49 protein-coding genes and 1 pseudogene (2 of these 50 running past the window's edge) are annotated in these 57671 nt (G+C 70.3%); 11 read left to right on the top strand and 39 right to left on the bottom strand.

Going from position 1 to position 57671, the window contains the following annotated elements; all coding sequences use genetic code 11:
- Both AN215_RS16905 and proB read right to left on the bottom strand, forming a co-directional pair.
- Positions 1 to 377, bottom strand: partial view of a DUF8830 family protein gene (locus tag AN215_RS16905; protein WP_245694583.1) — the 5' portion only. It extends 31 nt beyond the left edge of the window; only the first 377 of its 408 coding nucleotides appear in the window; it begins with the start codon at positions 375 to 377; the stop codon falls past the left edge of the window.
- 337 nt (positions 378 to 714) lie between these two features.
- Positions 715 to 1851, bottom strand: coding sequence for a glutamate 5-kinase (gene proB / locus AN215_RS16900; protein ID WP_070031212.1), 1137 nt, complete (start codon positions 1849 to 1851; stop codon positions 715 to 717).
- A 442-nt stretch (positions 1852 to 2293) separates the two neighbouring features.
- Here proB and AN215_RS16895 point away from each other — a divergent pair, with 442 nt between their 5' ends.
- A complete protein-coding gene (locus AN215_RS16895; protein WP_070013800.1) occupies positions 2294 to 4402 on the top strand; it encodes a hypothetical protein in 2109 nt (702 codons plus the stop codon).
- Between the two features lie 108 nt (positions 4403 to 4510).
- Here the strand turns inward: AN215_RS16895 and AN215_RS16890 are convergent, their stop codons facing one another.
- On the bottom strand, positions 4511 to 5419 hold the full coding sequence (locus AN215_RS16890) for a LysR family transcriptional regulator (protein WP_070013799.1): 909 nt from the start codon (positions 5417 to 5419) through the stop codon (positions 4511 to 4513).
- Between the two features lie 235 nt (positions 5420 to 5654).
- Here AN215_RS16890 and AN215_RS16885 point away from each other — a divergent pair, with 235 nt between their 5' ends.
- The 3 genes from AN215_RS16885 to AN215_RS16875 all read left to right on the top strand — a co-directional run bounded on the left by AN215_RS16885 (position 5655) and on the right by AN215_RS16875 (position 8946).
- On the top strand, positions 5655 to 6389 hold the full coding sequence (locus AN215_RS16885; RefSeq protein WP_070013798.1) for a type 1 glutamine amidotransferase domain-containing protein: 735 nt from the start codon (positions 5655 to 5657) through the stop codon (positions 6387 to 6389).
- A gap of 300 nt (positions 6390 to 6689) precedes the next feature.
- Entirely contained in the window at positions 6690 to 8156 is a 1467-nt protein-coding gene (locus tag AN215_RS16880; protein WP_079123244.1) for a S41 family peptidase, read from the top strand.
- Between the two features lie 160 nt (positions 8157 to 8316).
- Positions 8317 to 8946: a dihydrofolate reductase family protein gene (locus AN215_RS16875; protein ID WP_079123125.1), complete on the top strand. Its 630-nt coding sequence runs from the start codon at positions 8317 to 8319 to the stop codon at positions 8944 to 8946.
- On the opposite strand, the gene AN215_RS16870 is transcribed toward AN215_RS16875, so the two are convergent.
- The 3 genes from AN215_RS16870 to AN215_RS16865 form a co-directional block, all read right to left on the bottom strand.
- Positions 8943 to 9800 carry a DUF1206 domain-containing protein gene (locus tag AN215_RS16870; protein WP_070013797.1) on the bottom strand — a complete coding sequence of 286 codons (858 nt, stop codon included), beginning with the start codon at positions 9798 to 9800 and terminating at the stop codon, positions 8943 to 8945. The two genes, AN215_RS16875 and AN215_RS16870, sit on opposite strands and share 4 nt — an antisense overlap.
- Positions 9801 to 9872: 72 nt before the next feature.
- Positions 9873 to 10082 (bottom strand): DUF397 domain-containing protein, encoded by a 210-nt coding sequence (locus AN215_RS28720; RefSeq protein WP_079123124.1) that lies wholly within the window; start codon positions 10080 to 10082, stop codon positions 9873 to 9875.
- Positions 10042 to 10893: a helix-turn-helix domain-containing protein gene (locus AN215_RS16865; RefSeq protein ID WP_070014006.1), complete on the bottom strand. Its 852-nt coding sequence runs from the start codon at positions 10891 to 10893 to the stop codon at positions 10042 to 10044. Before AN215_RS16865 ends, AN215_RS28720 begins: the two co-directional genes overlap by 41 nt.
- Before the next feature lie 86 nt (positions 10894 to 10979).
- On the opposite strand from AN215_RS16865, the gene AN215_RS16860 reads away from it, so the two are divergent.
- A complete protein-coding gene (locus AN215_RS16860; RefSeq protein WP_070013796.1) occupies positions 10980 to 11387 on the top strand; it encodes an ATP-binding protein in 408 nt (135 codons plus the stop codon).
- 37 nt (positions 11388 to 11424) lie between these two features.
- On the opposite strand, the gene AN215_RS16855 is transcribed toward AN215_RS16860, so the two are convergent.
- Positions 11425 to 12735, bottom strand: coding sequence for an erythromycin esterase family protein (locus tag AN215_RS16855; protein WP_070013795.1), 1311 nt, complete (start codon positions 12733 to 12735; stop codon positions 11425 to 11427).
- A 381-nt stretch (positions 12736 to 13116) separates the two neighbouring features.
- Between AN215_RS16855 and AN215_RS16850 the strand changes: the two genes are divergently transcribed.
- Positions 13117 to 13497 (top strand): hypothetical protein, encoded by a 381-nt coding sequence (locus AN215_RS16850; protein ID WP_245694531.1) that lies wholly within the window; start codon positions 13117 to 13119, stop codon positions 13495 to 13497.
- A 53-nt stretch (positions 13498 to 13550) separates the two neighbouring features.
- On the opposite strand, the gene AN215_RS16845 is transcribed toward AN215_RS16850, so the two are convergent.
- The 4 genes from AN215_RS16845 to AN215_RS16830 form a co-directional block, all read right to left on the bottom strand.
- Positions 13551 to 14216: a LutC/YkgG family protein gene (locus AN215_RS16845; protein WP_070013793.1), complete on the bottom strand. Its 666-nt coding sequence runs from the start codon at positions 14214 to 14216 to the stop codon at positions 13551 to 13553.
- 11 nt (positions 14217 to 14227) lie between these two features.
- Positions 14228 to 15739 (bottom strand): lactate utilization protein B, encoded by a 1512-nt coding sequence (locus AN215_RS16840; protein WP_070031195.1) that lies wholly within the window; start codon positions 15737 to 15739, stop codon positions 14228 to 14230.
- Positions 15736 to 16512, bottom strand: a complete 777-nt coding sequence (locus tag AN215_RS16835; RefSeq protein WP_070013791.1) for a (Fe-S)-binding protein — start codon at positions 16510 to 16512, stop codon at positions 15736 to 15738. Before AN215_RS16835 ends, AN215_RS16840 begins: the two co-directional genes overlap by 4 nt.
- A gap of 124 nt (positions 16513 to 16636) precedes the next feature.
- Complete coding sequence (locus AN215_RS16830; protein WP_070013790.1) at positions 16637 to 18421, bottom strand: L-lactate permease; 1785 nt, start codon at positions 18419 to 18421, stop codon at positions 16637 to 16639.
- A gap of 231 nt (positions 18422 to 18652) precedes the next feature.
- Between AN215_RS16830 and AN215_RS16825 the strand changes: the two genes are divergently transcribed.
- On the top strand, positions 18653 to 19486 hold the full coding sequence (locus AN215_RS16825; RefSeq protein ID WP_079123122.1) for a FadR/GntR family transcriptional regulator: 834 nt from the start codon (positions 18653 to 18655) through the stop codon (positions 19484 to 19486).
- Positions 19487 to 19777: 291 nt separating this feature from the next.
- On the opposite strand, the gene AN215_RS16820 is transcribed toward AN215_RS16825, so the two are convergent.
- The 8 genes from AN215_RS16820 to AN215_RS16785 form a co-directional block, all read right to left on the bottom strand.
- On the bottom strand, positions 19778 to 20068 hold the full coding sequence (locus tag AN215_RS16820; RefSeq protein WP_420856230.1) for a ferredoxin: 291 nt from the start codon (positions 20066 to 20068) through the stop codon (positions 19778 to 19780).
- On the bottom strand, positions 20065 to 21360 hold the full coding sequence (locus tag AN215_RS16815; RefSeq protein ID WP_079123121.1) for a cytochrome P450: 1296 nt from the start codon (positions 21358 to 21360) through the stop codon (positions 20065 to 20067). Before AN215_RS16815 ends, AN215_RS16820 begins: the two co-directional genes overlap by 4 nt.
- Positions 21361 to 21436: 76 nt before the next feature.
- Entirely contained in the window at positions 21437 to 22228 is a 792-nt protein-coding gene (locus AN215_RS16810) for an ABC transporter permease (protein WP_070013789.1), read from the bottom strand.
- Complete coding sequence (locus AN215_RS16805; protein ID WP_070013788.1) at positions 22228 to 23250, bottom strand: ATP-binding cassette domain-containing protein; 1023 nt, start codon at positions 23248 to 23250, stop codon at positions 22228 to 22230. Before AN215_RS16805 ends, AN215_RS16810 begins: the two co-directional genes overlap by 1 nt.
- Positions 23251 to 23293: 43 nt before the next feature.
- Positions 23294 to 24184: a DUF4097 family beta strand repeat-containing protein gene (locus AN215_RS16800; protein WP_070013787.1), complete on the bottom strand. Its 891-nt coding sequence runs from the start codon at positions 24182 to 24184 to the stop codon at positions 23294 to 23296.
- A gap of 115 nt (positions 24185 to 24299) precedes the next feature.
- Positions 24300 to 24827, bottom strand: a complete 528-nt coding sequence (locus AN215_RS16795) for a hypothetical protein (protein ID WP_070013786.1) — start codon at positions 24825 to 24827, stop codon at positions 24300 to 24302.
- Positions 24828 to 25038: 211 nt separating this feature from the next.
- Positions 25039 to 25407 (bottom strand): nucleotidyltransferase domain-containing protein, encoded by a 369-nt coding sequence (locus tag AN215_RS16790; RefSeq protein WP_070013785.1) that lies wholly within the window; start codon positions 25405 to 25407, stop codon positions 25039 to 25041.
- A gap of 24 nt (positions 25408 to 25431) precedes the next feature.
- Positions 25432 to 25944: a DinB family protein gene (locus AN215_RS16785; protein WP_070013784.1), complete on the bottom strand. Its 513-nt coding sequence runs from the start codon at positions 25942 to 25944 to the stop codon at positions 25432 to 25434.
- Between the two features lie 121 nt (positions 25945 to 26065).
- Between AN215_RS16785 and AN215_RS28715 the strand changes: the two are divergent.
- Together AN215_RS28715 and AN215_RS16780 are read left to right on the top strand one after the other, a co-directional pair.
- A pseudogene (locus AN215_RS28715) lies at positions 26066 to 26429 on the top strand (IS5 family transposase); the annotation flags it as partial.
- Between the two features lie 22 nt (positions 26430 to 26451).
- On the top strand, positions 26452 to 26964 hold the full coding sequence (locus AN215_RS16780) for a GNAT family N-acetyltransferase (RefSeq protein WP_070013783.1): 513 nt from the start codon (positions 26452 to 26454) through the stop codon (positions 26962 to 26964).
- A 213-nt stretch (positions 26965 to 27177) separates the two neighbouring features.
- Here the strand turns inward: AN215_RS16780 and obgE are convergent, their stop codons facing one another.
- The 16 genes from obgE to AN215_RS16700 form a co-directional block, all read right to left on the bottom strand.
- Positions 27178 to 28620: a GTPase ObgE gene (obgE, locus tag AN215_RS16775; protein WP_070013782.1), complete on the bottom strand. Its 1443-nt coding sequence runs from the start codon at positions 28618 to 28620 to the stop codon at positions 27178 to 27180.
- A gap of 220 nt (positions 28621 to 28840) precedes the next feature.
- Positions 28841 to 29098, bottom strand: a complete 258-nt coding sequence (gene rpmA / locus AN215_RS16770) for a 50S ribosomal protein L27 (protein ID WP_055484987.1) — start codon at positions 29096 to 29098, stop codon at positions 28841 to 28843.
- A gap of 13 nt (positions 29099 to 29111) precedes the next feature.
- Entirely contained in the window at positions 29112 to 29441 is a 330-nt protein-coding gene (gene rplU / locus AN215_RS16765; RefSeq protein ID WP_070013781.1) for a 50S ribosomal protein L21, read from the bottom strand.
- A gap of 454 nt (positions 29442 to 29895) precedes the next feature.
- Positions 29896 to 34620 carry a ribonuclease E/G gene (locus tag AN215_RS16760; RefSeq protein WP_079123243.1) on the bottom strand — a complete coding sequence of 1575 codons (4725 nt, stop codon included), beginning with the start codon at positions 34618 to 34620 and terminating at the stop codon, positions 29896 to 29898.
- Between the two features lie 269 nt (positions 34621 to 34889).
- The gene (locus tag AN215_RS16755; RefSeq protein WP_171904239.1) at positions 34890 to 35705 is read right to left on the bottom strand and encodes a TIGR03936 family radical SAM-associated protein; all 816 of its coding nucleotides are present in this window, start codon (positions 35703 to 35705) and stop codon (positions 34890 to 34892) included.
- 169 nt (positions 35706 to 35874) lie between these two features.
- Positions 35875 to 37254, bottom strand: coding sequence for a hypothetical protein (locus AN215_RS16750; RefSeq protein ID WP_216093872.1), 1380 nt, complete (start codon positions 37252 to 37254; stop codon positions 35875 to 35877).
- Between the two features lie 76 nt (positions 37255 to 37330).
- Positions 37331 to 39256 (bottom strand): TIGR03960 family B12-binding radical SAM protein, encoded by a 1926-nt coding sequence (locus AN215_RS16745; RefSeq protein WP_070013779.1) that lies wholly within the window; start codon positions 39254 to 39256, stop codon positions 37331 to 37333.
- A 125-nt stretch (positions 39257 to 39381) separates the two neighbouring features.
- Entirely contained in the window at positions 39382 to 40581 is a 1200-nt protein-coding gene (gene rodA, locus AN215_RS16740; RefSeq protein WP_070013778.1) for a rod shape-determining protein RodA, read from the bottom strand.
- A complete protein-coding gene (gene mrdA / locus AN215_RS16735) occupies positions 40578 to 42740 on the bottom strand; it encodes a penicillin-binding protein 2 (RefSeq protein WP_070013777.1) in 2163 nt (720 codons plus the stop codon). Before mrdA ends, rodA begins: the two co-directional genes overlap by 4 nt.
- Positions 42737 to 43489, bottom strand: coding sequence for a rod shape-determining protein MreD (gene mreD / locus AN215_RS16730; protein ID WP_070013776.1), 753 nt, complete (start codon positions 43487 to 43489; stop codon positions 42737 to 42739). Before mreD ends, mrdA begins: the two co-directional genes overlap by 4 nt.
- 3 nt (positions 43490 to 43492) lie before the next feature.
- Entirely contained in the window at positions 43493 to 44431 is a 939-nt protein-coding gene (gene mreC / locus AN215_RS16725) for a rod shape-determining protein MreC (RefSeq protein ID WP_070013775.1), read from the bottom strand.
- Between the two features lie 145 nt (positions 44432 to 44576).
- A complete protein-coding gene (locus AN215_RS16720) occupies positions 44577 to 45596 on the bottom strand; it encodes a rod shape-determining protein (protein ID WP_028431807.1) in 1020 nt (339 codons plus the stop codon).
- Positions 45597 to 45899: 303 nt separating this feature from the next.
- A complete protein-coding gene (ndk, locus tag AN215_RS16715) occupies positions 45900 to 46313 on the bottom strand; it encodes a nucleoside-diphosphate kinase (RefSeq protein ID WP_070013774.1) in 414 nt (137 codons plus the stop codon).
- Positions 46314 to 46429: 116 nt separating this feature from the next.
- Entirely contained in the window at positions 46430 to 46780 is a 351-nt protein-coding gene (locus AN215_RS16710; RefSeq protein WP_070013773.1) for a DUF4233 domain-containing protein, read from the bottom strand.
- A complete protein-coding gene (folC, locus tag AN215_RS16705) occupies positions 46780 to 48390 on the bottom strand; it encodes a bifunctional tetrahydrofolate synthase/dihydrofolate synthase (protein WP_171904208.1) in 1611 nt (536 codons plus the stop codon). The genes AN215_RS16710 and folC overlap by 1 nt, the downstream gene beginning before the upstream one ends.
- 131 nt (positions 48391 to 48521) lie before the next feature.
- The gene (locus tag AN215_RS16700; protein ID WP_070013771.1) at positions 48522 to 51173 is read right to left on the bottom strand and encodes a valine--tRNA ligase; all 2652 of its coding nucleotides are present in this window, start codon (positions 51171 to 51173) and stop codon (positions 48522 to 48524) included.
- A 158-nt stretch (positions 51174 to 51331) separates the two neighbouring features.
- Between AN215_RS16700 and AN215_RS16695 the strand changes: the two genes are divergently transcribed.
- Together AN215_RS16695 and AN215_RS16690 are read left to right on the top strand one after the other, a co-directional pair.
- Complete coding sequence (locus tag AN215_RS16695; RefSeq protein WP_070013770.1) at positions 51332 to 52288, top strand: hypothetical protein; 957 nt, start codon at positions 51332 to 51334, stop codon at positions 52286 to 52288.
- 76 nt (positions 52289 to 52364) lie between these two features.
- Entirely contained in the window at positions 52365 to 53138 is a 774-nt protein-coding gene (locus tag AN215_RS16690) for a hypothetical protein (protein ID WP_070013769.1), read from the top strand.
- Between the two features lie 119 nt (positions 53139 to 53257).
- Here AN215_RS16690 and clpX read toward each other — a convergent pair whose 3' ends face one another.
- The 4 genes from clpX to tig all read right to left on the bottom strand — a co-directional run.
- A complete protein-coding gene (clpX, locus tag AN215_RS16685; protein WP_070014002.1) occupies positions 53258 to 54544 on the bottom strand; it encodes an ATP-dependent Clp protease ATP-binding subunit ClpX in 1287 nt (428 codons plus the stop codon).
- A gap of 151 nt (positions 54545 to 54695) precedes the next feature.
- Positions 54696 to 55403 carry an ATP-dependent Clp protease proteolytic subunit gene (locus AN215_RS16680; protein WP_070013768.1) on the bottom strand — a complete coding sequence of 236 codons (708 nt, stop codon included), beginning with the start codon at positions 55401 to 55403 and terminating at the stop codon, positions 54696 to 54698.
- A gap of 73 nt (positions 55404 to 55476) precedes the next feature.
- Complete coding sequence (locus AN215_RS16675; protein WP_107374413.1) at positions 55477 to 56079, bottom strand: ATP-dependent Clp protease proteolytic subunit; 603 nt, start codon at positions 56077 to 56079, stop codon at positions 55477 to 55479.
- A 251-nt stretch (positions 56080 to 56330) separates the two neighbouring features.
- Positions 56331 to 57671 carry the 3' portion of a trigger factor gene (gene tig / locus AN215_RS16670; RefSeq protein ID WP_070013766.1) on the bottom strand. The gene runs 99 nt beyond the window's last position, so 1341 of the gene's 1440 nt are visible here — the last part of the coding sequence; its start codon lies off the right edge, out of view; its stop codon occupies positions 56331 to 56333.

Raw genomic sequence — 57671 nt, 5'->3', positions numbered from 1 at the left:
GGCGGCGGGCCGTATCCCTCGGCCACCCGCTGGTGGTACGTCTCGCGGCCGACGACCTCGAGGCCGACGATCTCCCACGGGGGAAGCTTGGCCGAGGTCCGGTGCTCTCCCCACAGCCGCAGCGCCAGGGCGGCGGCGTCGTGCAGGTCGCGCGCCTCTTCCCAGTAGCGGATCTCGGCATGATCGTTCGCATACCGGCTGTTCAGAAGAAAGGGGTGGTCGTAGGCGAGCTTCTCCAGCGACCGGCGCACCTCTTTGAGGGGGGCCTCCTTGCCGGCGACGCTGAGAGTGATGTGCCACAGCCGGGCGTGATCCCGCCCTACCGCAACGGCGCCCGTACGTGATTCGGCCCGCTGCTCTGTGTCAACGCTGACCAGCCGTCTCACGGATGGCCTCCTCGTCCGGTGGATGCTCTCGGTCCCGGCGTCGCTTCGCTGCCGCACGACCCCTACTGAAAAGTTGACCAGCCCGGGACCGGCCGCGTGGCCGTTTTCCGGAAGGTGTCCGTGGAAAGGCTGGTCTTCTCTCCCGGCCGATGACGGTTCGGACACCTCTCCCCCGCCCTCTGCACGAACCATTCACGGAAGGGCGCGGGCGGGGGCGCACGCGAAGCTCATGCGCGGGCGAGCACGCCGCCCCGCGCGGGCCGGTGCGGCCCCGGGCTCCCGCCGGCCGCCCCGGCCACCCGGGCCGACCTGGCCACCACGGTCCCGCTCAGTCGAGCAGCACCAAGTCGTCGCGGTGCACGATCTCCCGCTCGTACGCGGGCCCCAGCTCGCGAGCAAGCTCCGGCGTCGAACGTCCCAGCAGCTGCGGGATCTCCTTCGCGTCGAAGTTGACCAGGCCGCGGGCGACGGCGACCCCGCGCTCGTCGCGCAGCTCGACCGGGTCGCCCGCCGAGAACTCGCCCTCGACCCCGGCGATGCCCGCCGCCAGCAGCGAGGTGCGCCGCTGGACGACCGCCCGTACCGCTCCGTCGTCCAGCGTGAGCGCGCCGCGCGGCGTCGACGCGTGCGCCAGCCACAGCAGCCGGCCGGCGGCGCGGCGGCCCGTCCGGTGGAAGTAAGTGCCGGTGCGGCGGCCCGCGAGCGCGTCCGCGGCGTGGGTGGCGGACGCCAGTACCACCGGCACGCCCGCGGCGGCGGCGATACGGGCTGCCTCCACCTTCGTGACCATGCCGCCGCTGCCGACGCCGGCGCTGCCCGCGCTGCCGATCTCGACGTCCGCCAGGTCCCCGGGGCCCGTGACCTCGGTGATGCGGGAAGTGCCGGGGGAAGCCGGGTCGCCGTCGTAGAGCCCGTCGACGTCCGAGAGCAGGACCAGCAGGTCGGCCCGTACGAGATGGGCGACGAGCGCAGCGAGACGGTCGTTGTCGCCGAAGCGGATCTCCTCCGTGGCGACCGTGTCGTTCTCGTTGACGACGGGCACCGCGCCCATCGCCAGCAGCTGCTCCAGCGTCCGGTAGGCGTTGCGGTAATGGGCGCGGCGGCTGGTGTCGTCGGAGGTCAGCAGCACCTGTCCGACGCGGCGCCCGTAGCGTGCGAACGACGCGGTGTAGCGGGCGACCAGCAGCCCCTGCCCCACGCTCGCCGCGGCCTGCTGCCGCGCCAGATCGCGGGGCCTCTTCGGCAGGCCCAGCGGCGCGAGACCCGCGGCGATGGCCCCGGAGGAGACGAGCACGATCTCCCGCTGCGGGGCTTGCGCGGAGCCGTCGTTCGCGCCGCCCGCGGTCGCGGCGTGCTTGGCCAGTACGTCGACGAGCGCGTCGACACGGTCGGCGTCCAGGCCGCCGGCCGCCGTCGTGAGCGAGGAGGAGCCGACCTTGACGACGATCCGCCGCGCGTGCGCCACATCGGCGCGCGGCACACCCCGCCCGTCACCGCCGGCGCCACGCGGCTCCCCGCCCGCCCCGGTGTCCGCACCCGCTGCCGTTCCGGCACCCACGTCCCGCTGCCCGTCTGTTCCTTCTGTCACGCCCGTGCGTTCCCGTTCCTGTATTCGCCCCGTACGTCACTTGTGTCACGTACGGTTCCAGCCTGTCGCCGCTGCTCCCGCTTGCCTGTCCGCTGCCCTGCCTCAGCAATCTACGGGAGGGCTGATCAGCGGCGCTCGCCCGTTCCGACCAGTGGACGGGTGGGGATAATGACCTTTGTCCGCGTATCGACTCAGGACACCCCGACGCAGATTGTCACCGGCCCGGTGCCCGGCATACGGTCAGTGGTCGACCACGGCCGCCACCCCCACCGGCCGGTTTCCATTCCGCCCCCCGACCTCCTGCCAGGAGCCCAGTCCCGTGCCCTCTGCCGGTCTCTCCACCCGACGCGCCGTCCAGCTGACGGCGCTGCTCGCGCTGACGGTCTTCTACGCCGCGCAGCTCGCGGGCGCGCTGCTGCCGAACGTGCCCGTCTTCATCGTCGCCTCAGTGGCGGGCCTCGCGCTCGACCTCTACCTCACGCACCAGCAGCCGGGCCTCCTCGCCCTGCTCGGCAAGGTCCGCTTCGACGTGACCACCCGCCAACTGCTGCGCGACATGCTCATCGTCATCGGCCTGGTCCGCATCCCCGACGTACCGCCGGACATCGAGCGCCCCCTCACGCTTCTGCTGCTCGCCGCCTATGCCACGCACTTCCTGTGCCAGGCCGTCGCCCAGTTCGTGCGCCGCAGCCGTACGCTGCCGATCCTCACGCGCAACATCGACGCCTCCGGCCTGCGCCTGACCATCGCGCCTCCGCGCCTGCTGGCGAAGCAGCCCAGCCGCCGTCTGCTGCGGTTCTCCATCCCCGGCACCGTCGGACTGATGCTGAGCGCGGCGCTCGCCACCGAGGTGTGGGGCATCGCCGGGCTCGGCCTGAGCATCGCGCTGTCGCTCGGCGGCGCCGTGTACCTGGGCACCTGGATGCTGCCGAAGAAGCGGCACGCCAACGAACAGCAGGCCCTGGACTGGCTCGGCCGCTGGCTGGCCGCGTACAAGCCGACCGTCGGCATGTACTTCTCGGGCGGCACCACCTCCGCGTACCAGGCGAACATGTGGCTCTCCACGCTCGCCGAGCTCGGTGGCAACCCGGTCATCGTGCTCCGTGAGCGGTTCATGGTGCAGAAGATCGAAGCGACCGACGTCCCGATCATCTGCATCCCGAAGGTCGCGCATCTGATGCACCTGGAGCACTCGACGCTCAAGGTGATGCTGCACCCGGCGAACTCCGGCAAGACCTCGCAGGTGCTGCGCATCCCCACCATCAAGCACGCCTTCATCAACCACGGCGAGAGCGACAAGCTCTCCTCCTGCAACCCGTACGCCAAGGCCTACGACGAGGTCTGGGTCGCCGGCCCCGCGGCCCGCGAGCGCTACCAGCTCGCCGACATCGGCGTGGACGACCGTGACGTGGTCGAGGTCGGCCGCCCGCAGCTCTCGCCGATCGAGCCGTACGCGGGCCCGCCGCAGGGTGCGTACACCACCGTTCTGTACGCCCCCACCTGGGAGGGCTGGACGAACGACCCGGGCAACACCTCGGTCATCCTGGCCGGTGAGAACATCGTGCGCGCGCTGCTGGCCGACCCGGGCGTGCGGCTGCTGTACAAGCCGCATCCGATGACCGGCTCCGTCGACCCCCGCGCCGGCGCCGCCGACGCCCGCATCCAGGAGATGATCACCGAGGCGAACGCGAAGCGCTCCGGCGAGCGTCCGGGCGCCGATGCCGCGGCCGAACTGGAGCGCCGCGCACGCGAGTTGGACGAGCTGACGACCACCGCCTTCCGCCGCGGCGCGGACGAGGTGGAGCGGATGATGCTCCAGTCCACGCCGGAGGCGGACCGGGCCGAGCGCGTCGCTGCGGCGACGACCGCCTGGGAGGCCGCCAACTGGGCCTCCTTCCCGGAGTGGGAGCACCAGATCATCACCGGCCCCCGCCCGGCGATCTACACCTGCTTCAACCAGTCCGACCTGCTCATCTCCGACGTCTCCTCCGTCGTCTCGGACTATCTGACGAGCGAGAAGCCCTACGCGGTCGCCAACACCAGCGGCCTGAGCGAGGAGGAGTTCCGGGCCGGTTTCCCGACCGTACGGGCAGCCGCGATCCTCTCCCCCGAGGCGAAGGAGATCCCGGAGCTGCTGGAGACGGTGCGCGAGCCGTCGAAGGACGGCCTGTCCAAGGCCCGCGCGGAGCTGAAGGTCCATCTCCTCGGCCCCTCGGACCCGCCGTCGATCACACGCTTCAACCAGGCCGTGGTGGACCTGTGCGAAGCCACGGTCGCCCGTAACGAGCGGGTCGCCCGCCGTACGAGCGAGATCCCCGGCCAGCGCGAGACGGAGGCCCAGGAGGCCGCGGAGGAAGCCGAGATGGAGGCCGCGGCGAACGGCGGCACGACGTCCGACCCGGAGGACGCCGACCAGGTCACGGCCTGACGGCCCGTCGCACGTCTGCTTCGTCCGAAGGTCCTGGGAGACGCCGAGACCGGCGCCTCCCAGGGCCTTCGTCATGTGCGTGCACGGCACGGAGCCGCCCTCCCCGGCTCACAGCAGCTCCCACTCCCGCGAGCGCTCGGTCAGATGGCGGTGCACCACGGCCGCGGCGGGATGGGCGAGGCCGCCGACGCGAGTCGCCAGGTACAGGGTGTTCAGGGGACGGACCTGCGGCTGGTGAAGCGTCTCCACCGAGCCGGCCGCGAGCGCAGGTTCGGCCAGGTAGCGCGGAAGTACGGACACCCCGGCGCCCGCGACGACGGCAGCCAGGACGGCGCGCAGGTCGGGAACGGTGACCGCGAGCGGATTGGGCGGGCGGCGGCCGAACTCGCTGCGCCAGTAGCGGCGGATGATCGGCAGCTCCTCCCCGTACGCCACCAGGGGCAGGTGCGCCAGCGCGTCCACCGGTTCCCCGGCCAGCCGGCCGTGGTCGACCGTGCGGGCGAGGCCGGGCGGTCCGACCAGCAGGAACTCCTCGTCGGCGAAGGGCTTGGCCACCACGTTCTTCAGCCGTGGCCGCACCGCGGACACCACCAGGTCGACGCGGGCGGCGGCGAGCGCCGCCAGCAGCTCATCCGCGAGGCCGAGGGTGACCCGCAGCCGCAGCCCGCCCGCAGTGAGCGGGGCGAGGGCGGGCACCACACGCATGGCCATCAGGTCGGACGGGCCCGCCAGGTGCACCGTGCCGCGGTGGTCCGCCTGATCGCCTTCGCCGCCGCCGAGGGCGTGATGGAGCTCGTCGAGGTGGGTGCCGATCCGCCGTGCCAGTTCGTACGCACGCTCGGTGGGGACGGCGCCACGGCGGGAGCGTACGAAGAGGGGTTCGCCGATCTGCTCCTCCAGGCGGGCCAGTTGACCGCTGACGGCGGGCTGGCTCAGCCCGCGCCGGTCGGCCGCGGCGGTGATCGACCCGCCCCGGTAGATCTCCAGGAACGTGGACAGCAGATCGAGGTCCGGCACGCAAGTCTCCAGATCGTCCAGCCATAAGAAATCTGATGGCAGAAGCCAGATTAGCGGAGGAACTCCGAGGCCTGTGAGTGTTGAAGTGGAGGACGACGGACACCGGCACGGCGACAGCCGGCGGCGCGGCGACCGCGACCGCCCGAGGGCCGGCCGACGACAGAGCTGCGGGGCTGCAGAGCTTCAGAACCGGACAGCTGCAGAGCTACAGAGAGCTAGAGAAGGAAGATCCGCCATGGCAAAGATCCTTATGGTCGTCTCCGCTGCCGACAGCCTCACGCTGGCCGACGGCACCGCCCACCCGACCGGCTACTGGGCCGAAGAGGTCGTCGTCTCGCACCAGGTGCTGACCGAGGCGGGCATCGACGTCGACATCGCGACCCCCGGTGGCGCACAGCCCACCGTCGACCCGATCAGCCTCGACGAGCGCGGCAATGTGGAGCCGGGCGACGCGAAGGAGTTCCGCGCCTATCTGGACTCCCTGGCAGGCCAGTTGGCCAAGCCGCTGGCCCTGGCCGATGTGACGGCGACCGACTACGACGCCGTCTACATCCCCGGCGGCCACGGCCCGATGGAGGACCTGGCACATGACGCGGACCTCGGCCGGCTGCTCACCGCCACCGAACGGAGCGGCAAGATCGTCGCGGCGTTGTGCCACGGCCCGGCCGGGGTGCTCAGCGCGAGCGGCGCGAGCGGGGAGAGCGGCGACACGGGCGCCGGCTTCGTCTTCTCCGGACGCAGGCTGACCGTCTTCTCCGACGAGGAGGAGCGGCAGGGCGGCCTCGGGGAAGCGGTCCCGTACTTCGTCGAGAGCAGGCTCCGCGACCTGGGGGCCGTGGTCGAGACCGGTCCGGCCTGGGCCAGCAAGGTCGTGGCCGACGGCAATCTGATCACCGGGCAGAACCCGCAGTCGAGTCACGACACCGCACGTCAGGTGGTCCAGGCTCTCAAGGAGCGCGGCTCCGCCTGACGTACAGTCGCGCTCCGGTCCGCACGGGTACCACCGTCCCGGGGAGGCGCGTGTCTCCCCGGGACGGGACGGCGGTAGTGGGCCGCTCTTGGCCAACCGGCTTATGGACGCGGCCGGTTGAGCCGGCGGACGGGCCCGCACGCCGGCCCGTGCCCGCCGCGGCCTGCTGCCGGTGCCCGCAGCTCCACCACGCCCCGGGGGATTCCCCCACTCCCGAGGCGGCGGGCAGCGGGATGTCGCAGGCGGGGCGGTCCGGCGATCGTGGGTGCGGACCAACCGGCGACCAACGGGGACGACTTGATGACGGAGACGGGAAGTTCGTTCGGAAGCGCGGCCAAGGCGGCGGCGGTCACCGCAGTCGTGCTGGCGGTCACGGGCAGCGCCGCGCTCAGCGTCGCCTCCGCCGAGGAGGCCCGGCGGTCCGCGGCAGCCGCCGCGGACCGGCACGCCAGGGGACCTGTCGCCGGGGCGTGGCGCATGGACGGCTACGGCACGGTGCTGTCCGTGACGGAGAACCGTGTGCGGGAGTATCAGACCACCGAAGTGAGCTGCCTGAAAGGCACTTCGGCCGAGCGGACGGGCGGGCAGGGCACGGCCGCCCGCTACACCACCGGCGACGGGGAGAGCTTCACGCTGCGCCGGGCGGGGAGCCGGGACCGCGCGGCGATGCGCGTGGACGGCTCGCCCGGCGACCGCCGCCTGCGCCGCGTCGACGCGCTTCCCCGCGCCTGCGGCCGCCCCGCTTCTGGCGACCCGCTGGAGAGCTTCGACGTCTTCTGGCAGACGTTCGAGGAGAACTACCCGTTCTTCGAGGCCAAGGGGGTCGACTGGCACGCCGTGCGCGACCGGTACCGGCCGCGCGTCGACGCGGGCACCGGCAAGGACGAACTCTTCGCCGTCTTCCGCGAGATGGTCACGCCGCTGTACGACGCACACGTGGCGGTGCTGGCCGGAGACACCGGCTCCTTCGGGCAGGTCCGTCCGGGCACCCGGCCGCCCACCCCCGAACTGGACGCCAGGGTGCGGGAGTTCGTCGAGAGGCGGGATCTGAAGGGCAAGGAGCTGCGGGAGTTCGCAGGAGGCCGCATCGGCTACGCGGACCTCCCCGGAGGACAGGGCGGTCTGCAGGGCTATCTGCGCGTGTCGGGCTTCGCCGGCTACACGGAGGCCGGCGGATACGCGGCCGACCGCGCCGAGTTGCGGCGTGCGCTCGACACCGTACTGACGAAGGAGCGCACCGAGCGCCTCGGGGGGCTGATCGTCGATCTGCGGATCAACGGCGGCGGATCGGACAGCCTGGGTCTGGAGTTGGCCGCCCGCCTCACCGACCGGCCCTACTTCGCTTACGCCAAGGCGGCACGGAACGACCCGTCCGACCCCGCGCGCTTCACCAGGCCGCAGCCCTTGTACGTACAGCCGGCGGCGGGACGGGCCCGCTGGAACGGACCGGTCGCGGTGCTGACGGGCGGCTCGACGGTCAGCGCGGGTGAGACCTTCACGCAAGCCCTGATGGACCGGCCCGGGCGGACGGTAAGGATCGGGCAGCCCACGCAGGGCGTCTTCTCCGACACCATGGAGCGACGCCTTCCGAACGGCTGGAGTTTCCTGCTCCCGAACGAGGAGTTCCGCACCCGCGACGGCCGCACGTTCGACGGCACGGGCATCCCGCCGCACGTCACCGAACCGGTCTTCACGGACGAGGAGTTCGCCGAGGAGCGGGACTCCGCCTTCGACCGTGCGAGGAACGAGCTGCGGGGGCGCGGCTGAGCGAGGTTGAGCGCGGTCGAGGTCCCGCCTCCGTCCCGGCTGTGCCAGAGCACGTGCGGCAACCAGCGCGCACCTGAAGGCTGTGGTTTGCTCACTCGGGACGGTCTCGCCTGGACTACCGGATCCAGGGCCGCGAGGCGTCGGCCGGCGAGGAGGAGACATGGGCAAGGTGGCTTGGGGCTTCACATGCTCGATCGACGGATTCATCGCAGGCCCGGGGCACGACATGAGCTGGATGTCCGCAGCGGAACCGCTGGCCGAGGGCACCACGGAGCGGATGGCGGGCGATGTCGCGGTGATCATCGCCGGCCGGGCCGGCTACGACGCGGCGAAGGCCCAGCAGGACGAGCGGGACGAGACGACCTCGCAGGCCTACGGCGGCGCGTGGTCGGGGACCGAGTTCATCCTGACTCACCGCCCGGAAGAGCTCGCCGCTGATCCGGCTGTCGTCCCTTTGAACTGTGGCGTAGTGGAGGCGATCCGTCGCGCTCAGGAGATCGCCGGCGACAGGGACGTGCAGATCATCAGTGCCGACATCGCCCGGCAGGCCCTCGAGCACGACCTCGTCGACGAGTTGCAGGTCTTCGTCGCCCCGGTGTTCCTCGGCGACGGTGTCCGCATCTTCGACGTTCCCGGCGGGCGCCGGATCGACTGGGAACTGGTCGGGATCTACGAGGACAGCCCGCGCAGCTTCGGACGGATCTACCGACCGAAGGGACGCCAGTGCTCAACTTCCGGCCACCCGCCCCGGACCACCGCACCGGCGAACCCTGCCCGGTCGGAGCACTAGACGCGGCGCCAGCGCGCCAGCGCGAAGGAGAACAAGCCGTAGAGCGTGACGCCCACGGCGACCGCCACGAGCAGCCACGGCCCGGCCGGAGTCTGCGCGAACGTACGCAACGCCTCGTCCATGCCCTTGACTTCACCGGCGTCGTCCGACCACGCCGCCTCCATGGCGAAGAGCCCGAGGACGACGAGGACGGCCCCGCGTGCGACACCGCCGCTCACCCCGAGCACGTCGATCCACTTGCGCTTGCGGCGCGGAATCTTCGACATCCTCAACTGGTCGTGGTACTTCCGCCGCACCGCCTGTACGGCACCCCAGGCACCCATCGCCGCGAGGGCCAGCCCGACTCCGCCCACCAGCAACTCCCCGGCCGGTGCGGACAACGCGCGGGCGGTGACGTCCTGGGACTTGGCGTCGCTGGAGCCGCTGCCCTTCTCCCCCGCCGCGTACGAGAGCACCGAGAACGCGATCACCCCGTACAGCACGAAGCGCCCTGCCGACATCAGCCGCTTGTGCGACTTGTGCCCGCCCTTCTCCGACGCCCCGAACAGCGCCTCGGACAAACGCCACAGGGCGAGTCCGGCCAGGCCGATCCCGACGCCCCATATGAGGAACCGCCCGAAGGGCTGCTCCGCCAACTGCCGCAGGGCGCCGCCCTGATCGGCCGCCTTGCCGCCCTCGCCGAAGCCGATCCGCAGAGCGAGCAGGCCGACGAGTACGTACAGCACGCCCTGCGCGACCATGCCCGCACGCGCGACTCCTTCGAGTGCTGTGCTGTCGGCCGCCTGCTTGGCGTTCCGCTTCGCGGTGCGCTTGGCGTTGCGCCGCCCGCGTCTCACCACTGCCGGTGCGTTCATGGCTCCGCCTCCCCTTGTGAAGCTCAGGTCAGCGGTTGCCCCGGCTGGTGCGCCGGAAACGCGGAATCCGGCCTATCGGTCGAGAGCGACAGTCCGGACGAGGTGCGCGAACGACGCGGCGGGGAAGGTGAGGACCGGCCCCTCGGGGGCCTTGGAGTCACGTACGGCGACGGCCCCGCGAACGGCGGGGAGTTGGGCGACTTCGACGCACTCGCCGCCGCTGTTCCCGCTGTAACTTGACTTAACCCACCGTGCGTCGACCAGGCTCGGACCGGTGCTCATGCAAGTCCTCCATAACGCGGGCCATCAGTTCCGCCGAGGCATCGAGGGACAGCGCTGCGGCCTGAAGATGATCGTAACGGAACGAACCTGCTGCGACGGCCTTGGGATCAACGCTCAGCTGATTGGACTCGTATGTCTCCGAATAGGTGACGTGCGGGGCGTCTTCAAAGGTGAGCAGCGTGAACGAGCCTGTCAGCCCGTGGTGTGCTCCGGCCGCGAACGGCAAGACCTGCACGTTGACGCTGGTAGCCTCACGGCAACTCAACAAATGAGCCAGTTGAGTTCGCATGCATTCTGGTCCACCGACGGGTCGATGCAGAACCCCTTCGTCGAGGATGATCCAGATCAGCGGCGAGCCCCCACCCGCAAGGATCCGCTGCCGGGCCATCCGGGCGGCGACTCGCTCCTCAAGCGTCTCTGCCGGGCCTGCAGAACGGAGAACTGCGCGCGCATAGTCCTCCGTCTGCAACAGCCCGTGCACGACTTGCGCTTGGAAGGTGTAAATAGTCGTGGCCTCAGCTTCAAGCCGAACGTACTCATGAACCCAAGCCGGGAGCCCGCTCCGCTTGACGAGTTCCCAGAGCCGCAACAGAGCGCCATCTGCGCCAAGAGCGACGTCAGCACGCTCCAGAAACTCCGGTCGGGGAACCTTACGTGCCGTCTCGAACTGGCTGATCAGTGACCCAGTACAGAAAACGATTCCCCCGAGGTCCTCCAACGTCAGTCCAGCCGCTTCCCTTAGCCGTCGCAGTTCGGCACCTAGGTAGTTGAGTGGAGAGGCTCCCGGATCCAACTCACGAACGTTCGCCACCCCAGCCCCCATCAACGGACTTGATTCTGCGCGGAGTTAATTTCCAGCCATAGCCGAGAGTAATCGCCGCATCACAGCCTTGTCCTGTGAACGTCATCGAGGAACCCACCGAATTCCCGCCCCGTCGCTACCGGATCGCGCTGACCGTCGGCGATCACTCGCCGCGTCACCTCCGCCGGATCGCCCGCGCGTATCTGCGGCTGTGGGAGCTGCCCCAGCTCACCGACCCCGTCGAACTCGCCCTGACCGAACTGGTGACGAACGTCCACCGCCACGTCCCTGACCGCTGGTGCGTCGTCACGCTCCTCCGTACGGACACGGGCGTACGTCTAGAAGTCCACGACCGCTCCCCCGCCGCCCCTACTCACCGCTCCGCGACCGAATGGGACGAGGGCGGACGGGGCCTCGCACTCGTCTCGCTGCTGACCGATAAGTGGGCGGTCATGCCTGAACGGACGGGCAAGACCGTGTGGTGCGAGCTGTCAGCCGGATGAACGGGCATCCGGCTGACAGCCTCGCCTCGACGGGCACTCAGAACCGCACCGTCCCGTCCCGCGTCACCGTCGGGACGGACAGCACCGCGTCGAACGCCTCGGAGACCGGCGTCGACAGGCCCGCGCTCTGCGTGCGCATCCACCGCAGCAGCGGCTCCCCCTGGGCGTCGCGTGGTGACCTGCGCAGGTCCGTGAGCGTGATCGCGTCGCCGAGCCCGGCGCCGGTGAGTGCCGCCTCGACGCTGCCGGGCTCCGGGCTTCCCAGGTGCGCGTCGGCGAGTGTGAAGCCGACCTCGGTCTCCGCGTCCATGTACATCTCCGGAACGTGGTCGTCGGTGTGGACGAGGGCGACCGAGCGGTACTCGTCGCCGAGCATCCGGCGGAGGTGCTGGCCCATTGGCAGCGACGTGAGCGCACCGTCGAACTCCACCGCGGTCTTCTGGATGTGGTTGTTGTGCGCCATGAGCACGATCCGGTCCTCGGGCCCCGCGTTCTCCAGGTGCCAGCGAACCGATTCGGCCATGTAGATCTCCCGTACGGACAGGTCCGCGGCCGAACCCCGGCCGGACATCAGGCCGTTCATGGCCCGGAACATGTGGTCCGTGTGGCACGCCGCCTCCACCCTGCGCCGGGCGATGTCGAAACGGCTCTGGCCGCCGCGTGCGACGTAGAGCGGCTCCATGGCCCGCAGCCGCAGCAGCAGTCGCGCCAACGAGGCGGTCAGCGCGTCCTGTTCGGCGGTGCCGAGGGCCGCCCACGCGGGAGCGGCGGCGGCGCCGGAGGCGGCACCGCCGAGGAATCCGTCGCTGATCTCCAGGACTCGCTCCAGCAGGGGAAGCGCCTCTGGGTCGACCTTGCGCAGACAGCCGGCCACCGGGTCCAGGGCGGGCCGAAGGGCTCCCCCGGCCGTGGGCAGGTCGATGCCGGCGAACCGCACAGGCCCGGCACTCGTACGGTTGTGGCGGCGCACCCAGTGCATGAGGTCCGCCGCGAGCCACACCGTGGACGACTTGGCTACCTCCTCCAGGTCGCCGTCGTCGCCCTCGCCCCTCAGCCACGGGTCGAGGGCGAAGGCTTCGCTGAAGCCGAACTCGAAGGCGAAGACGGTGAATCCGCAGCGCTCCGCGAGAAATCGCAGCAGCCGCCGGCGTGCGAGGGAGAACTCCTCGACGAAGTGGGCGTTCTCGCCGACGGCGAGGACGCGGGCGTCCCCGGCGATCTCCCGGAGCGCCTCCAGATCGTCGAGGGGTGCGTCCGGGTCCAGGGTGGTCAGGGTGGTGGCGTGCTCGCGGAACCAGTCGGCGAGGACCTCGCCGGCGGCGGGCTCGGAGGCAGGCTGATCGGACATGGGTGGGCTCGTTTCTCTTCTGAGGGGTTCGGGTTCGGAAGCGCTGACCGTCCGTACGAGGGACGCAGCATCGCCTCGGCACGCGAGGGCAACGCAAACTCGCGCCGGAGACCGCTCGGTTCACCGGCGTGTACGTGCCTGTCGAGGTGCCGACGGAGGAACCCGTCAGAGGAAGAGACTGCCGACTGCCATGCTCCGGAACCTAGTGCCCGACGACGGCCGGCGCATCTGAATTTCCGTCCCGAGACGGCCCTTGAGCGCCGCCGACGCCTGCCGATATCCTGAAGGGTTCTCCCACTCCCGGGGTCGGGCGGGCTTCAAGTCGCCGTCCACGCCGGGCCGTTGGGAGGTGCGCGTAGACGAAGGAAGGAGCGTGACGCCATGAGCTCGCGAATCCGAACCTGGCCGCCCGCCCCGGAGAGTCCGGGATTCCGGGCGGCGGGTTCCGGAAGGAACGAGATGTCCCGTACGGACAGGACCAAGCCGCTGTGGGTGCGCCACGCGGAGCACGGCCCCCGGCCGGTCCACGATCACCGCCACGGCGCTTGTGACCTGCCGCCGCACCCGACGCGGGAGGAGCCGGACACGCGCTGCAGGTGGGAGCACTCCGACGCGCTGCTCTTCCGCCACACCTGCTGCTCGGGATGCAGCAGACGCGGCTGCGCCCGGGAATGGCAGCAGATGGTCAAGACGAGCAACCGCAAGGAACGTTACGCGGGCCGTCGCGAGGCCCGCCGGCTTGCCGCAAGGGAAGACGGCTGACTGCACTGCGCTTCCCGCGACCGGCGGCGCAGGCCGCCGGTCGCGGGGCGCCTTCACACGATGACGATGACCTCCAGCGTGCGCGGCCCGTGCACGCCCTCCACTCGTTCGAGTTCGATGTCGCTGGTCGCGGACGGGCCGGAGACGAACGTCAGCGGCCGTGCGGGATCCAGCCTGGCCAGCGCCTCCGGTACGCCGAAGACGACCTGGCCGGCCCGTACGAGACACAGGTGGTAGTCGGGCACCAGCGTCAGTGCCCGCCGTCCCTGCCCGGGCCCGCCGTCGAGGACCAGGGTTCCGGTCTCCGCGATGGCCGTGGCGGCAGTCGTGACCGTGCCGTCCGTACGGTCGAGTTCGCTCACGGGCACCCGCGGGTCGTCGCTCAGAATCCGGACCGGCGTCCCCGTCCCCTCAGTGGTCAGCCCGGCCTGCCACTCGCGGGGGAATCCGCCGGGCACCACGACGCGGGCCGCGCCACGGGCCGCGAGTGCGTCCGCGACGGCACGGGCGACGGCGTCCTCCGGCACCAGCCGCACCGCCGCGCCGTAGTCAGCCAGCCGCTCGGCGAGCAGCTTCGCGGCCTGGGCCGGATCGGCTCCCGGTGGCGCGCTCCGGCTGTAGTCCCGGGCGACCGGCACATCCTGCGGGCGCTCGTCGTCGGGTACGTCCGCGAGCGCACGACGGATGCGGTGAAGAACCTCCGCGCGTGCCTCGCTCATCGCCGCTTCCCTCACCGCCGTGTCCTCCTCCACCAGGCCCTGAAGCTCTCCTCGGCCGGAACCGGTGCGTCACGCGCGTCGGTCCATGCCGACAGCGGCCCCGGCAGCCGGCTCGCGCCGCGCCCCCGCCGCCCGGGCAGCAGCCGCCCTGCCAGCGCTCCCGCACGCTGTGCCGCCGCCAGCCGGGACGGTTCGGCCAGCACCCAGCTCGCCGCCGCCATCGCCAGCCGCTCGGGCTTCGGGACGGGGCGGCGCCGGCCGCCGTCCACCATGCGCGCCCTGAGATGGACGAGCACGTCGGGGATGTTGATCTTTACGGGGCAGACCTCGTAACAAGCCCCGCACAGCGTCGACGCGTAGGGCAGCGAGCGGTCCGACTCCGTTGCGCCGCCCCGCAGTTGAGGGCTCAGGATGGCGCCTATCGGCCCCGGATAGACGGACCCGTAGGCGTGACCGCCGACCCGTTCGTACACAGGGCAGACGTTGAGGCAGGCCGAGCACCGGATGCAGTTGAGGGCCTGGCGGCCGACCGGGTCGGCGAGGGTGTCGCTCCGGCCGCCGTCGAGCAGCACCAGATGGAAGGCGCGCGGCCCCTCACCGCCGTCGGCCCCGGCCCCTGACCCCGTTTCCGTCCCCGTCCCCGTCCCCGTCCCCGTCCCCGTCCCCGTCCCCGTCCAGGTTGAGGTGTACGGGTTCATCCGCTCGCCCGTGGAGGAGCGGGGCAGAAGCTGCAGAAAGACCTCCAGGTCCTGCCACGTCGGCACGACCTTCTCGATGCCGGCCACGGAGATCAGGGTCTCGGGGAGCGTGAGACACATCCGTCCGTTGCCCTCGGATTCCACGACGACCGCGGTGCCGGTGTCGGCCACGAGGAAGTTCGCCCCCGACACCGCGACCTTGGCCCGCAGGAACTTCTCCCTCAGATGGCGCCGGGCCGCCTCGGCCAACTCCGCCGGAGCATCGCCCAGTCCGTCCGGTGCGGCGGCGCCGTGCTCCCCCATCGCCCGCAGGAAGATCTCCCTGATCTCCGCCCGGTTGCGGTGGATCGCCGGGACCAGCAGGTGCGACGGCAGGTCCTCGCCGAGCTGGACGATCAGTTCGGCGAGATCGGTCTCGTACGCGGCGATGCCCGCCTCGGCCAGCGCCTCGTTCAGCCCGATCTCCTGGGTGGCCATGGACTTGACCTTGACCAGCTCCCGCTCCCCGGTGCTCCGGACGAGGTCCACGACGATCCGGCTCGCCTCCTCGGCGTCGCGCGCCCAGTGCACCCGGCCGCCGGCGGCCGTCACCCGCTCCTCCAGTTGCAGGAGGTAGCGGTCCAGATGCCGCAGGGTGCGTTCCTTGATGGCGCGCCCCGCCTCGCGCAGCTCCTGCCAGTCGTCCAACTCGCCCACGGCGTCCGTCCGTTTGCCGCGGATCGTGGCTGTGGCGTGCGCGAGGTTCCTGCGCAGCTGCGTGTCCGCGAGCGCGTCCTTCGCCGCGCCGGGGAAGGACGGCATCCCGAGGAACGTCGCGCCGCTCATGGGGACTTCACCCTCTCCGCGCCGTCGTGCGTGGACGGGACGTCGTACGCCTCGGTGGAGGCGAGGATCTCCGCGAGGTGCATCGTCCGTACCCCCGCACGCAGCCGGGAGAGCATCCCGCCGATGTGGGTCAGGCAGGAGTTGTCGCCCGCGCACAGCACCTCGGCGCCGGTTCCCGTCACGTGCCGCACCTTGTCGGCGCACATCGCCACCGACGTATCCGCGTTCTTGAGCGCGAAGGTGCCGCCGAAGCCGCAGCACTGATCGGCCGCGGGCAGCTCGACCAGGTCGATGCCGCGCACGGCCCGCAGCAGGGCGGCCGGCGCGTCCCCCACCCCGAGCACGCGCAGCGAGTGGCACGTCGGGTGGTACGTGACGCGGTGCGGGAAGTAAGCCCCGACATCGGTCACTTGGAGGACGCGGACGAGGAACTCCGACAGCTCGTACACCGGTGGCGCCGCGCTCACCGCGGCGGACAGCCGCGCGTCGCCTGCCGTTCCGGCCACCTGGCCGTGGTACTCGCGCACCATTGCGGCGCACGAACCCGACGGGGTCACCACCGCGTCGTAACCGGTGAAGGCGTCGGCGAAGCGCCGCACGAGCGGTACGCACTCCCGCCGGTAGCCGGTGTTGAAGTGCATCTGGCCGCAGCAGGTCTGGGACTGCGGGAACTCCACTTCGCAGCCCAGCCGCTCCAGCAGCCGCACCACCGCACGGCCGGTGGCCGGGGCCAGGGTGTCGGCCAGACATGTGATGAACAGGGCGATCCGCATGCTCTCTCCGGTGTACGGCGGGCGCGCGGTGCGCCACCCGCCGGGCGGTCAAGGGAAGTTGTGGGGACGGGACACTGTCGGGACGGGCGCTGTGGGTACGCCGGACGAGGGGGCCCGCGGAGGCCTACGGGAGCATCCAGGCGAGAACGCCCGACTGCAGGTAGACCAGCACGCACATGCAGAGCAGAAGCAGCAGGCTCCACTTCATGGCGCCCCGGAACAGGACGGATTCGCGTCCGACGAGGCCGACGGCCGTGGCGGCGATCGTCAGATTCTGCGGGCTGATCATCTTGCCGACGACACCACCGGAGGTGTTGGCCGCGACGAGCAGCGTCGGATCCAGTCCGGCCTTGTTCCCGGCGGCCTGCTGGAGGGTCGCGAACAGGGCGTTGGCCGAGGTGTCCGAGCCGGTCACGGCGGTCCCCAGCCAGCCGAGGATCGGCGAGAGGAAGGCGAAAGCGGCGCCCGTACCGGCGATCCAGGTGCCGATGGTGATCGTCTGCCCGGAGAGGTTCATGACGTACGCGAGCGCCAGTACGGAGGCGACGGTGAGCAGGGCCCAGCGCAGCTTCACCACCGTGGAGACGAACTCACGTGCGGCATCGGCCGCGTTGACGCGGTAGACGACGGCGACCGCGAGCCCGGAGAGCAGCAGCAGCGTGCCCGGCGAGGAGAGCCACGGCAAGGTGTAGACGGTGCTGGTGGAGGGCTCGCCCGCAGCCGTGAGGACCTGCCCGTCGAGCCCGGGCCAGCCCGCCTCGACGTCACTGGAGGCGAGGAACTCCTTGGCCGGCGCCCACAGTTTGGCCACCGAGAAGACCGCGATCACGATGAGGTAGGGCAGGAACGCCATGACGGTGCGGGAGCGGCCGCCGCCCTCGCCCGTCACAGGGTCCTGCGCGGCCGGACGCGTACGGGTCGTGGTCCCGGAGCGGGTGCCGTCGCCGGTGCCGGTCCCGGAACCCGCACCGGAACCGGAACCCGTGTCCGCACCCGTGCCCCCGGCACCCGAGCCCACCTCCGAGCCCGCGCCCTCGTCCCGTACCCCGGAACCGTCGCCGCGCTCCTGCAGCCCGGCCCTCGCCTCCTCGCCGCCCTTTGGCGTCCACACGCGGAGGAAGAGCACCACTGACGCCAGCGCCACGAGCGAGGCGATGATGTCCGTCAGCTCCACCGAGACGTAGTTGGCGCTCACGAACTGCGCCAGCCCGAACACCGTCCCGCACACCGCCGCGACCGGCCAGGTCTGGCGGACACCGCGCCGGCCGTCGACGAGAGCGACGAGCAGCAGCGGCACGAAGAGAGCGATCAACGGCGTCTGACGGCCGACGTAGGCACCGATCTCGGTGTACGGGATCTTGGTGAGGCTGCCCGCGGTGATGATCGGAATCGCGATCGCTCCGAACGCGACGGGCGCCGTGTTGGCGACCAGGACGGTGATCGCGGCACGCACGGGAGCGAAGCCGAGCGCCATCAGCATGACGCCGGTGATCGCCACCGGCGCTCCGAACCCGGCGAGCGCCTCCAGCAGCCCGCCGAAGCAGAACGCGATGATCACCGCCTGGACACGCGGGTCGTCGCTGATCAGGCCGAAGGCCCGTCGCAGATCCTCGAACCGCCCGCTGACGACGGTCAGTTGGTACACCCAGATCGCGGCGACCACGATCCACATGATGGGGAACAGTCCGAAGGCCGCTCCTTCGCCCGCCGACAGCGCGACGAGGCCGGCAGGCATGCCGTAGCAGACAACGGCGACGCCTGCCGCCGCCGCGAGCGATGCGAGCCCGGCCCAGTGCGCCTTCAGCCGGAAGCCGCCGAGCAGGACGAAGAGCAGAAGGAGCGGTACGGCGGCCACGAGCGCGGACAGGGCGAGGCTGTCGGCGACCGGGGACAGATCGGGTTGGTACATGGCGATCCTCACTGGGGCACACCACCCAGCGGTAGCTGGGCGAGGACTTTGGTCAGACCATAGGTTGGTTGGCACACGCTAAGCAGCCGTGGAACCTGCCGTCCATAGCTGCGTCGAGAAAATGTCTTTGGTCTGACCAATGAATGGAGGCCTCAAGCTATGATCAGGGGTGTGGACTGACGTGGGCCGCGAGTCACGCGATGCGGCCGTCACCTGGTGAAAGGGCTCTCCATGGCTCAGACCGCGGCCTGGGAGCCGGTGCCGCGCTCTCGGACCTTCGAACTCGTACTCGGCCGGATCGAGGAGCAGATCCTCGCCGGCAACCTGCACGTGGGGGACCGCCTGCCGCCCGAGCGGGAGCTGGTCGAGCTGCTCGGCGTGAGCCGGGCCGCCGTACGGGAAGCGCTGCGCGTGCTGGAGGCGCAGGGCGTGCTGCGTTCGCGCGTGGGCACGGGGCCTGCCTCGGGAAGTGTGATCGCGGCCATGCCCAGTGAGGGCCTCAGCCGGCTTCTCCGTCTCCACATCGCGCTGGCCAACTTCCCGCACGGCGACGTCGCGGAGGCGCGCGCCACGCTGGAGCGTTCCAGTGCACGACTGGCAGCCGAACGGGCCACCGAAGCCGACCTCGCCCGCATGCGCGAGCCGCTTCTCCGCATGGACCAACAAGGCCTGGCCCCGGAGGAGTTCAACGACTTCGACACCGCCTTCCACGTCGCCGTCGCCGAGGCGGGAGGCAACCGGCTGGTGGCCGACATGACGATCGCCGTACGCAACGCCGTACGGCACACGCTGCTCAGCGCGTTCCGGAGGCTGCCGGACTGGGAGGCGGTCGCGACCCGTCTGCGAGCCGAGCACCACGGTGTGTACGACGCCATCGCGGCCGGGGACAGCGAGCGGGCCGGGGACCTCGTGGAGGCCCACATCCGCGGCTTCCACGAGGACGTCGTCCACGGAGTCCTGGATGCGCCACGGACCGCTCCGGACCCGGCAGAGCGGACCCGTCCGGCACCGGAACCGGCACCCGGGCCGGGACGGGGGCCAGGTCCGGTACCGGGGCCGGACTAGCCTCCGGTCCCCGGTCCCCTGCCGCACGCGCCGCCCCGAACCCTGTCCGTGCCGCTCAACCCGCCCCGTACGACCGCTTGTCGAATCTCCACGCGACTGCCCGCAAGGCTCTCGGGCCCTCCGCGGCGTCGGAGTCCGCGGACCGGCTGCGCGCCCACCAACCTCGCGGTGCTGCGGGCGCTTCTCAACGGCCTGAGAAATCCCCGGCGTTGAAATCCCTGACATCCCCGGCCGCGGAGCGGCGGCGTCGCCGCCGGGGGGCGGGAGGGATCCTTACGAGCCCGTGGAGTCCTACGAGCCCGGGGAGTCCGGGGAGCCCGGGGAGCCCGTGGAGTCCGGGGAGTTGAGGATGATCGCTCCGGCGGGGCAGAGGCCGGCGGCCATCCGGGCGGCGGCCCGTCGCCCGGGGCCCGGCGCGGACTGCAGGAGCACCACCAGGCCCTCCTCGTCGTCCTGGTCGAAGACCTCGGGAGCCGTCAGGGCGCACATTCCGGCTCCGGCACACCGGCCACGGTGGACGCCGATACGCAGCGGCTCCATGGGGTGGCTCATGCTCGAATAGCTCGGGGAAGGGTCGCTCATGGGGTTGCTCCTTGGTCCCAGGTGACGGGCAGGCTGATGACGCCGTAGATGTTGGAGCGGTCGCGGAGCGGCACCTCATGCGGCGGCACCGCGAGGCGCAGAGTGGGGAAGCGGGCGAAGAGCGCCGGGAACGCGACGGTCATCTCTACGCGGGCGAGCTGCTGGCCCAGGCACTGGTGGGGTCCGTGGCCGAAGGCCAGGTGCCCTGTGGCCTTGCGGTGGATGTCGAGCCGGTCGGGCTCGGGGAACTTGTGCGGGTCGCGGTTGACGGCCTGCACGGAAATGGTCACCGTCTCACCCGCTCTGATGAGCTGTCCCTCCACCTCGACGTCCTCGAGTGCCGACCGCGGCAGCGGGTCGGCCACGCTGAGGTAGCGCAGCAGCTCCTCCACGGTCTGCCCGGCGAGTGCGGGGCCGGCGCGAAGGGCGTCGAGCTGGCCGGGGTTGCTCAGCAGGGCGAAGGTGCCGAGACCGAGCATGTTCGCCGTGGTGTCGAGTCCGGCGGCGAGCAGCATCCCGCCGATTCCGGCCAGCTCCTCGTCGCCGAGGTCGGAGGTGGTCAGATCGCTGAGCAGGTCGTCGGTGGGCTCGGCCCGCTTGGCGAGGACCAGTTCGTTCAGGAACCGGAGCAGCGCCATGTGGGCCTCGCCCATCGCCTCCGGGCCCGCCGTCTGGTCGAAGAGTGTCGCCACATGGCTCTGGAAGCGCTCCCGTTCGTCGTACGGAACGCCCAGCAGCTCACAGATCATGAGTGCGGGCACGGGCTGCGCGAACGCCTCCACCAGATCGGCCGTGGGCCCGGCCGCCTCCATGGCGTCCAGGCACTCGGTGGTGAACTGCCGGACCCGCTCGGTGAGTTGACGCATGCGGCGGACGGTGAACTTGCCGGTGAGCAGGCGCCGGTAGCGGGTGTGCTCGGGTGCGTCGAGGCCGATGATGTCGCCGATGGGTGCGGGCGGCAGCTCCCCCTGTACGCCCTCCAACGGCACCGGCGTGTGCATGGGTTCGTAGCGTGAGCTGAAGCGCGGATCGGCCAGGATCGCACGGGCCGCGGCGTGTCCGGTGACCAGCCAGCCCAGGTGTCCGTCGGCGTAGCGCATGCGGCACAGAGGCTTGCCGCTCAACGCGGTGAGCCCGGCGGGCGGGTCGAACGGGCAGCCGGTGCGCCGTTCGGTGGGCAGGGCGGGCGGCTCTTCAGCGGCGGTGTCAGGGGCGGCGACGTCGGCAGCAGCGGCAGCGGTGGCTTCGGCAGCGGCAGTGGCTGTGCCGGCGGCCGTCGGATCGTAAGGCATGGTTGTCCTCCTCGTTCGCCGGACGGGGTGTGGCGGACGGTCCGAAATCGGTGAAGTGGCCTCAGGAGAGCGGCTGTTACCGCTTGGCGCCGGCCTTGAACGTGCGGCGCGCCCACACGTAGCCGACCAGGGAGAGCGCCGCGCACCAGGCGAGGCCGACGGCCGCGCTGGAGCCGATCGCGGTGCCGAGCCACAGGCCGCGCAGGGTCTCGATGACCGGGGTGAAGGGCTGGTGCTCGGCGAACCAGCGCAGGCCGGTGGGCATGGACTCGGGCGGCACGATGGCGCTGCCGAGGAACGGCATGAACGTCAGCGGCATCGGGATGTTGCTGGCGGTCTCCGGGTTCTTGGCGACCAGCCCGATACCGGCGGACAGCCAGGTCAGCGCCAGGGTGAGCAGCGCGAGCAGTCCGACGGCGGCGGCCCATTCGACGGCCGTGGCGTCGGGGCGGAAACCCACGAGGAGCGCGACGCCGATGACGAGCGTGATGCTGGTCATCGTCTGGATGACACTGCCGACGACGTGGCCGGTCAGGAACGAAGCCCGGGAGATCGGCATCGTACGGAAGCGGTCGACGATGCCTTCGGTCTTGTCGACGCACACGCTGATCGCGGTGGTCAGGGCACCGGAGGTGGCGGCCATCAGGATGATGCCGGGCGCGACGTAGTCGATGTATTCGCCGCTGCCGGCGGGCAGGCCGCCGATGCCGGCGCCCAGAGCGGTGCCGAAGACGTAGTTGAACAGCAGCAGCATCATGATCGGCATGATGACGACGGTGAGCGTCAGCGACGGGTATCGCAGGGCCTTCTTGAGGTTGCGCCGCAGCATGGTCCTGGAGTCTCTGGCGGCGTAGGACATGGTGGTCATCAGGCGTGCTCCTTGGACGATGCGGCGGTTCCGACGGCGGTGCCGACGACGGCGGTACGGGACTGACCGGTGAGGGTCAGGAAGACGTCGTCGAGGTCGGGGGTGTGCACGGTGAGCGACTCGGCTTCGACGGCGGTCGCTTCGAGGGTGTCGAGTACGGCCCGCAGGTTGGGGATGGAGCCGTCGCTCGGGATCTGCAGGGTGAGGGACTCCTCGTCGCGCGCGGCGACGCCGAAGACGTCCGCGGCGGCCTCCAGGCCCTGGGCGTCGGCGAACCGCACCCGGATGTGGCCGCCGGGGATGCGCTGCTTCAGCGCGTCGGCGGTGCCCTCTGCGATCAGCCTGCCGTGGTCCAGCACGGCGATCCTGTCGGCGAGTTGGTCGGCCTCTTCGAGGTACTGGGTGGTCAGAAAGATGGTCACCCCGTCGTCGGCGACGAGGCCGTGGATGATCTCCCACATGGTGCGCCGGCTGCGCGGGTCGAGTCCGGTGGTGGGCTCGTCGAGGAAGATGATCCGCGGATCGCCGACCAGTGTCATCGCCAGGTCCAGCTTGCGCCGCATGCCGCCGGAGAAGGTGACGGCGGTCTTGTCCGCCACCTCCAGCAGGTCGAAGCGGCGCAGCAGTTCCGCGGCCCGCCGCCTGCCTTCGCGCCGGTCGAGGTGGTGCAGGTCCGCCATGAGGAGCAGGTTCTCCTCGGCGGTCAGCAGATTGTCGACGGCTGAGAACTGGCCGGTGACGCCGATCGCGGAGCGCACCGCGCCGGAGGCCCGGGTCAGATGGCGGCCCGCGACCCAGGCCTCGCCCGCGTCGGCGTCGATGAGCGTGGAGAGGATCTCCACCGTGGTGGTCTTGCCGGCGCCGTTGGGCCCGAGCAGGGCGAAGACGGTGCCTTCGGCGATGTTCAGGTCGATGCCGTCGAGCACGAGCTTGTCGCCGTAGGACTTGCGCAGTCCGGTGGCGAGGATAGCCGGGGCCGCCGCGTTCGCGGCTCTCGGCGCTGATCTCGGGGTGGCGGTCATGGCCGCTTTCCTTTCGGGGGTGGCGAGTTGGGGATACGCGGGGTCAGGCGCGGCGGACGATGATGTCGCCGGCCCCGGTCCGGGCGTGCACCTCGACGGTCTCCTCGGAGTCCCCGGGGCCGGCGGCGGTGCCGAGCGAGTTGCGTACCGTGCCGAACCTGGGGTTCAGATCGAGCCAGGCGGCGGTGCCCTCGTGGATGCCCACTTCGAGGTCGCCGACGGAAGTACGCAGAACGATGCGGCCGCGTGTGGCGTCGCTGACGCGGATGCGGCCGTTGGAGGACACCGCGTCGACCCCGGCGTGAGCGACACCGACCTCGATCCGGCCGTTGGCGGCCTTGGCGCTGACGCTGCCGTGCGCGACGCCCACGGAGATGTCGCCGTTGGCCGCTTTGGCCTTCAGGCCGCCGGTGACCTCGCTGATCGCGGTCGTGCCGTTGCCGTTCTTGACGGTCGCCGTCCCGGCGACCGTGCCGACCTCGATCCGGCCGGAGCCGACGACTTCGGCGTCCCCGGTGGAGCGGGCCAGCCGGATGTCGCCGTGGTCGGTCCTGAGGTCGGCCCCGGCCGACTCCTCCACCTGGAGGTCGCCGAGTGAGGTCTTGAGCGTCACCTCCCCCAACGGGCCCTCGCAGAAGAAGCCGCCCAGGGCCGAGGCTCCCCGCACGTCCGATCCCGCGGGCAGTTCCACGCTCACCTCGATGGCGCCCGGCTTGCCGAACGGGGACCGCTTCTTGGGCATCCTGACCGTGAGGCGGCCGCCCGAGCAGGTGACCTGGGTCTGCTGTACGGCGCGTACGTCGTCCTCGTCCGAACCGTTGCGCGGCAGCACCTCCACAACCGTGTCGGTGCGCTTGCCGGCGGCGATGCGGGCGGTGCCGACCTCCAACTCGAAGGTGGCGGAGACCGGTTCGGGGGTGTCGAAAGCAGGCATGGCTGTCCCGTCCTCTTGGCTCGGTTGAGTGATCCCGCTGGTGAGGCGGGTGATGGGTTACGTCGGCGGGACCGGCGGTCCCGCCGGTGAAAGCGGAGTGCGGGGGCCGGAAGCCCTAACGGACCCAGCCGGTGAAGCCCCGTCCGCCCGAGTCCTTGGCGCGGCCGGGCGGGCTTGCGCGCTCCCCGCCGTCGAGAGCCGTGGACACGGCCCGTACCAGCCACGCGTTGACCGACAGGCCTTCCGCCGCCGCGACGTCCTCGGCGCGGGCCTTGAGATGGGCGGGCAGGCGGAAGTTGATCCGCGCCATGGTGCCGTCGTCGGCATCCGCGGACGGTGACGGCGCGGGCGCGGCGGGAGCCGCGACCGGTTCCCGCGCCTCCTGCAACGGCTCGGGGGCGGGCGGCGCCGTCACCACGAACTCCGGGTCCAGTCCGCGCAGTCGCACGTCGACCGAGCCCGGCGCCAGCTCCCGCGTGACCTCGCCCATGGCGGCGGACAGTGCGTTGAGGAGGGTCAGGCGGGCGGCGGAGTCCAGGGGTGCGGTGAGCCGCTCGGCCAGGGCGCGGGCTTCGTCACCGCCGGCGTCCGCCGCGACGGCGAGCTCTTGCCGGAGGTTGTCGACGTAGGGCGTGAGATCCATGACGCCATAATGGCACATCGATGGCGCCATGGCGACCCCGATTGGCACCCTTTTTACCCGCATGGCATCTGAACTGCGAGTTCACCCGCTGAACGGTTACGTCATGGCGCCGCTCCGACGGCGCCTCGACGAGCACTCGGCCCATCGTGGCACCACATTGGCGCCACACCTGGCCCCGCCCTGGCACCACCGCACCGCCGGTCCGGCGTCGTCATCGAAGGGCGCTCTTCCCGGCATCGCTCAGGACACGGCGCGCCCGCCGCCCCGCACCCTGGCCGGTGTCCTTGAGCACCCTGGCGTGTGTGAACGCGTACCGGTTCCACTCCGTGCCGGAGCCGGGCAGTGCGTGCGTACGGAACTCCGTCAGCGGCATCACGGAGACGTCGAGCCGGGCGTCCCTCCGCGACTCCGCGGCGAACCGCTCCCCCGCATCGTCGGCCACGACCAGGATCACGTCGTAGTCCGAGCGCGCGGTCGCCGTCCCCTCCCGCGCCTGCGAACCGCTCAGGACGAGCCCCAGCACCCGCGGCTCCCCTGCCAACCGCTCGCGGAGCCCGGCGAACTCCTCTTCAGGCGTCATCGGTGATCAGGCCTCCAGCCCGCGTCAGAAGTACCCCTTCCGGCCGTCGACGAGCTCCCGGATGATGTCCGCGTGCCCGGCGTGACGGGCCGTCTCCTCGATCATGTGGAGCAGAATCCAGCGCAGCGACGTCCGGTCGGCGTTGTAGCCCGGGTGCTTGCCCACGTCGTCGAGCCCGTGTGACGCGGTGATCTCGTTCGACACCTCGCACTGCCGCTCGTACTCCCCCAGGAGCTGAGCCAGCGGGACACCTTCGACCATCATGTCCGCGGCTTCCGGCCCGTCCTCGAACTGCGGCCCTACGGCGGGCCGTCCGAGCAGCAGCACCTCGAACCAGCAGTGCTCGACCCAGCGCATGTGGGAGACGACACCGGCCATCGTCATGTACGGCGATCCGGGGAGGACGGAGCAGTGGGCATCCGCCTCCGAGAGCCCTTCGCACTTCCAGCGGACGATCGCCCGCTGAAGGTCGAGATAGCCGACGAGCTGGGTCCGCTCGTCGGCGTCGAACGGTGGACGTACGCGGGAAGCTGTCATGGCCGCGCACGCTATCCCGGCCCCGCACGGCGCCGCACCGCATTTGGAAGGTGTCTTGATTGGTGATGGCTCAATGTTCCCGTCATGGGGATGGCCGAGCGTTTGGTACCTCTCTTCCGGGGTCTCGGGCGCGAACACTCACGACAGCCAGGGACTTGAACCCCTAGTGCGAGGGATACCGCCGATCCGTTCCCGCCGTGGGCCGCGTCGCCGCAGGCCGGCCAAGCTGCACGCGGACAAGGGCTACGACTATGACCACCTGCGCAGATGGCTCCGTTCCCGGAACATCACACCCCGCATCGCCCGCAAAGGCATTGAGTCATCGCAGCGGCCGGGTCGGCACCGGTGGGTGGTCGAGCGCACCGTGGCCTGGCTGAAACGGCTTCCGTCGCCTGCACCGCCGCTACGAGCATCGCGCCGACCACTTCCTCGCCTTCGTCGGCATCGCCTGCGCAATGATCGGCTATCGCACCCTGACACGATGAGCCAGATTCGAAAGGGGAGGAAATGCCAGATGTACGCCAGGCTCTCGCTTCCGACCACCGCGCGATCGTCGAGTGCGTGCAGAAGTGGTGGAGTGACTCACGCACCCCTGACCAGGCCCGCGAGTTGTCCCTGCTGCTGCCGAAGCTGTTCTTGCAGTTCTTCTCCAGCACCAGCCTGGTACTGGAGGACGACACCGGGATCACAGCGTTCCTGGTCGGCTTCCACTCCGCCGACAACGAGGATGAAGCGTACGTCCACTTCGTGGGGGTAAATCCGAAGCTACGTGGACAAGGCGTGGCCCGCAGGCTGTACACGGTGTTCCTTCAACGCGCTGCCGAGGCAGGCCGCCGGGAAGTGCGTGCGATCACCTCGCCCGCGAACACCGGGTCCATCGCGTTCCACCGGGCCATGGGCTTTGACCTCGAAGAGGGCGATCGTGAGTTCGACGGCCTGCCAGTGCACAGCGACTACGACGGCCCTGGTCAGGACCGCGTGTGCTTCTACAAGAAGATCGCATCCCGTGCGCAGACGTGACTCGAGACCTGCACCGCTGCTGACTGCAGTGACCACCACTGACCAATTGAGACGACTTCTCACGCCCGGCGGGCCAGGCTGCGCCCGGCGGCCGCCGTCGTTGTCGCGCCGCCGCAGGGCGGTCGGCAAGGCGGCCAGGCCGCGAGGCCGCAAGGCCGCTTGGGACGCCCCGAGCCGCGGTCAGCGCCCGCGGCGCCCCGCCGGCCCCTGCCCCTAGTCCTCGAACGGGTCGAAGTCCTCGTACTCCCCCAGCGCTTCGTCGCGCTCCGCCTCGCGGTCGCGGCGGCGCTGGGCGGCGGGGCGCGGGCCCTCCATGCGGTGGTCCTCGCCACGGCGGCCGAGCATCTCCGCGCCCGCCATCATCGTCGGCTCCCAGTCGAAGACGACCGCGTCGTCCTCGCCGCCGATCGCGACGCCGTCGCCCTCGCGGGCGCCCGCCTTCACCAACTCGTCCTCGACACCGAGCCTGTTGAGCCGGTCGGCGAGGTAGCCCACCGCTTCGTCGTTGTTGAAGTCCGTCTGGTGGACCCATCGTTCGGGCTTCTCACCCCGTACGCGGAAGAGCCCGTCCGCCTCCTTGGTGACCGTGAACCCCGCGTCGTCCACGGCCTTCGGGCGGATGACGACGCGCGTCGTCTCCGTCTTCGGCCTGGCGGCACGCGCCTCGTCGACCACCTTGGCGAGCGCGAACGAGAGCTCCTTCAGCCCCTGCCGGGAGACGGCGGAGACCTCGAAGACCTGGTATCCGCGGGCCTGGAGGTCGGGGCGGATGATGTCCGCGAGATCCTGGCCGTCGGGGATGTCGACCTTGTTCAGGACTACGACGCGCGGCCTGCCCTCCAGGCCGCCGTACTGGGCGAGTTCGGCCTCGATCACGTCGAGGTCGCTGGCTGGATCGCGGTCGGATTCGAGAGTCGCGCAGTCCAGTACGTGTACGAGGACTTCGCAGCGCTCGACGTGCCGCAGGAAGTCCAGGCCCAGCCCCTTGCCTTCGCTCGCTCCGGGGATCAGACCGGGGACGTCGGCGATGGTGAAGACGGACGAACCGGCCGTGACCACACCGAGGTTGGGCACGAGAGTCGTGAAGGGATAGTCGGCGATCTTCGGCTTGGCCGCCGAAAGCACCGAGATGAGCGACGACTTGCCCGCCGAGGGATAGCCGACGAGTGCCACGTCCGCGACGGTCTTCAGCTCAAGGACGATGTCTCGTGCCTCACCCGGCTCGCCGAGCAGCGCGAACCCGGGTGCCTTGCGTCGCGGCGAGGCGAGCGCCGCGTTGCCGAGGCCCCCGCGGCCGCCCTGCCCGGCGACGAAGACGGTGCCCTTGCCGACCATGTCCGCCAGCACCTCGCCCTTCTTGTCGAGGACCACCGTGCCGTCCGGGACGGGCAGCACAAGGTCCTTGCCGTCGGCGCCCGAGCGGTTGCCGCCCTCTCCCGGCTTGCCGTTGGTGGCCTTGCGGTGCGGGCTGTGGTGGTAGTCGAGAAGGGTCGTCACGTCCGGGTCGACGACGAGGACGACGTCCCCGCCGCGTCCGCCGTTCCCGCCGTCCGGACCGCCGAGCGGCTTGAACTTCTCCCGGTGCACGGAGGCACAGCCGTGGCCTCCGTTACCCGCGGCGACGAACAGCTCGACGCGGTCCACGAAGGTGGTCATGTGAAGTGCCTCCAGGCTGACGGTCGGTGCGTGGTGCGTAGTGCGAGGTGCGAGGTGCGGCGGCGTGCGGTGCTGCGGGTGCGGCGGCCTGTCCTGCCGAACAGACCGAGGGCGGACCCGCTTCCCGTACGTACGAGCGATGCGTACGCACAGGAGCGGCCGTCCGCCCTCGATGGTGATGCGTGATGCGATGCGCTACATGCGCTGCCTGCGCGGCTGATTACTCAGCGGCGGGAACGATGTTCACGACCTTGCGGCCACGGCGCGTGCCGAACTGCACCGCACCGGCGTCCAGCGCGAACAGCGTGTCGTCGCCGCCACGGCCGACGCCCGCACCCGGGTGGAAGTGGGTGCCGCGCTGACGGACGAGGATCTCACCGGCGTTGACGAGCTGACCGCCGAAGCGCTTCACACCCAGGTACTGAGGGTTGGAGTCGCGGCCGTTCCGAGTGGACGATGCGCCCTTCTTGTGTGCCATCTCTGCTCAGTCCTTACTTCTTCTTCTTGGCAGGCGTGGGGATGTCGGTGATCTTCAGCGCGGTGTGCAGCTGGCGGTGACCGATCCGCTTCTTGTAACCGGTCTTGTTCTTGTACTTCTGAATGCGGATCTTGTCGCCCTTGTGGTGGTCCACCACCTCGGCGGAGACCTTGACCCCGTCCAGCACCCACGGGTCGCTGGTGACCGTGTCACCGTCCACGACGAGCAGGGCCGAGAGCTCGACGCGCTCGCCGGCCTTGCTCTCGGAAATTCGGTCGACCTCGATGACGTCGCCGACAGCCACCTTCTGCTGACGGCCGCCGGTGCGCACGATTGCGTACACGCGGAACTCTCTCTCACTCGTCACGGAGCCCCTGACGCCAGCCGCCCGGCGCGAATCCGGCTGACGGTGGAGGACACCGCCGCCCGGCCCCACGATCTGATCCGAGTGGATTGAGCGGCCTCTCCCCGGCTGACGCCGCGGGAGGGAGTTGCTCAGGAGCGCGGCGCATCCCGATCGACACGCCAGCGGTCAAGGTTACGGGGCGCCGCACACGCTGGTCAAACCGGTGCGGGCGGCGCCGCGGGCCGGCCGGGGGCGGACGCCACGACGGCAACTCCCGTACGGACGACTCCCGTACGGCGGGCTCCGGGACCCCTGACGGGGAAAGCCCCCGGCTGTGACGCGATCCGCGATGGTGCGCGGACCGTGTCACAGCCGGAGGCCGGAGGCCCCGGGCCGGACTCTCACGGTGTGCATTCGCCGTGAGAGCGGTGCGCGGCGTACGAGCCGCCGTTCACTCCTGCTCGGCGGGTGCGGACACGGAGGACGGTGCGTCCTGCTCGGCCGCAGCCGTCTTCTTGGACGTGGCCGACTTCTTCGCGGCCGTTGCCGTGGTCTTCTTCGCAGCCGACTTCCTGGCCGCCGTCTTCTTCGCGGCGGACTTCTTCGCGGCCGGCCCGCCGGCGGCCGAGCCGTCACCGTCTCCGGCGTCCGCGGACCCCGGACCCGGCGCGGAGGACTCCGAGGACTCCGAGGACGCCGCGCCTGCGCCGTCCGTCCCCGGCGGCGGACCCGCCGGAGCGGAGACGCTACGGGTGACCCGGCGACGGGCACGTGCCGGAGGAGCCGCCTCCGGAGCGGCTGCTTCCGGAGCCGCCTCGGCAGCCGGCTGCGGTGGTGCGGCCGGGCGCTCGGGGACGGACAGCACGATCGCACCGGCGTCGTCCGAGGCCTGCGGAGATCCCGCCGGAGCCGAGACGCTGCGGCTGACCCGGCGACGAGGCCGTGCGGGAGGAGCTGCCTCCGTGGCGGACGGCTGCTCGGGCGCCACCTCGGCGGCGGGCTGCCCCGGCTGCCCGGACGGCCCTTCCTCCCCGGACTGCCCGTCCGGCCTGGGCGCCACGACCGTGACCACGGCCTCTTCCGAAGCGGGCGGCGACCCCGCGGGGGCCGATACCTTGCGCGTCGTACGGCGGCGGGTGCGCGCGGGGCGCTCCGCCTCCGCCTGCGTGCCCGTGGACGTGCCCTGACCCGTACCCGAGCCCGTGCCTGCCTGACCGGCGTCGTCCTGCTGCACGCCGCCCGCGTCGCTCACGTCACCGGCGGCCTCGCCACCAGCTTCGGAGCCTTCCCGCGAGCGGCTGCGGCCGTTTCCCGGGCCGGTGGCCCCCTTCGGGGTGCTCGCCTCGTCGGAGCCGGACCCGGAGCCGGGCCCGGACCGCGAACTCGCCGCTCTCGGCTGCGCGGGTTTCCCGCCCTCCGTACTCGCCTGCTCCGCGGGCTCGGGCGAGGGTTCACCCTGCTCCGGTGCCGCCTGGGGCGCTGAGGCCGACTGTGGCGCTCCCTGCGGTGCGGTCGCCTTCCGGCTGCCCCTCCGCCGGGTGCGACCGCGTCCGGATGTGGCCGAGGACTCCGCCTCCGCCACCGATCCGTACAGCTCCTCGTCCGGCGTGAACTCCTCGGAACGCGAAGCCCTGGTGCCCTTGGCGCCCCTGGTGCCCTTCGCGGTCTTCGCAGCCTTCGCGCCGCCGGCCTCCGCCTCGGCCGCTCCGGACTCCGCCTCCGGTACGGACACGGACCCGGCTTCCACCGGAGCCTTGGCCTCGGACGCGGCCTTGCTCTCGTCCTTGGTCTCCGCCTGGGGCTGCTGCGCGGCACTGCCGCCCTTGCTGCCCCGCTTCTTGCCCTTCTTGCCGCCGCCGGCTGCCGGCTGCTCCATGTGTACGAGGACACCGCGACCGTTGCAGTGCACGCACGCCTCGGAGAAGGACTCCAGGAGCCCCTGCCCGACCCGCTTCCGCGTCATCTGCACGAGCCCCAGCGACGTCACCTCGGCCACCTGGTGCTTCGTACGGTCCCTGCCCAGGCACTCCAGCAAGCGCCGCAGCACCAGGTCCCGGTTGGACTCCAGCACCATGTCGATGAAGTCGATCACGATGATGCCGCCGAGGTCGCGCAGCCGCAGCTGGCGCACGATCTCCTCGGCCGCCTCCAGGTTGTTCCTGGTGACCGTCTCCTCAAGGTTGCCGCCCTGGCCGGTGAACTTGCCGGTGTTGACGTCGACGACAACCATCGCCTCCGTACGGTCGATCACCAGCGAACCGCCGCTCGGCAGCCACACCTTGCGGTCCAGCGCCTTCATCAGCTGCTCGTCGATGCGGTACGTGGCGAACACGTCCACGTCCGACGTCCACTTCTGCAGCCGCTCGGCCAGGTCAGGCGCCACATGCGAGACGTAGCCGTGGATGGTCTCCCACGCCTCGTCGCCGCTGACGATGACCTTGGAGAAGTCCTCGTTGAAGATGTCGCGCACGACGCGCACGGTCATGTCCGGCTCGCCGTAGAGCAGCGTCGGGGCGTTGCCCTTCTGCGACTTGCGCTGGATGTCCTCCCACTGTGCCTGCAACCGCTCGACGTCGCGGCGCAGTTCGTCCTCGCTGGCACCCTCGGCGGCCGTACGGACGATCACGCCCGCGTCCTCCGGCACGACCTTCTTCAGGATCTGCTTCAGGCGCGAACGCTCGGTGTCCGGCAGCTTCCGGCTGATGCCGGTCATCGAACCCTCGGGGACGTAGACCAGGTAGCGGCCGGGCAGCGAGACCTGGCTGGTCAGACGGGCGCCCTTGTGGCCCATCGGGTCCTTGGTGACCTGCACCAGCACCGACTGACCGGACTTGAGCGCGGTCTCGATGCGGCGGGGACCGTTGGCCATCCCCAGCGACTCGAAGTTGACCTCGCCCGCGTACAGGACGGCGTTGCGGCCCTTTCCGATGTCGACGAACGCGGCCTCCATCGACGGCAGCACGTTCTGCACCTTGCCGAGGTAGACGTTGCCGACGTACGACGTGGACTGCTCCTTGTTGACGAAGTGCTCCACGAGCACGTCGTCCTCCAGCACGCCGATCTGCGTACGCTCGCCGCTCTGCCGGACGATCATCTCCCGCTTGACGGCCTCGCGGCGGGCCAGGAACTCGGCCTCGGTGATGATCGGCACCCGGCGACGGCCCTGCTCGCGGCCCTCGCGCCGGCGCTGCTTCTTCGCCTCCAGGCGCGTCGATCCCTTGATCGCCTGCACCTCGTCGACGGGCTCTTCCTTGCGCTTGCGCGGCTCGCGGATCTTGACGACCGTACGCTCCGGGTCGCCCTCCTCACCCTCACCGGCGGAACCGGCATCGCCGCTGTCACCGCCGCGCCGACGGCGACGGCGACGGCGACGGGAGCTGCTGGAGGAGCCTCCGGAACCTCCGCCGCCCCGGGTCTCCTCGCCTTCCTCATCGGTCTCGTCCGCTTCGGCGGACTCCTCGTCGCCACCGCCGGCGTCCTCGCGCTGCTTGCGCTGGTCCTTGCCCTCGCGGGCTCCGGCACCGCCCTCCGCGGCGGCCTCGTCGGTGGAGTCGGGGCTCTCGCCCCGGCGGCGCCGCCGTCCGCCACGGCGACGGCGGCGAGCGGGACGCTCCTCCTGGCCGTCTTCGGCCTCGCCGTCCTGACCGGACTCTGCCTGCTCCTCGTCGGCGTCCGCGCCCTCCTCGGTCGCGGCAGCGCCTTCCGCTTCCCGGCGGCCGTCCGCGGAGGAGTCACCGCCACGGCGGCGGCCGCGCGGACGGCCGGAGGCGGCCGGGGCCTCCTCCTCGTCCTCCTCCAGCTCGTCGGCCTCCTCGGCCGCCGCTCCGGCGGCGGCAGCGGCGGCAGCGCTCTGCGGGGTCTGGAACGCCGGTTCCGTGAACACCGGCGCCTGGAAGAGGGCCACCGGCGGCTGAGCCTTCTTGCCGGTGAACTCCCTGTCCTCGGCCTGCCCGTCCTCGGTCTGCTTGCCCGCGGACTGCTTGCTCCTGGACTGCTTGCGCGGGGCGGCGGTCTCCTCCGCTGCCTCCGTCTCCGGCTGGTCCGTCCCACGGGAGGCGGACCGTGCGGTCTTGCGCGTAGCCGTGCGGCGCCGCGTACGGGCGCCGGTCTCGGCCGCCTCGCCGGAACCGGCGTCGCCGGATTCACCGGTCTGTTCCGCTGTCGCCGCTTCCGCCCCGGCGTCTGCTCCTGCCGCGGCCTCTGCGTCGCCGGCCCCCTTGGACGACGTCTTCGCCGACGCGCTGACCTTACGGGCCGAGCCGCGCCGCGAAGCACGTCCGGGCGCCGAGGTGTCCTCACCCGCGGAACCCGCGGACTCGGAGCCGGACTCGGCCCCGGCCACGTCCCCGTCTCCGGACCCGGCTTCCGTCTGCCGGGGCTGCTCCGCGGTGCTCTCCGCGGCGGAGACCGCCTTGCGCGTCGTCCTGCGCCGTGTCCGTGCGGGCGGGGCGGACTCCTCACCCGTACCGGCCTCCGCGGACTGCTCGGCCGCCGGGGCCGGAGCGCCCTCGGGAGCGGCGGCCCGGCGGCGCGACCTCGCGGGGGGTGCCGGATCGGCGACCGCCTCGGAGGCGGAGCCGGCAGCAGCGGTGGCGTCTGCGGCACCGGTCACGTCCGGAACCGCCGCGGCCGCACCGGACTGCTCCGGCTCGGCGGTCGCGGGCTCGCTCACACTCGGGGTGCCCGCGGGAGCACTGGCCCTGCGGGTGGCCCGGCGCCGGGGAGGCGCGGAGACCGGGGCAGGGGCGTCGGGGGCCCCGGCAGCCTCCACGGAGGCGTCGCCAGAGCCGGACCCACTCGTCCGGCCTGCTGCTTCTCCGGAATCCGAGGCCGCGGCGGCGCCGGCGGAGACGGACACGTCGCTCGCCGCGATCACCTCGGGAACCGCCGACGGCTGGGCCGGCGGGCCCGCCGGACGGCTCGCCGCGCGGCGGCGCCGCGGCGGGAGGGTGTCGCTGGGAGAGGCGGAGCCGGCCTCCGGGCCCTCCTTCTCAGGCTCCTGCTCCGGCGCCCGGGCCGGTGCCCCGGTCTCGTCCGGCGCGTGGGCCTGCGGCTGCTGCGGCTCCGCGGTGCCGGTGTGCTGCGCGTCCTGCGTGTCCTGCACGTCCTCCGCGTTCACCGCGTTCTCGGCGGACTCCACGGCTGCGCTTTCATTTTCGTTGTTCGGTTCGAGCATGCGGGCGTTTCTCCCGTCACGCTCCCGGGCGCCGCGCCTCATCTTCACGATCACGGCCACGCTCCGGGCGGGCCGTGCTCCGGGGCGTGGGCGCCACACGGGAGCTTCTGTCTCACTCGCCGGTTCCGGTCTGTCTTCCGTACAGACGGCCCGGCTACGGCAAAAGTCTTCTGGTCACTGCGCCTGCCTGGCTCGACACGGACCCGGGTGGCTCCCTGGTGCCTGCATCGGCGGTGGCGCTTTCAACGCTGATCCTCCAGGCCCTCGGCCTACGCGCTGCCGCCCGGCGCCGTCGCGACGAGGGGTGCGTCGCGGTCGGGCGCCAACGGGTCGGTCACCGTGCCGGTCTCCTCATCGAGCGGCCCCTGCGCCAGCCTGGTCACCGCTGCGGGGACCGGCGGCGCCAGGTCGGCCGTAGCTCGGAGGCCGGACAGGACGTCGTCGGGTCGTACGGCAGGTGTCAAGTGCCGTACCACCAGGCGCAGTATCGCACAGGGTTCCTGCCCGCGACCATCGGCCCCTGCTCCGGGCTCCGCTTCCGCTGAGGTCAGTGACGTGACGGCCGCCCGTGCGTCGAAGGTGCGCAGGCCCTTCTTGGTCTGCCGTTCCACCTCCACCGACTCCGCCGCGAGGAACGCCGCGACGGCCCGTCCGGCCTCCGCCGGGGTGACCCCGTCGAGCCGGAGCTCCCACTCGGAGGCCTCCAGCCGGTCGGTGAAGTCGGACGTACAGGCCTCGACCGCCTCGACGATGTCGAGACCGGGCGGCATGGACTCGTCGAGCCGCGAACGCAGCTCCCCGGGATCACACCGCTCCACGACGGCGATCTCCAGATACTCGGCCTCACTGCCGGTGCCGGTGGGTGCGGCATTGGCGTAGGAGACCTTCGGGTGGGGGCTGAAGCCGGCCGAGTACGCCATGGGCACCCCCGCCCTGCGCAGCGCTCTCTCGAAAGCGCGCTGGAAGTCTCGATGACTGGTGAACCGGAGGCGGCCGCGCTTGGTGTATCGCAGTCGCACACGCTGAACGGCGGGTGCGGGCGGCGGGCCTTCGGGCTGTCGCTTGCCCAGTGGTTCTCTCCTCAGTGCCTGATGCGGGGCGGCAGCGCGTGGGGAAGCGGCCGCCCTCCGCGTACGTACGGATGCAGGTCCTGCTGCTGTGCTGCTCTGCTGTGGCTGTTGTACGTGCAGTTCAGCTGCGCTCTTCGGTTGCTGCTGCGGTGCCTGCGGACGGTGCCCACGGCACCGCAGTGCTTCAAAGGGTGCGGAAGTCCGCATCGTCGCGCTTCGAGCCGAATGTGCCTGGCGTCGTCGTGCTGTTGTGCGGTGATCCTGCGACCCAGGGTACGCGCCCGCCGCCGGACAGCGCCCGCCGATCCGGTACGGGCGGCTCCGCCGCGGGCTCCGGCGCGGGGCTCCCGGCGGGCGGCCCGCCGAACAGCGCCCGGCGGAGCTCCGCGCGCGTCTCCCGTACCGAGGCACGGGCGGCGGCGAGGGCGGCACGCACGCTGCGCCCGGCCTCACGCACCGCGTGCGCGGCCGGCCGCCACACCCCGTCCCGCAGGCCACGGCCCACCGGCCTCACGACGTTCCGCCACATCCACACGGCGGGATCGGCGAAGAGGAAGCGCAGCACACGGCCGAGGAACCGGAAGACAGCCCGCGATACGCGTCCGGCCACCCGCCAGGCATGGACGAAGGCGTCCGCGACCTCGCGCGCGACGACGGCCACACCGCGTCCCGTCGGCTTGAGCAGCCGGCGGTGGACGAACCGGCACGGCGCCACCACCAGGTTCCGCCACAGCCATCCCAGCCCGGCACCGGTCCCGAGTACCACGGCGACCAGCCCGCGCCCGACCGGTGTCAGCACGTACCGGTACAGAAGTCCGCACGGCGCCATGACCACCCACCGCCACAGCCACCCGAGCCCGGCCCCGAGCGCGAGCATCACGGCCAGCACCCCGTGCCCCACGGGGGTGAGCACGTACCGGTACAGCAGACCCAGCGGCACGACGACCAGGTTCCCGCCGAGCCACGCGAGCCCCGCGCCCAACGCCCGTGCCGCGGCCGCCAGTCCGTGTCCCACCGGGGTGAGCACGTACCGGTACAGCAGACCCAGCGGCACGAGGACCAGGCTCCTCCCGAGCCAGGCCGCGCCGGTCCACAAACTCCGCGCCACCCAGGCGACGCCCGCCCCAGTGGTCTTCCCCAGCCACCCGAGGCCACGGCCCGCCGGCACGAGTACGTACCGCCACAGCGCGACCCACGGCCACACGAACAGCGCGAAGAGGACCGGCGCGAGGACCCGGTGCCACAGCCGGCCCGCCGCCCGGCCCGTCACCCGGGCGAACGGCACCCACAAGGTCCGCCTCAGCGCCCGCCCGCAGACGGTGAGGGCGTCCCAGGCCATCCGTACGGGCAGGACCAGCAGCAGCGTCACGATCCGCACGGGCATCCGTACCGCCCGCGCCAGGTACCCCTCGAAGGCGAACTCGGCTTCGCCGGCGGCCGGAGCGGGCCCACCGGCGGGCCGGCCGGCCTTCACCAGGGAGACCGCTGGCGCGACCTGAGGATCTGCTGCGGATTCCGCGGAACGTGCGCGGTCCGAGTCGTGTCCGGGCTGGGAATCACTCACACCCGCGGAGACGCCGGAACGCCCCTTCCGGTTCACCCTCGGACACACCGCTGCCCGGACAACCTTCCCTCATGCCCTACTTGACGACCGTGAGCGGCAGCAGCTTCTTCCCTGTCGGGCCGATCTGGATGTCGGTCTGCATCTGAGGACAGACCCCGCAGTCGAAGCAGGGTGTCCAGCGGCAGTCCTCGACCTCCGTCTCGTCGAGGGCGTCCTGCCAGTCCTCCCAGAGCCAGTCCTTGTCCAGACCGGAGTCCAAGTGGTCCCAGGGCAGGACCTCTTCGTACGTACGCTCGCGCGTCGTGTACCAGTCGACGTCCACGCCGGACGCCGGCAGCGTACGGGCGGCGGAGTCCATCCACAGCTGGTAGCTGAAGTATTCGCGCCAGCCGTCGAAGCGGCCGCCCCGGTCGTACACCTCGCGGATCACCGCGCCGACGCGGCGGTCGCCCCGCGAGAGCAGGCCCTCGACGATGCCGGGCTTGCCGTCGTGGTAGCGGAAACCGATGGAGCGGCCGTACTTCTTGTCGGCGCGGATCTTGTCCCGCAGCTTGCCGAGCCGTTCGTCCGTCTCCTGTGCCGACAGCTGCGGCGCCCACTGGAACGGCGTGTGCGGCTTGGGCACGAACCCGCCGATGGAGACGGTGCAGCGGATGTCGTTGGACTTCGCCACCTCACGACCCTTGGCGATGACGTTGACGGCCATGTCGCCGATCTGCAGCACGTCCTCGTCCGTCTCGGTGGGCAGGCCGCACATGAAGTAGAGCTTCACCTGCCGCCAGCCATTGCCGTACGCGGTCGCGACGGTACGGATGAGGTCCTCTTCCGAGACCATCTTGTTGATGACCTTGCGAATGCGTTCGCTGCCGCCCTCCGGGGCGAAGGTGAGGCCGGAGCGGCGGCCGTTGCGGGTCAGTTCGTTCGCGAGGTCGATGTTGAAGGCGTCGACACGCGTGGAGGGCAGTGACAGACCGATCTTGTCGTCCTCGTAGCGGTCGGCGAGACCCTTCGCCACGTCGCCGATCTCGCTGTGGTCGGCAGACGAGAGGGAGAGCAGCCCGACCTCCTCGAAGCCGGTGTTCTTCAGGCCCTTCTCCACCATGTCGCCGATTCCGGTGATGGAACGCTCGCGCACCGGCCGGGTGATCATGCCGGCCTGGCAGAAGCGGCAGCCGCGCGTGCAGCCGCGGAAGATCTCCACGGACATCCGCTCGTGCACGGTCTCGGCCAGCGGCACCAGCGGCTGCTTGGGGTAGGGCCACTCGTCCAGGTCCATCACGGTGCGCTTGGCCACACGCCAGGGGACGCCTGGGCGGTTGGGGACGACCCGGGAGATGCGTCCGTCCGCCAGGTATTCGACGTCGTAGAACTTCGGTACGTAGACCTCACCGGTCTTCGCCAGCCGCATCAGCAGCTCGTCGCGGCCGCCGGGCCGGCCCTCCGCCTTCCAGCCACGGATGATCTCGCTGACCTCCAGCACCGCCTGTTCGCCGTCGCCCACGACGGCGCAGTCGAGGAAGTCGGCGACGGGCTCGGGGTTGAAGGCCGCATGGCCTCCCGCCATGACGATCGGGTGGTCGTCGCCGCGGTCCTTCGCCTCCAGCGGTACGCCGGACAGATCGAGGGCGGTGAGGAGGTTGGTGTAGCCGAGTTCGGTCGCGAACGAGACACCGAGCACGTCGAAGGCACCGACGGGACGGTGCCCGTCGACCGTGAACTGCGGGACGTCGTGCTCCCGCATGAGCTTCTCCAGGTCCGGCCAGACGCTGTAGGTCCGCTCGGCCAGTACGCCCTCGCGTTCGTTGAGCACCTCGTAGAGGATCATGACGCCCTGGTTGGGCAGCCCGACCTCGTAGGCGTCCGGATACATCAGCGCCCAGCGCACGTCGCAGGAGTCCCAGTCCTTGACGGTGGAGTTCAGCTCACCGCCCACGTACTGGATCGGCTTCTGGACATGGGGAAGGAGGGCCTCCAGGCGCGGGAAGACCGACTCGACTGACATGGGGTGGGTTCCTCGGATCGGGGCGCAATCGCGGTGCGGGTGACCATTCAGCGTAACGCGGGCTCGGACCCGGCCGGACGCATGCCTCGTACGGCAGGCGCCCGCACCTGGTCACGGAGCCACGGCTACGCGGAGACGGGACGCTGCACTCTGATCGACTGCAGCAGGCCCAGTGCGATCCACACCGCGAACATCGACGTACCGCCGTAGGACACGAACGGCAGCGGAAGCCCGGCGACGGGCATGATGCCCAGCGTCATGCCGATGTTCTCGAACGACTGGAAGGCGAACCAGGCGATCACACCGGCGGCGACGACCGTGCTGTAGAGCTCGGAGGACTCGCGGGCGATGCGGCAGGCACGCCAGATCACGACACCCAGCAGGAAGATGATCAACCCGCCGCCCAGAAAGCCCAGTTCCTCACCGGCGACCGTGAAGACGAAGTCGGTCTGCTGCTCGGGGACGAACTGGCCGGTGGTCTGGAAGCCCTCGAAGAGCCCCTTGCCGGTCAACCCGCCCGAACCGATGGCGATCCGCGCCTGGTTGGTGTTGTAGCCGACACCGGACGGGTCGAGCGCGGGGTTGGCGAAGGCAGCGAAGCGGGCGATCTGGTAGTCGTCGAGCAGACCGAGCGCCCACACCAGTACGGCACCGCCCGCACCCGCCGTGCACAGCCCGACGATCCACCGGTTCGAGGCGCCGGAGGCGAGCAGCACTCCGAGGACGATTATCACCATGACCATCACGGAGCCGAGGTCGGGCATCAGCATGATGATCACGATCGGCGCCGCCGCCATGCCCAGGGCCTGGACCACGGTGCGGTGGTCGGGATGCTCCCGGTCCCCCGCGTCCACGCGCGCGGACAGCAGCATCGCCATCCCGAGGATCACGGTGATCTTGATGAACTCGGCGGGCTGCAGCGAGAAGCCGCCACCGAGGTGGAGCCAGGCCCGCTGCCCGTTGATGGTCGCGCCCAGCGGCGTGAGCACGAGGAGCGCGAGCAGCACCGAGGCGCCGTAGAGGAACGGCACGGCGCCGCGCACCCTCCGGTGGCCGAGCCACACCATGCCCGCCATCAGCAGCAGTCCGACGAGGAGGCTGAGCACATGACGCGTCACGAAGTAGTACGGGTCGCCGTGGTTGAGGTCGGTGCGGTTGCGCGTGGCCGACCAGACCAGGAGCGAGCCGACGACGGAGAGGGCGATGCCGGCCGACACCATGATCCAGTCCAGCCGCCAGACCGCCGAGTCCCGGGCGGTGAGCCGCCCCCACGCCGACTTCTTCTGCGGCCCGTAACCGCTGAGGGAGTAGGAGTGCGTGCTCATCCGGCGGCTCCGGCGGGCGGTCCGCCCTTCGTCGCGCGCTCGGCCCGCTTCTTGAAGTCCTTGTCGTCCCTGGCCTCGATGTTGCCGTGGCTGTCGACCTTCGGAAGGTCTTCGTCGGGGTGCGGGAGGAGCGCGGCGTCCTCGTCGATCTCGCCGTCGGCGTTGACGCCGTAGATGGCGTTGTAGATGTTGCGCACCGCCGGGCCGGAGGCGCCGGAGCCGGTGCCGCCCTGCGAGATCGTCATGACGATCGTGTAGTCCTTGGTGTAGGTCGTGAACCAGGACGTGGTCTGCTTGCCCGCCACCTCGGCCGTACCCGTCTTGGCGTGCATCTTGATCTTGTCCTGGGGCCAGCCCGCGTCCCCGAAGCGCCAGGCCGCGGTGCCTCGTTCGGCGACACCGGCGAGCGCCTTGTCGATCTTCTTCAGGATGTCCTTCTTGACCGGGAGCTTGCCGTGCTCCGTCGGCTCGATCTCCTTTATGGTCTTGCCCTTCGGCCCGATGGTGGCCTTGCCCAGGGTGGGGTCGTACATGGTGCCGCCGTTGGCGATCCCGGAGTAGATGGTGGCCATCTGGATCGGGGTGACGAGCGTGTCGCCCTGCCCGATGGAGTAGTTGACGCTGTCACCGGCGCGCATCTTCATGCCGGAGACGCAGTTCTCCTTGGCGATCTTGTCCGCGTAGGACTTGGGGTCCTTGGCCTGCTTGCACCAGGCGTCCTTGTTGGCCTTCCAGTAGTCCTTCTTCCACTGGCGGTCCGGGACGCGGCCCTCGACCTCGTTGGGCAGGTCGACGCCGGTCTTCTTGCCGAGGCCGAACTCGTGGGCGGTCTTGTAGAAGTGGTCCTTGGCGTTCTTCTTCGGGTTGTTGCCGCCGTCCTTGAGCCACTGCTTGTAGGCGAGGTCGTAGAAGACGGTGTCGCAGGAGACCTCCAGCGCACGGGCGAGGTCGATGGTCCCGTAGCTCTTCGACTCGTAGTTCTTGAAGGTCTGTCCGCCGACGTTGTACGAGGACGAGCAGTTGTAGTTGCCGCCGAACTTGTTGCCGGCCTTCACCGCCGCGGCGGTGGAGATGACCTTGAAGACGGAACCGGGCGCCGAGAGACCCTGGATGGAGCGGTTGAGCAGCGGGTAGTTGGACTTCTTCCCGGTGAGCTGCTTGTACTTCTTGCCGGAGATGCCGCCGACCCACTCGTTCGGGTCGTACTCCGGGTTGGAGGCCATCGCCACGACCCGGCCGGTCTTGTTCTCCATGACGACGGCCGCGCCGGCGTCCGCCTTGTAGTTCCTGTTGGTGTTCTTGTCGTGCTCCTTGCGGGCGTTCTTCATGGCCGTGAGCAGCTCGTTCTCGGTGACGGCCTGGACGCGAGAGTCGATGCTCGTGACGAGGCTGGAGCCCGGCTCGGCCTTGTCGCTCTTGGCCCGTCCCATGACGCGGCCCAGGTTGTCCACCTCGTACCGCGTCACGCCCGAACTGCCGCGCAGTATGGCGTCGTACGTACGCTCCAGGCCCGACCGGCCGATCTCGTCGGAGGAGAGGAACGGCGAGTCGGTGTTCTTGGTCTTCTTGATCTCCTCGTCCGTGACGGGCGAGAGGTAGCCGAGGACCTGGGAGGTGTGGGAGCCGTAGGGCGCCGGGTAGCGGCGTACGGCGGTGGGCTCGGCGGTGATGCCGGGGAAGTCCTCCGCACGTTCGCGGATCTGCAGCGCCTGCTGCGTGGTGGCGTCGTCGGTGACCGGGATGGGCTGGTAGGGCGAGCCGTTCCAGCAGGGCTGCGGCGTCTTCGCGTCGCAGAGCCGGACCTTCTCCTGCACGGTCTTCGGGCTCATGTCGAGGACGCCGGCCAGCCGGGAGAGTACGGCCTTGCCCTCGTCGTCCATCTTCATCAGCTCGGTGCGGGAGGCGGAGACGACCAGGCGTGTCTCGTTGTCGGCGATGGGCACGCCGCGCGCGTCGAGGATGGCGCCACGGGTCGCGGGCTGCACGACCTGCTGCACGTGGTTGCCCGCGGCTTCCCTCTGGTACTCGTCGCCGTTGCGGACCTGGAGATACCACAGGCGTCCGCCGAGGGTGAGCAGAAGGGACATCACCAGGATCTGGATGGCGACGAGCCGGATGGTCACCCGGTGACTGCGTCCGGTCTCAGGGATGTTGCTCACAGCCGCTTTACCCCCTTGATCTTCCCGGTCCTGCCCTTGCGCCCCGGCTTGTCCAGCAGGCTGCCCCGCTGGATGCCCATCCGGACGGCCTTGCCGTTACGGGCGTTGCGCACCGGCCCGCCGTTGCGCCCCTTGCCGAAGAGGCTCCCGCCGACTTGCAGTCCCGTACCCGAACTGAGCCACCCGTAGGCGCCTTTGTCACTTCGGCCCATACTTCCGACTCCGGAGGCGTCGGAGGTGATCACGCCGCGCTCCGTGCGGCGGGCGACCCACATGATCAGCGGCACGACGAAGGGCGCCAGCAGCAGGTCGTAGAGGGTGGCGGTGAACAGCAGCGGCAGGAGCCCCACTTGGCCCGCCGCGGTGTCGCCGACGAGGGTGCCCACACCCGCGTACAGCAGCGTCGATCCGACGGCCGCGCTGGCGACGACGAGCATCGGCACCGTGGCCGAACGGTGCTGGGCGCCCTCCGGCTTGGTCAGGCCCGCGACGTAGCCGATGATGCACAGCACCAGTGCGTAACGCCCCACCGCGTGCTCGGCGGGCGGTGCGAGGTCGGCGAGGAGACCACCGAGGAATCCGGTCACGGCGCCGGCGGTGTGGCCGTAGACCATCGCCAGGCCGAGCAGGACCAGCAGCAGCAGATCGGGGACGGCGCCGGGCAGCTGGAGCCGCGCCAGCACGCTCACCTGCGCGATCAGGGCACCGACGACGAGGACGGCCGAGAGCAGGATCCGGTTGATGTACATCGGTCAGCTCCTGGATTCCGAGGCACTGGGCTTCGGCGTCTTGGTCACGGTCACCGTGGGCGCGGGCTTGGGCTTCGGCGGCTTCTTGGAACGCAGCACGTCGTCCCTGGGGTCGCTCCGCGGCGGCTTGACGACGATGCCGACGATGTCGAGCTTGCTGAAGGTGACGAACGGGCGGACGTTGACGCTCCGCGTGAGGTCGCCCGCCGTCCTGTCGACCTTGGACACCGTCCCGACGGGCACTCCCGGCACGAAGGGCTTGTTGTTGCGGGAGCCGAAAGTCACTATCCGGTCGCCCTTCTTCACCTCCGCCTTGCCGTTGAGGAGCTGGACGGTCATGGCGTCGCCGCCACGGCCGGTGGCGAAGCCGAGCTCGCTGCTCTTCTCCATGCGTGTACCGACGGAGAAGTCGGGGTCGTTGGCCAGGAGCACGGTCGCCGTCGAGGAACTGACGGTGGTGACGCGGCCGACGAGGCCGTCCCCGTTGATGACCGTCATGTCGCGGGCGATGCCGTCCCTGCTGCCGGCGTCGAGGGTGACCGTCCAGGAGAAGCCCTGCGCCGAGCCGATGCCGATGACCTGGGCGCCCTTGAGTCCGTAGCCGCCGGCGCCCGCGGTCTTCAGCAGCTTGTCCAGCTCCTTGGACCTGGAGCGGTGCCGGTCGCTGGAGCCGAGGCGCTGCTTGAGCTTCGCGTTCTCGGCCTCGAGACGGCTTATACGGTCGTGCCGCACACCGGAGTCACGGACGGCGGCGATGGAGTTCCCCACGGGGTCGACGGCCGCCGCCACCCCGTTCTCCACAGGCCCGAAGGCGGAGGCGGCCACGTGCCGCGCGCTGTCCATCGGGGACTGCTCGCCCTTCCTGATGTCCACCGTGATCAGTGCGAACGCGATGGCGATCAGAAGGACGAGCAGCAGCCGGCTCTCTCGGGTGTCCCTCACGTGCGGCGGCCGTGCCTTTCCTCAGTCGGTCGGACCGGTGTCCCTTCCGGAGCAGTGCTGCCGTGCTCCGGAACGTTCAACGATCCGCAGAGCGGACTGGTGTGGTGCATGGGGCAGACCGCACGGCAGATCGCTTCAGTTCAGATCATCGCCTGGGCTGGGAGTCGAGGACCTGCTGAAGCGCCTCGAACTCCTCCACGCACTTGCCGGATCCCAGCGCCACCGAATCCAGCGGATCCTCGGCGATGTGGATCGGCATGCCCGTCTCACTGCGGAGCCGCTCGTCCAGGCCGCGCAGCAGTGCACCGCCACCGGTGAGGACGATCCCGCGGTCCATGACGTCGCCGGACAACTCGGGCGGGCACTTGTCGAGCGTGGTCTTCACCGCGTCGACGATCGCGTTGACGGGCTCCTCCATGGCACGGCGGACCTCCGCGGCGGAGATGACGACCGTCTTGGGGAGACCGCTGACCAGGTCACGGCCACGGATCTCGGTGTGCTCGTCCTTGTCGAGGGAGTGCGCGGAACCGATCGTGATCTTGATGCTCTCGGCGGTGCGCTCACCGAGGAGCAGGCTGTACTCCTTCTTGATGTGCTGGATGATCGCGTTGTCCAGCTCGTCGCCGGCGACGCGGATCGACTGTGCGGTGACGATCCCGCCGAGCGAGATCACCGCGACCTCGGTGGTGCCGCCTCCGATGTCGACGACCATGTTGCCGGTGGCCTCGTGCACCGGGAGCCCGGAACCGATCGCCGCCGCCATCGGCTCCTCGATGATGTGCACCTGGCGGGCGCCGGCCTGGGTCGATGCCTCGATGACGGCGCGGCGCTCGACTCCGGTGATTCCGGAGGGAACACAGATGACCACCCGCGGGCGAGCCAGATAGCGTCGCTTGTGGATCTTGAGGATGAAGTAGCGGAGCATCCGCTCCGTGATCTCGAAGTCGGCGATGACGCCGTCCTTCAGCGGACGCACCGCCACGATGTTGCCCGGGGTGCGGCCGATCATCTTCTTCGCCTCGGCGCCGACCGCCAGAATGCCGCCGGTGTTGGTGTTGATGGCGACGACCGACGGTTCGTTGAGGACGATCCCGCGACCCCTGACGTACACCAGCGTGTTGGCGGTCCCGAGGTCGACAGCCATATCACGGCCGATGAACGACATGTTGTTCGCCATAGGATGCGTCTGGCCTTCCAACTGGAGCGATGTGTGTGGGAGGACGGCAGGAGAGGGTGGTCCGCGCTAACGCTGTGGAGACGCGAGGTTCCATCGTAGACGCGGACTCGAACACGTAGCGAGGGTGTCCCGCCATTGTCGGCGCAACAGCCGTCGTCCCTGTAATCAGTGACGTCGTGTCGGGGTGATGCGTTCCCCCGAACCCCGGCGCATATGCCGAAGGGCGACCGAAAATTGCCGGTCGCCCCAGGTCATCTGTGCTCTGACGACTGATGACGCGTCAGCAGGACACTAACTGAAGTCGGGGAAAAAAATCTTCAGCTCACGTGCCGCGGACTCCTCCGAGTCCGACGCGTGAATCAGGTTTTCCCGCACAATCGTTCCGAAGTCCCCCCGAATGGAGCCGGGAGGCGCGGCAATCGGGTCCGTCGGCCCGGCGAGCGCCCGTACGCCCTCGATGACGCGCTCCCCCTCGACGACCATCACGACGGACGGGCCCGAGGCCATGAACTCCACCAGCGGCTCGTAGAAGGGCTTGCCCACGTGCTCCGCGTAGTGCTGTTCCAGGGTGGAGCGGTCGAGCGTGCGCAGCTCCAGTGCTGTTACGGCCCAGTCCGACTTGCTCTCGATACGGCCGGTGATCTCACCGATCAGACCGCGGCGTACGGCGTCGGGCTTGAGCAGTACCAGGGTGCGCTCGCTCATGGTGGGGGCTCCTCGGGGGATGAAGCGTTCGGACGCCCGGGCGTCGGGGACGTCAGGGTTCCGGATGTGGCCGGTTTACGGATGCCCAGAGGCTACACGGGCCGCGCCGGCCACCGTCACGCAGTGTCAGGCTCGGTCTCCAGGCGGCCACGCTCGGCCTTCGCCTCGTCCACCTTCCGCCCGAAATGGACGGACGCCCACCACAGCCCCGCGAAGCAGGCGCCGAGGAAGTACATGGCCGGGACCACCGAACCGGAGGCGATCAGCGCCACTTGGAGCGCCCATCCCAGCTGCACACCGCCCCTCCGCGTCAACACGCCGCACAGCAGCAGACACAGCGCCATGGCCACACCGCACACCGTCCAGACAGTGCCCGCGGACAGGTCGCTCGTACGCATCGCGACGAGGCCGGCGAAGCCGATCACGAAGAACTCGCCGAGCAGTGTGCTCGCGCAGAGGGTGCGCACTACCGCTCCCTTCCCAGCAGCAGCCGGGCCTCGCCGGCGGTGATGACGGAACCGGTGACCAGGACGCCCGCTCCCGCGTACTCGTCCTCGGACTCGGCGAGCGTGATCGCCTCCTCGAGGGCGCTGTCGAGGCGGGGCTCGACCTGTACGCGTTCCTCGCCGAAGACCTCGACGGCCACGGCTGCAAGGGCGTCGACATCCATGGCACGGGGCGTGGAGTTACGGGTGAGCACCACTTCCGCGAAGATCGGTTCGAAGGCTTCGAGCAGGCCGCGTACATCCTTGTCGCTGCTGGGGCCGATGACGCCGACGAGGCGGCTGAAACTGAACGCTTCGCCGACCGCCTCCGCGGTGGCGCGGGCGCCCGCCGGGTTGTGCGCGGCGTCGAGGAGGACGGCCGGGCTGCTGCGCACCAGCTCCAGCCGGCCCGGCGAGGAGACCGACGCGAAGGCCTGCCGGACGATGTCGGCGTCGAGACTGCCCCTGTCCGGCTGCCCGGCACCGGGCCCGAGCCCGAAGAACGCCTCGACGGCGGTGAGCGCCACGGCGGCGTTGTGCGCCATGTGCGCTCCGTGCATGGGCAAGAAGATCTCCGGATACTCACCGCCCAGCCCGCGGACGGTGATCAACTGCCCGCCGACGGCCACCTCCCGGGAGACCACGCCGAACTCCAGGCCCTCCCGCGCGACCGTGGCGCCCTCCTCGGCGGCCCGCTTGAGCACGACGGAGGCCGCCTCCACGGGCTGCTGGGCGAGGACGACGGCGGCGTCCTTCTTGACGATTCCGGACTTCTCCCCGGCGATCTTCTCCGGGGTGTCCCCGAGGCGGGCGACGTGGTCCAGGGAGATGGGGGTGATGACGGAGACGCCGGCGTCGATCACGTTGGTGGCGTCCCACCTTCCGCCCATGCCGACCTCGACGACGGCGACGTCCACGGGGGCGTCGGCGAAGGCCGCGTAGGCCATGCCCGTCAGCATCTCGAAGAAGGAGAGGCGGTAGGGCTGCTTGGCGTCGACCATCTCCGCGAACGGTTTGACGTCCTGGTACGCCTCGATGAAGCGCTCCGCGCTGACGGGTGCGCCGTCGACGCTGATCCGCTCGGTGATCGACTGGACGTGCGGGGAGGTGTAGCGGCCGGTACGGAGGTCGAAGGCGCTCAGCAGTGCCTCGATCATGCGTGCGGTGCTGGTCTTGCCGTTCGTACCGGTGATGTGGATGGACGGGTAGGCGCGCTGGGGCTCGCCCATCACGTCCATCAGTGCCCTGATGCGGTCGAGGGAAGGGTCGAGCTTGGTCTCGGGCCAGCGGCCCATCAGCTCCGTCTCCACCGCCCGCAGCGCGCGGTCCGTCTCAGGGTCCTCCGGGCGTCCGGGTACGACGTCGGCCTGCGGAGGCCCGGCCTGGGCGCGGAGGGTGCGGCTGCCCGCCTCGATGACCGCGAGATCCGGGTCGCGGTCGGTCTCGGCGCCGATGATCTCCTCGAACTCGGAGGGTCCGGTGTCGCCGTTCTCCGCGTCGGGGTTCTCGCCGGGGTCTGGCTCAGGGGGCTGGGGCTGGTCACTCACGGGGGCCAGTCTACGTAGGGCGCCGGAGCCGCGTTCCGCCGCCATGGTCGCTCGCGGAGGTGCGGCCCGCTCTGCCGCTGCGGGGCCCCGAGAGACGGACTCCGAGACGGCCGGAGGCCCGGACGCACAGGCGCGCGCCCGGGCCTCAACCGGCCGTCTCGGAGTCCGGCGGGTCGCTAGGCGGTGGGAAGCCGGTCGAGTTGCTGCTGGAGGCGGGCGATGTCGGACTCGGCGGTGGACCGGCGTTCACGGATCTTCTCGACGACGTGATCGGGGGCCTTCGCCAGGAAGCCCTCGTTCCCCAGCTTCGCCGTGGTCTGACGCAGCTCCTTCTCGGCGGAGTCGAGGTCCTTCGTCAGGCGCTTGCGCTCGGCGTCGACGTCGATGACGCCGGACAGGTCCAACTCGACGGTGCCGCCGGCGACTGGCAGCGACGCCGTGGCGTGGAAGCCCTCACCCTCGGGCTGGAGCCGCAGCAGCTGCCGCATCGCGTCCTCGTGGGACGCCAGCGGGGACCCGGTGAGGCTGAGCCGCGCCGGGACCCGCTGCCCCGGCTGGAGACCCTGGTCGGCACGGAAGCGCCGGACCTCGGTGACGGCGTCCTGGAGCGTGGCGATCTCCTGCTCGGCCGCCACGTCCCGGAAACCCGAGTCGGCGGGCCAGGACGTGACGACGACGGACTCGCCGCCCGTCAGCGTCGTCCACAGTGATTCGGTGACGAACGGGACGAGAGGGTGCAGCAGCCGCAGCATCACGTCGAGCACCTCGCCGAGGACGCGGCGGGAGACCTCGGCGGGCCGTCCGCCGACGGCGAAGGTGGTCTTGGACAGCTCGACATACCAGTCGAAGACCTCGTCCCACGCGAAGTGGCGGAGGGCGTCGGAGAGTTTGGCGAACTGGTAGTCGTCGTAGTGGCCGTCGACCTCGGCGACGACGGAGTTGAGGCGGGAGAGGATCCACCTGTCCGTGGCGCCGAGTTCGGACGCCTGAGGCAGCGGTCCCTGGACCGTCGCGCCGTTCATGAGCGCGAAACGCGTGGCGTTCCAGATCTTGTTGGCGAAGTTACGGGACGCCTTGACCCAGTCCTCACCGATCGGCACGTCGGCGCCGGGGTTGGCGCCGCTGGTGAGGGTGAAGCGGACGGCGTCGGCTCCGTACGCGTTCATCCAGTCCAGCGGATCGACCGAGTTGGGGTTGGACTTGGACATCTTCTTGCCGTGATCGTCGCGGACCAGACCGGTCAGCGCGATCGTGTGGAACGGGGCGGTGCCGTCCATCGCGTACAGCCCGAACATCATCATCCTGGCGACCCAGAAGAAGATGATGTCGTGCCCGGTCAGCAGCACGTCCGTCGGATAGAACTTCGCCAGGTCCTGGGTCTGTTCGGGCCAGCCGAGAGTCGAGAAGGGCCACAGCCCGGATGAGAACCAGGTGTCCAGGACGTCCGGGTCCTGCGTCCAGCCCTCGCCCGTCGGGGGCTGCTCGTCCGGGCCGAGGCAGCGGACCTCGCCGTCGGGCCCGTACCAGACGGGGATGCGGTGGCCCCACCACAGCTGGCGCGAGATGCACCAGTCGAGCATGTTGTCGACCCAGTCGAAGTAGCGCGCGGACATCTCGGCGGGGTGGATCTTCACGCGGCCGTCGCGCACCGCGTCGCCGGCCGCCTGCGCCAGCGGACCGACGCCGACCCACCACTGCATCGAGAGTCTGGGCTCGATGGTCGTCTTGCAGCGCGAGCAGTGCCCGACGCTGTGTGTGTACGGGCGCTTCTCGGCCGTGATGCGGCCCTGTTCGCGCAGCGCGGCGACGATCGAGGAGCGCGCCTCGAAGCGGTCGAGACCCTCGAACGGGCCGTGCGCGGTGATCACGCCGCGCTCGTCCATGACCGTCAGCGCGGGAAGGCCGTGCCGCTGCCCGATCGCGAAGTCGTTCGGGTCGTGGGCGGGGGTGACCTTGACGGCGCCGGAGCCGAACTCCGGGTCCACGTGCTCGTCGGCGACGACCGGGATGGTGCGGTCCGTGAGCGGCAGCTTGATGTGCCGGCCGAGCAGATGTGCGTACCGCTGGTCGTCCGGGTGGACGGCGACGGCGGTGTCGCCGAGCATCGTCTCGGCACGGGTCGTGGCGACGACCACGGAGTCGTCCTCGCCGTCGCCTCCGCCGTAGCGGATGGAGACCAACTCGCCGTCGTCCTCCTGGTATTCCACCTCGATGTCGGAGATGGCGGTCAGACACCGCGGGCACCAGTTGATGATCCGCTCGGCGCGGTAGATCAGCCCGTCGTCGTACATCTGCTTGAAGACGGTCTGGACGGCGCGGGAGAGGCCCTCGTCCATGGTGAAGCGCTCGCGCGTCCAGTCGACGCCGTCGCCGAGGCGGCGCATCTGGCCGAGGATCTTGCCGCCGTACTCCTCCTTCCACTGCCAGACGCGCTCGACGAACGCCTCACGCCCCAAGTCCTGCCGGGACTTGCCCTCTTCGGCGAGCTGCTGCTCGACCTTGTTCTGCGTGGCGATGCCCGCGTGGTCCATGCCCGGCAGCCACAGCGACTCGTAGCCCTGCATGCGCTTGCGGCGCGTGAGGGCGTCCATCAGCGTGTGCTGGAAGGCATGGCCGAGGTGGAGGGATCCCGTGACGTTCGGCGGCGGGATGACGATGGTGTACGGCTGCTTGTCGCTCTTGGCGTCCGCCTCGAACCAACCGCGCGCTACCCAGCGCTCATACAGCTCTTCCTCCACCTCGGCCGGTGCGTACTGCGTCGGCAGGTCTGCGGGGGCTGCTGCGTTCGGCCCTCGGGAGTCGGGGCGCTGCGATGAGTTCTCGGTCACGACGGCAGTGTACGGGCGGCAATGTCGCAGTCTCGAATCGGTTTGGGGACCGGTGCAGCACCCGCTCCGGACGTCCGACAGGATGTACGCGTACCGCGCGAGCGCGCGCGCGGCGGCGTCGTCACACGACGCACATCAAACGGAGGGGAAGCGCCGCAATGAGTCAGAACCAGCCTGGGCCTTACGGACAGCAGCCACCCCCGCCCGGACCGTACGGACAGCCTCCGCAGGGCCCGAATCCGTACGCGCAGGGCGCGCCGGGAGGCGCACAGGGGCAGCCCGGATACGGGTACCCGCAGCAGCCGGCCGGGCCGCCGCCCGGACAGCCGGGTTACGGCTTCCCGCAGCAGCCGGGCCAGCCGGGCCCCTACGGCCAGCCCGGACCGTACGGACAGCCGGGACCGCCGATGCCGCCCTCGGGGGGCGGGATGGCAGGCAAGACGGTCGCCATCGTCGTCGGTTCGCTGGTGATCGTCGGCCTCGTGATCGGCGGCATCTTCCTGTTCGGCGGTGTGGGAGGCGGCGGATCGACGGTCGCCGACGACGGCAAGAAGTACAAGCTGACGTCGCCGCCCACGGTCGCGGGCGAGTACCAGAAGGACAGCGCGGGCACCACGAACGAGATGACGCAGTCCGAGCTCTCGGAGTTCGAGAGGGCGGGAGTCGGCGACCCCAAGAACGAGTACGGCTCGTACAAGTCGGGCAGCGGCGTCTCCGCGAAGCAGATGAACTTCCAGGGCGTCTGGGGCGAGGTCGAGGACCCGGAGGGCACCGTCGACACGGCCTTCGCGAAGATGGCGGAGGACAGTGAGAAGAACGCGGAGCGCACCGGCCGCAAGGCCGAACTCGTCGGCAGCCCCGAGAAGGTGGAGCCCGCCGGTCTCGAGGACGACGCCGTCATGAAGTGCCAGGTCATCAAGGTCTCCCTGGGCGCCTCCACCTCCAACACCTCGGAGCTCAAGGCTCCGCTGTGCATGTGGGGCGACAACAGCACGGTGGCGATGGTGTCGGCGCAGGACGGCGCGGCGCTGCTCACCGGCAAGAGCATGACGATCGACCAGGTCGCGGAGCTGGCGAAGAAGCTGCGCGACGACGCACGGGTCGAGATCAAGTAGCCCGCGGGGGCAGCATGAGGGGGCGCACGGGCCGGCGAGCCCGGCGCCCCGTCGTCCGACCGAGGAGACGCAAGCGATGAGTGACACTCAGCCCGGCCCGTACGGACAGGGGCAGCCGGGATCTCCCGGCGCACCGCTCGCCACGCAGGGGACCGACCACGGCAAGGGCGGCGGCGACGGCACCGGCGCGGGACCGAGCGGCCCGAGCGCGGCGAGCCCCGCGCCCGGCGCCGGCGGCAGGTCCGGCAGCAGCCGGCGGAACACCGCGACAGCCGCGGCCGCGGTCGTCGTCGTGGGTGCGCTCGTCGGCGGCTGGTTCGTCCTCGGCTCCCCGGGCGACCCCGAGCACCGGCTCACGACGCCCCGTACCGTCGCCGGCGAGTACGAGCGTGACGGCAAGGGCCAGAAGGGCGACGGCAAGGCCTTCGGCAACAAGAAGGTCCCCGGGATGACCAGCAGCGCGGACGTCAGCGCAGAGTACAAGTCCGGCGCCGGCAAGAAGCTCCAACTCGGCGGCGCCTACGGCTCCGTGGAGAATCCGGACAAGGCCGTCGACTGGGTCTTCGCGCAGACGGCCAAGTCGCTGAAGACGGAGACGGGCGCGAAGGCGGAGGGCAAGCTGAGGAAGTTCTCGCCCTCAGCCTTCGACGGCGACGTACTCAAGTGCCAGGAGTACAAGATCTCCAACATGAGCCTGGCGATGTGCAGTTGGGCCGACTCCAGCACCGTCGGCACGGTCTCGTCGATGATCCTCACGAGTGACGGGACGTCGACGAAGCCCGTCGATCTGAAGTCGACGGCCGAACTGACCGCGAAGGTACGCAAGGACGCTCTCACCGAGGCCGGCTGACAGGACGGTTCCGGTTCCGGAGCGACGACGTGGAGGGGCGCCCGGCTCTGTGCCGGGCGCCCCTCCACGTTCAGTCTTGTCTTCTCGGGCCCGCCCGCTGCCGCGGCCGCCCTCGCGCCTTATGCGCTCTTCTCGTGCCGCTCCTGCTCGTTGCCGCGCGAACGGGGCACGAGCGTCGGGTTCACATTCGAGTGGACGACCTCTTCGGTGATCACGACGCGCTCGACGTCCTTGCGGGACGGCACCTCGTACATGACCGACATCAGGACCTCTTCCATGATGGCGCGCAGCCCGCGCGCTCCCGTGCCGCGCAGAATCGCCTGATCGGCGATCGCTTCGAGCGCGGGACGGTCGAAGTCCAGCTCCACGCCGTCGAGTTCGAACAGGCGCTGGTACTGCTTGACGAGGGCGTTGCGCGGCTCCATCAGGATCTGCAGCAACGCCTCGCGGTCGAGGTTGTGCACGCTCGTCATCACCGGCAGACGGCCGATGAACTCCGGGATCATCCCGAACTTCACCAGGTCCTCGGGCATGACGTCCTCGAACTGGTTGCTGTCCTCGATCTCGCGCTTGGAGCGGATGGTGGCGCCGAAGCCGATGCCCTTCGCGCCGGCACGGGACTCGATGATCTTCTCCAGCCCGGCGAAGGCACCACCCACGATGAACAGCACGTTCGTCGTGTCGATCTGGATGAACTCCTGGTGCGGATGCTTCCGCCCGCCCTGCGGCGGCACCGAGGCCGTGGTGCCCTCCAGGATCTTCAGCAGCGCCTGCTGGACGCCCTCGCCGGAGACGTCGCGCGTGATCGACGGGTTCTCGCTCTTACGGGCGACCTTGTCGATCTCGTCGATGTAGATGATCCCCGTCTCGGCCTTCTTGACGTCGTAGTCAGCGGCCTGGATCAGCTTCAGCAGGATGTTCTCGACGTCCTCGCCGACATAGCCGGCTTCCGTCAGCGCCGTGGCGTCCGCGATGGCGAAGGGGACGTTGAGCATACGGGCGAGGGTCTGGGCCAGCAGCGTCTTGCCGGAACCGGTCGGACCGAGCAGCAGGATGTTGGACTTCGCCAGCTCGATGCCGTCGTCCCGGCCCTGCGAGCCGCCGTTCTCACCGGCCTGCACACGCTTGTAGTGGTTGTAGACCGCGACCGAGAGGGCCTTCTTGGCCGCCTCCTGGCCCACCACGTATCCCTCGAGGAACTCCGAGATCTCGCGGGGCTTGGGCAGCTCGTCCCAGCGCACCTCCGAGGACTCGGCGAGCTCCTCCTCGATGATCTCGTTGCACAGGTCGATGCACTCGTCGCAGATGTACACGCCTGGCCCTGCGATCAGCTTCTTCACCTGCTTCTGGCTCTTTCCGCAGAACGAGCACTTGAGCAGATCGCCGCCATCACCGATGCGTGCCACGAGGTGCTTCCCCTTCGCCTGGGACCGGTCCATCAGCCGTCGGACCGAGGTACGTGCGTGTACGACGGTACCCTGCCGGACCGTCGATTTGGGCCCCCCTTGGGACGACTCGGTCGAGGCGCCCCAAGGGGAAACGTCACGTGGGCCGGAGTCAGACTCCCATGCCGACCGACGACTTGCGGGTGGAGACGATCTGGTCGATCAGCCCGTACTCGAGCGACTCCTCGGCCGTGAGGATCTTGTCGCGCTCGATGTCGTCGCGGATCTGCTCGATCTCCTTGGTGGAGTGCTTCGCCAGCATCTCCTCCAGCTGGACACGCATGCGCTGGATCTCGTTCGCGGCGATCTCCAGGTCCGAGACCTGACCGCGGCCCGTCTCGCTGTAGGGCTGGTGGATCAGGATGCGTGCGTTGGGAAGCGCCATCCGCTTGCCGGGGGTGCCGGCCGCGAGCAGCACGGCGGCGGCGGAGGCCGCCTGGCCCATGCAGACCGTCTGGATGTCCGGCTTCACGAACTGCATGGTGTCGTAGATCGCCGTGAGCGCCGTGAAGGAGCCGCCGGGCGAGTTGATGTACAGCGAGATGTCGCGGTCCGGATCCATCGACTCCAGGCACAGCAGCTGCGCCATGATGTCGTTGGCCGAGGCGTCGTCGATCTGGACGCCGAGGAAGATCACGCGCTCCTCGAAGAGCTTCGCGTACGGGTCGTACTCGCGCACACCCTGCGAGGTGCGCTCGACGAAGCGCGGAACGATGTAGCGGGACTCGGGCTGCGGGCCCGTGAAGCGGCCCTCGGAGGCGTAGGTGCTCTCCGCCCCGGGGCGGCCGCCGGGGGCGGGGAGTCCGGAAAGATTCGTCATCGGAGCCTTCTCCTGGTGATGGGCTGACTGCGGTCGCTGCGCTGTTGCTGAGCCTGCTGTCCTGCGGCGCGGCTCACGCACCCGTACCGCCGCCTCCCGGAAGCTGTGCCGCCCTGCCGTACACCTCGTCGATCAGGCCGTACTCCTTGGCCTCCTCGGCGGAGAACCAGCGGTCGCGGTCGGCGTCACGGGTCCACTGCTCGATGGTCTGGCCGGTGTGCTGGGCCGAGAGCTCCGCCATCTTCTTCTTCGTACGCAGCAGCTGCTCGGCGTGGATCTTGATGTCCGAGGCGGAGCCTGCCAGCCCGGCGGAGGGCTGGTGGATCAGGATGTCCGCGTTCGGCAGCGCGAAGCGCTTGCCGCGGGTGCCGGCGCTCAGCAGGAACTGGCCCATCGAGGCGGCGAGGCCCATGGCGATGGTGACCACGTCGTTCTTGATGTACTGCATGGTGTCGTAGATCGCCATGCCGGCCTGGATCGAGCCACCGGGGCTGTTGATGTAAAGGAAGATGTCCTTGTCCGGGTCGGCCGCCAGGAGCAGCAACTGAGCGGTGATCTGGTTTGCGATCTCGTCGTCGACGGGCTGGCCGAGGAAGATGATCCGCTCGTTGAGCAGCCGGTTGTAGACCTGGTCGCCGAGGCCACCACCAATCTGCTCGCCGGCGGCCGAAGGCATCGGAAGCGTCACGTGTCCACCTGCTCGTGTCCGGACGGTAGCCGAAGGCGTGCCGTCTCTGGGGTCTTCATGCACTTGGGACCCTAACGCGCGGCACCGGCGGAGCCATCCCGCACAGGGAGCTGTTCGCTGTCAGCGCAGGTCCCACAGGCCCTCTGTGCAGCCCGGAAGCCCGCGCACCGAAGGGGTGCGCGGGCCCGCGTGCGTACCGCCGCGGTGCGTGCCGCGAGAGGGCGCGGAGAGGACGGAGGTCAGCCCTCCGACTTCTTCTCCTGGTCCTCGCCGGAGCCCTGCTCCTCGGTCTCCCCGGCGTCCGCCGCGGCGGCCTGCTCGCCGGCTTCGGCGTCCGCGCCGGCCTCGACCGTCTCGGCGGTCTCGTCCTCGTCGTCCAGGTCGACGGTCTCGCCGTTGGTGTCCTTGACGGTGGCCTTCTCCACGACGGTCGCCAGCGCCTTGCCGCGGGCCACCTCACCGACGAGCATCGGCACCTGGCCGCCCTCGACGACGGCCTGGGCGAACTGGTCGGGGCTCATCCCGGAGGACTGCGCACGGCGCATCAGGTGCTCGGTCAGCTCTTCCTGGCTGACGTTGAGCTTCTCCGTGCTGACCAGCTCGTCGAGGACGAACTGGGTGCGGATGCCCTTCTCCGCCTGCTCCTTGAGCTCGGCGTCGAAGTCCTCCTCGGACTTGTCCTGCATCTGCAGGTACGTCGCCAGGTCGAGTCCCATCTGACCGAGCTGGTTGTTGACGAGGTTGTCCTTGCGGGTGCCGACCTCTTCGGCGAGCAGCTTGTCCGGAACGGGAACCTCGACGAGTTCGAGGAGTGCGTCGAGGACCTTCTCCTGGGCCTCGGTGGCCTGCTCGTACTTCTTCTGCTGCCCGAGGCGCTTGCGGCTGTCCTCGCGCAGCTCCTCAAGGGTGTCGAACTCACTGGCCAGCTGGGCGAAGTCGTCGTCCAGGGCGGGCAGTTCGCGTGAGGAGACCGTCTCGACCTTCACCGAGACCTCGGCCTCCTTGCCGGCGGCGGAGCCGCCCTTGAGCTCGGAGGTGAAGGTGGCGGTGCCACCGGCCTCGAGGCCGGTGACGGCGTCGTCGATGCCTTCGAGCAGCTCGCCCGAGCCGATCGTGTAGTCGATGCCCTCGGCGACGCCGTCCTCGAGGACCTCGCCGTCGACCTTCGCCTGCAGGTCGACCTTGACCACGTCGCCCTCGGCGGCGGCGCGCTCGACGACGGTGGTGGAGGCGAAGCGCTCACGCAGCTGCTCGACGGACTTGTCCACCTCCTCGTCGGAGACCTCGGCGGCCTCGACCTCGACCTCGATGCCCGAGTAGTCAGGGATCTCGATCTCGGGGCGGATGTCGACCTCGGCCGTGAAGGCCAGGAGCTCGTTGTCCTTCAGGTCGGTGATGTCGACCTCGGGCTGGCCGAGCGGGTTCAGCTCGCCCTCTTCGACAGCCGACTGGTAGAGCTTCGGAAGCGCGTCGTTGACGGCCTCCTCCAGCACCGCGCCGCGTCCGAACCGCTGGTCGATCACCCGGGCAGGGATCTTGCCCTTGCGGAAACCGGGGACGGTGACCTGCTGGTTGATCTT

Origin of the sequence: Streptomyces abyssalis (genome assembly GCF_001751365.1) — a bacterium.
Lineage (GTDB): Bacteria > Actinomycetota > Actinomycetes > Streptomycetales > Streptomycetaceae > Streptomyces > Streptomyces abyssalis.
This window is presented reverse-complemented; position numbering and strand designations above follow the sequence as displayed.

Bases quoted from the DNA above. Each gene is read 5' to 3' on its own strand.
- AN215_RS16885 (WP_070013798.1), top strand. From the start codon at position 5,655: ATGGCAAAGATCCTTATGGTCGTCTCCGCTGCCGACAGCCTCACGCTG.
- AN215_RS16880 (WP_079123244.1), top strand. From the start codon at position 6,690: ATGACGGAGACGGGAAGTTCGTTCGGAAGCGCGGCCAAGGCGGCGGCG.
- AN215_RS16875 (WP_079123125.1), top strand. From the start codon at position 8,317: ATGGGCAAGGTGGCTTGGGGCTTCACATGCTCGATCGACGGATTCATC.
- AN215_RS16870 (WP_070013797.1), bottom strand. From the start codon at position 9,800: ATGAACGCACCGGCAGTGGTGAGACGCGGGCGGCGCAACGCCAAGCGC.
- AN215_RS28720 (WP_079123124.1), bottom strand. From the start codon at position 10,082: ATGAGCACCGGTCCGAGCCTGGTCGACGCACGGTGGGTTAAGTCAAGT.
- AN215_RS16855 (WP_070013795.1), bottom strand. From the start codon at position 12,735: ATGTCCGATCAGCCTGCCTCCGAGCCCGCCGCCGGCGAGGTCCTCGCC.
- AN215_RS16850 (WP_245694531.1), top strand. From the start codon at position 13,117: ATGAGCTCGCGAATCCGAACCTGGCCGCCCGCCCCGGAGAGTCCGGGA.
- AN215_RS16845 (WP_070013793.1), bottom strand. From the start codon at position 14,216: ATGAGCGAGGCACGCGCGGAGGTTCTTCACCGCATCCGTCGTGCGCTC.
- AN215_RS16840 (WP_070031195.1), bottom strand. From the start codon at position 15,739: ATGAGCGGCGCGACGTTCCTCGGGATGCCGTCCTTCCCCGGCGCGGCG.
- AN215_RS16835 (WP_070013791.1), bottom strand. From the start codon at position 16,512: ATGCGGATCGCCCTGTTCATCACATGTCTGGCCGACACCCTGGCCCCG.
- AN215_RS16830 (WP_070013790.1), bottom strand. From the start codon at position 18,421: ATGTACCAACCCGATCTGTCCCCGGTCGCCGACAGCCTCGCCCTGTCC.
- AN215_RS16825 (WP_079123122.1), top strand. From the start codon at position 18,653: ATGGCTCAGACCGCGGCCTGGGAGCCGGTGCCGCGCTCTCGGACCTTC.
- AN215_RS16820 (WP_420856230.1), bottom strand. From the start codon at position 20,068: ATGAGCGACCCTTCCCCGAGCTATTCGAGCATGAGCCACCCCATGGAG.
- AN215_RS16815 (WP_079123121.1), bottom strand. From the start codon at position 21,360: ATGCCTTACGATCCGACGGCCGCCGGCACAGCCACTGCCGCTGCCGAA.
- AN215_RS16810 (WP_070013789.1), bottom strand. From the start codon at position 22,228: ATGACCACCATGTCCTACGCCGCCAGAGACTCCAGGACCATGCTGCGG.
- AN215_RS16805 (WP_070013788.1), bottom strand. From the start codon at position 23,250: ATGACCGCCACCCCGAGATCAGCGCCGAGAGCCGCGAACGCGGCGGCC.
- AN215_RS16800 (WP_070013787.1), bottom strand. From the start codon at position 24,184: ATGCCTGCTTTCGACACCCCCGAACCGGTCTCCGCCACCTTCGAGTTG.
- AN215_RS16795 (WP_070013786.1), bottom strand. From the start codon at position 24,827: ATGGATCTCACGCCCTACGTCGACAACCTCCGGCAAGAGCTCGCCGTC.
- AN215_RS16790 (WP_070013785.1), bottom strand. From the start codon at position 25,407: ATGACGCCTGAAGAGGAGTTCGCCGGGCTCCGCGAGCGGTTGGCAGGG.
- AN215_RS16785 (WP_070013784.1), bottom strand. From the start codon at position 25,944: ATGACAGCTTCCCGCGTACGTCCACCGTTCGACGCCGACGAGCGGACC.
- AN215_RS16780 (WP_070013783.1), top strand. From the start codon at position 26,452: ATGCCAGATGTACGCCAGGCTCTCGCTTCCGACCACCGCGCGATCGTC.
- obgE (WP_070013782.1), bottom strand. From the start codon at position 28,620: ATGACCACCTTCGTGGACCGCGTCGAGCTGTTCGTCGCCGCGGGTAAC.
- rpmA (WP_055484987.1), bottom strand. From the start codon at position 29,098: ATGGCACACAAGAAGGGCGCATCGTCCACTCGGAACGGCCGCGACTCC.
- AN215_RS16760 (WP_079123243.1), bottom strand. From the start codon at position 34,620: ATGCTCGAACCGAACAACGAAAATGAAAGCGCAGCCGTGGAGTCCGCC.
- AN215_RS16745 (WP_070013779.1), bottom strand. From the start codon at position 39,256: ATGTCAGTCGAGTCGGTCTTCCCGCGCCTGGAGGCCCTCCTTCCCCAT.
- rodA (WP_070013778.1), bottom strand. From the start codon at position 40,581: ATGAGCACGCACTCCTACTCCCTCAGCGGTTACGGGCCGCAGAAGAAG.
- mreD (WP_070013776.1), bottom strand. From the start codon at position 43,489: ATGTACATCAACCGGATCCTGCTCTCGGCCGTCCTCGTCGTCGGTGCC.
- AN215_RS16720 (WP_028431807.1), bottom strand. From the start codon at position 45,596: ATGTCGTTCATCGGCCGTGATATGGCTGTCGACCTCGGGACCGCCAAC.
- ndk (WP_070013774.1), bottom strand. From the start codon at position 46,313: ATGAGCGAGCGCACCCTGGTACTGCTCAAGCCCGACGCCGTACGCCGC.
- folC (WP_171904208.1), bottom strand. From the start codon at position 48,390: ATGGCGGCGGAACGCGGCTCCGGCGCCCTACGTAGACTGGCCCCCGTG.
- AN215_RS16695 (WP_070013770.1), top strand. From the start codon at position 51,332: ATGAGTCAGAACCAGCCTGGGCCTTACGGACAGCAGCCACCCCCGCCC.
- AN215_RS16690 (WP_070013769.1), top strand. From the start codon at position 52,365: ATGAGTGACACTCAGCCCGGCCCGTACGGACAGGGGCAGCCGGGATCT.
- AN215_RS16680 (WP_070013768.1), bottom strand. From the start codon at position 55,403: ATGACGAATCTTTCCGGACTCCCCGCCCCCGGCGGCCGCCCCGGGGCG.
- AN215_RS16675 (WP_107374413.1), bottom strand. From the start codon at position 56,079: ATGCCTTCGGCCGCCGGCGAGCAGATTGGTGGTGGCCTCGGCGACCAG.